Here is a 55,809-nt window from a genome sequence, read left to right on the forward strand (position 1 = left end):
CGCTTCGAGCACGCGCTGGTAGTCACCGGGCATGACCTTGGTGAACGACGCGGAACGCCGGGGCCAGTCGCCGAGCAGCGACGCGGCCACCGCCGAACCGGTGAGCTGGTGGTGGCGTTCCACCACTTCGCGCAGCCAGCGCAGGTCTTCCGCACCGGGCCGCTGCAACTCGACCATGGCGGTGTTGACCGCCGCCGGGTCGAGCTCCAGCACGTACGCGATGCCGCCGGACATGCCCGCGGCGAGGTTGCGGCCGGTCGGCCCGAGCACCACGGCCCGGCCGCCGGTCATGTACTCGAACGCGTGGTCGCCCACGCCCTCGGCCACGGCCAGCGCGCCCGAGTTGCGCACGCAGAACCGCTCGCCGACCCGTCCGCGCAGGAAGATCTCGCCGGACGTGGCGCCGTAGCCGATCACGTTGCCCGCGATGACCTGCTGCTCGGCCGCGAACGGCGCGTCCGGGTGCGGCCGCACGACGATCCGGCCGCCGGACAGGCCCTTGCCGACGTAGTCGTTGGCGTCGCCGATCATCTCCAGCGTGACGCCGCGCGGGATGAACGCGCCCAGCGACTGGCCGGCCGAGCCGGTGAACGTCACGTGGATCGTGTCGTCGGGCAGGCCGTCGCCGCCGAACCGGCGCGTGACCTCCGCGCCGAGCAGCGTGCCGACGGTCCGGTTGACGTTGCGCAGCGGCAGTTCCAGCCGCACCGGGCGGGCGTCGTTGAGCGCCGCGTCGGCGAGCTGGAGCAGCGTGCGGTCCAATGCCTGCGCCAGGCCGTGGTCCTGCTCGCGGACCTTGCGCTTGGCCGTGCGGTAGGGCGTCTCGGGCACCTCGAACACCGGCGTCAGGTCCAGCCCGGCCGCCTTCCAGTGCTCGACGGCCTCGTCGGTCTTGAGCAGCTCGGCGTGGCCGACGGCCTCGTCGATCGTGCGGAAACCGAGCGACGCCAGCAGTTCCCGGACTTCCTGGGCGATGAAGTGGAAGAAGTTCACCACGTGGTCGGCCTGGCCCGTGAAGCGCTTGCGCAGCTCCGGGTTCTGCGTGGCGATGCCGACCGGGCAGGTGTCGAGGTGGCAGACGCGCATCATCACGCAGCCCTCGACGATGAGCGGCGCGGTCGCGAAGCCGAACTCCTCCGCGCCGAGCAGCGCGGCCACCACCACGTCGCGGCCGGTGCGCATCGCGCCGTCGACCTGCACGGTGATCCGGTCCCGCAAACCGTTGAGCAGCAACGTCTGCTGGGTCTCGGCGAGGCCGATCTCCCACGGCGTGCCCGCGTGCTTGAGCGAGTTCAGCGGCGACGCGCCGGTGCCGCCGTCGTGGCCGGAGATCAGCACCACGTCCGCGTGCGCCTTCGCCACGCCCGCCGCGACCGTGCCGACGCCGACCTCGCTGACCAGCTTCACGTGCACGCGGGCCTGCTCGTTGGCGTTCTTCAGGTCGTGGATCAGCTGCGCCAGGTCCTCGATCGAGTAGATGTCGTGGTGCGGCGGCGGGGAGATCAGGCCAACGCCCGGCGTGGAGTGCCGGGTCCGCGCGATCCACGGGTACACCTTGTAACCGGGCAGCTGGCCGCCCTCGCCCGGCTTCGCGCCCTGCGCCATCTTGATCTGGATGTCGCTGGCGTTGACCAGGTACTCGGAGGTGACGCCGAACCGGCCGGACGCGACCTGCTTGACCGCGCTGCGCCGCTCCGGGTCGTACAGGCGCTCGGGGTCCTCGCCGCCCTCGCCGCTGTTGGACCGGCCGCCGAGCCGGTTCATCGCGATGGCCAGCGTCTCGTGCGCCTCGGCCGAGATCGACCCGTAGGACATGGCGCCGGTGTTGAACCGCTTGACGATCGAGGAGACCGGCTCGACCTCGTCGATCGGGACCGGCGTGCGGCCGGCGGCGTCGAACGAGAACAGGCCGCGCAGCGTGCCGCCCTGCCGGGACAGCCGCTCCACCTCGTCGGTGTAGCGCTTGTACACGTCCTGCTTGCCGGTCTTGGTGGCGTGCTGGAGCAGGAAGACCGTCTCGGGCGTGAACAGGTGCAGCTCGCCCTCGCGGCGGTAGGCGTACTCGCCGCCGACCTCGAGCCTGCGGTGCACGCGGTCGGTCGGGTTGTCGGGGTGCGCGCGGCGGTGGCGCAGCGCCACCTCCTCCGCCAGCACGTCCAGGCCCGCGCCGCCGAGCTTCGACACCGTGCCGGTGAAGTACTCGCCCAGCAGTTCCTCGGACAGGCCGACGGCCTCGAACACCTGCGCCGCCGTGTACGCGCCTACGGTCGAGATGCCCATCTTCGACATGATCTTCAACGTGCCCTTGACCAGCGCGGTCACGTAGTTCCGCACGGCCTTGCGCGGCTCGATGCCGGTCACCGCGCCGGTGCTGATCATGTCTTCGATCGTCTCGAACGCCAGGTACGGGTTCACCGCGGCGGCGCCGTAGCTCAGCAGCGCGGCGATGTGGTGCACCTCGCGGGCGTCACCGGTCTCCACGACCAGCGCCACGCGCAGCCGCTCCTTGGTGCGCACCAGGTGGTGGTGCACCGCGGAGACCAGCAGCAGCGACGGGATCGGCGCCATCCGGTGGTCGGAGTCGCGGTCGGACAGCACGAGCGTGCGGGCGCCGTTCGCGATCGCCTCGGACGCCTCGCGGCGCACCCGCTCGATCGCCGCCGCCAGCGCCGCGCCACCACCGTCCACTTCGTACAGTCCGGACAGGACGGTGCACGCGAAGCCCGGCAGGTCGCCGTCGTCGTTGATGTGGATGAGCTTGGCCAGCTCGTCGTTGTCGATCACCGGGTAGGTCAGCTTGATGTGCCGGCAGCTGACCGGGCCGGGCTCCAGCAGGTTCTGCTCCGGGCCCATCACCCGCGACACGCTGGTGACGATCTCCTCGCGGATCGCGTCCAGCGGCGGGTTCGTGACCTGGGCGAAGTTCTGCACGAAGTAGTCGTAGAGCAGCCGGGAGCGCTGCGACAGCGCCGCGACCGGCGTGTCGGTGCCCATCGAGCCGAGCGGCTCCGCGCCGTTGGTGGACATCGGGGCGAGCAGGATCCGCAGCTCTTCCTCGGTGTAGCCGAACGTCAGCTGCCGCCGCACCACGGACTCGTGGCTCTGCACCACGTGCTCGCGGTCGGCCAGGTCGGCCAGCTCCAGCACGCCCGCGTGCAGCCACTCGTCGTAGGGCAGCTCGTCGGCCAGCTTCGACTTGACCTCGTCGTCCTCGACCAGGCGACCCTCGACCGTGTCGACCAGGAACATCTTCCCGGGCTGCAACCGGCCCTTGGCCACGACCTGGTCCGCGGGCACGTCCAGCACACCGGTCTCCGAGGCCAGCACCACGCGGCCGTCGGCGGTCTGCCACCAGCGGGCCGGGCGCAGGCCGTTGCGGTCGAGCACCGCGCCGACCAGCGAGCCGTCGGTGAACGTCACGCACGCCGGGCCGTCCCACGGCTCCATCAGGCTCGCGTGGAACTCGTAGAACGCGCGGCGCTTGGGGTCCATCGAGGTGTGGTTCTCCCACGCCTCCGGGATCATCATCAGCACCGCGTGCGGCAGGCTCCGGCCGCCCAGGTGCAGCAGCTCCAGCACCTCGTCGAAGCTCGCCGAGTCCGAGCCCTCCGGGTGGCAGATCGGGAACAGCCTGGTCAGGTCGCCCGGGATCAGGTCGGAGGCCAGCAGCGCCTCGCGGGCCCGCATCCGGTTGCGGTTGCCGCGGACCGTGTTGATCTCACCGTTGTGGGCGACGTACCGGAACGGGTGCGCCAGCGGCCACGACGGGAACGTGTTGGTGGAGAAGCGGGAGTGGACCAGGGCGATCGCGCTGGCCAGCCGCTCGTCGCGCAGGTCGGGGAAGAACGCGGGCAGCTGGCCCGTGGTCAGCATGCCCTTGTAGACGATCGTCCGGGACGACAGCGACGGGAAGTACGTGCCGACGTCCGCCGCCGCGCTCTCGTGCTCCACCCGCTTGCGCAGGGCGAACGTGAGGCGGTCCAGGGCGACGTCGCGCCGGTCGGTCTCGCCCTTGACGAGCAGCATCGCGAAGTGCGGCATCACCGACCGGGCGGTCGGGCCCACGCCGGCGTGCTCGGGCGCGGTCGGCACGTCGCGCCAGCCCAGGACCACCAGGCCCTCTTCGGCGGCGATGCGCTCGGTCAGCTCGACGGCCTTGGCGCGCGGCTCCTCGTCGGCGGGCAGGAACGCGATGCCCGCCGCGTACGCGCCCGGCTCCGGCAGCTCGAAGTCCAGCACCTGCCGCAGGAAGGCGTCCGGCAGTTGCAGGAGGATCCCGGCGCCGTCGCCGCTGGTCGGCTCGGCGCCCGCGGCGCCGCGGTGCTCCAGGTTGGCCAGCGCGGTGAGCGCGTCGACGACGATGTCGTGCGAGCGCCGGCCCTTGATGTCGGCGACCATCGCCACACCGCAAGCGTCACGTTCCGCGGCGGGGTCGTAGAGCCCCTGCGGGGACGGGATGGCGGAGAAGATCACTGCGCAGACCTCCTTCGTCGTCCTTGGTGAAAGAACGAGTCCTCGTGTCCAGGTCCTGGAATCCGGGTGCTGGGCACGGGACGACGATGGCCCGCGTGTTGACGAGACTTTAACAGTCGCGAAACGGATCCACACCATCCTTCGGGTGATCTTCGTCGGCGACTGGTAACGATTCGGCCGGTCCGAGCGATACCTCGGCCGGCCTTGTTACGCGTTGTTAAGCATAACGGAGCGACCGCCCTCGCGCGCGCTGGTGAGAGCCGGCCGACACTTCCCCCGCCGCCGCGATCCCGGGTGAACTCGCAGGTGAGCCCCCGTGCCGCCGCCTCGTGGGCGACGACCGGGGGGCTCACGCGCGCGTCTCAGCGGGTGCCGGCGCCCACCGGTTCACGCTCCGTGACGTCGCCGTCACCGTGCTGCTGTTCCATCAGGGCGTCCACGTCCACCTGCCCGGGGTTGTCCATCACCTCGCGCAACCGGTCGCGGTCCAACTGGCCCTGCCACCGCGCCACCACGAGGGTGCCGACGCCGTTGCCGATGACGTTCGTGATCGCCCGCGCCTCGGACATGAACCGGTCGATGCCCACGATCAGCGCGATGCCGACCGCCGGGATCGCGCTGTTGCCCTCGAACGCGCTCAGCGACGCCGCCAGCGTGACCAGGCCGGCGCCCGTGACGCCCGCCGCACCCTTGCTGGCCAGCAGCATGAACAGCAGCAGCCCGACCTGCGTGCCCAGGCCCACGTCCGTGCCCGTCGCCTGGGCGATGAAGATCGCGCCCATGGTCAGGTAGATGCACGTGCCGTCCAGGTTGAACGAGTAGCCGGTCGGGATCGTGAGGCCCACCACCGACTTGTCCGCGCCCGCCGCCTCCAGCTTCACCAGCATGCGCGGCAGCACCGTCTCCGACGAGGACGTGCCGAGCACGATCAGCAGCTCGTCCTTGATGTACCGGAGGAACTTGAAGATCGAGAACCCGGCGTACAGCGCCACGCCGCCCAGCACCACCAGGATGAACAGAAGGCACGTCGCGTAGAACGAGCCCATCAGCCACGCCAGCTTGCCCAGGATCGAGCCGCCGAACTTGCCGATCGTGTAGGCGATGCCGCCGAACGCGCCGATCGGCGCCGCGTACATGACGATCTTGATGACGCCGAACATCACCTTGGCCGTGGTGTCCAACGCGGACACGACCTTCTCGCCGCGCTTGCCCATGCCCGCCACGGCCACCGCGACCAGGATCGCGACCACCAGCACCTGGATCAGCTGGCCGTCGGTGAACGCGCCGAGGAACGACTTCGGCACCAGGCCCAGGATGAAGCCCGTCACACCGGTCTCGGCGGTCTTGGCGTCGGCGAGCGTCTTCTCCGCCGCGCCGTCGTTGATCGGGATGGACGCGCCGTGGTGGCCCGGCTGCACCAGGTTGACCACGATCAGGCCGATCGCCAGCGCCACCGTCGTCATCGCGGTGAAGTACAGGATGGTCCGCAGCGCCAGGCCGCCCGCCTTGGCGAGGTTGCCCAGGCCCGCGATGCCGACCACGACCGTGCAGAAGATCGTCGGTGCGATGACCACCTTGACCAGCGCGATGAAGAAGTCGGCCATCCACTTCATGCCCGACGCCTGCGCCGGGAAGGCGTACCCGACGATCACGCCGAGCACGATCGACACCAGCACCCAGAAGTAGAGGTGCTTGTAGATCGGTTTGCGCTCACGTGCCTGCGCGCTGACCACGTCTCCTCCAAGGGGACCATCGCCTGCCGGCGGGAAGGGGGTTGGTTGGTGATCCTGAGCACAGGGCGCGACCACGACAAGGAGCCCGCCGGAAACTTCAGATCCCTCTGACGTAACACTCCGTTCACCCGGTCGTGCGGGGTTACGCTGCTGGTCGTGCGGGTGTCCCGGCGTTCGGTGCTGCGAGCCGCCCTGGTGGCGGGCGTGCCGGCGTGGCTGTCGGCGTGCACGTCGAGCAGCCCTCCCGCCCTCGACGAGCTGGTGCTCGCGACCGGGCCGGACGGCGCGGTGTTCCGCGAGATCGGCGGCGCGCTGGCGGCGGCGCTGGCCGACGAGCTGCCCGCGACCCGGGTGGTCGAGCGCCACACCGGTGCGTCGGTGGAGAACGTCCGCCTGCTCGGAGAGGGCGAGGTCCACCTTGGACTGTCCTCTTTGGATCCACTGGTGGCGGGTGCGTTGCTCAGCGCCGAGGACCCGGGCGGGATCAGCGCGGTGGGGCGGCTCTACGACAGCTTCATGCAGATCGCCGTGCCCGCCGACTCGCCGTTGCGGACGTTGTCGGACCTGGCCGGGCGGACGGTGTCGTTCGGGCCCTCGGAGTCGGGGACGGAGTTCACCGCGACCCGGCTGCTGTCGTTGCTGGGGATCGAGGTGGACGCGCGCCGGATGGCGCACGCCGACGCGGCCGAGGAGCTGACGAAGGGCTCACTGGACGCGTTCCTCGCGCTGACCGGCATCCCGACCCCGGCGATCGCCGACACGCTCGACGCGTTCCCGCTGCGCCTGCTCGACCTGCCCGCCGAGGCGGAACGCCTGGCCGAGGCCTACCCGGGCCCGTACGTGCCGGCCACCATCCCGGCCACGACCTACGGCAACCTCGGGCCGTGCCGCACGTTCGCCGTGCCGAACCTGCTGCTGGCGCGGACGTCGTTGGACGAGGACGTGGTCGAGGTCGTGACGCGGACCGTGTTCACGCAATCGGCCCGGATCGCCGCCGGCCACCCGGAAGCCAGCCGGATCAACGTGAGAACAGGAATCTCCACTGGTCAGGTCCCACTGCACAAGGGCGCCGAACGCTGGTTCCGAGCGACGAAGCGCTGACCAGCCCATACTGCATGCTGTTGCCGATGGCCGAGGATGCCCCCAGCTCCCTCTGATCACCCAATGGAGCGAACCGGGCGTCAATGGAGAAACTTTCGGCACACCATTGACGTTGCCGGGATAGAAGGAGGCGGCACCCACGGCGAGCGTCAGCGGACCAGGCCGACGGTGAGGCGAACGCCAGGGAGACGGTCGGGCAGCAGACAGGCCACCACCTGCGCACAGGGGCGCGCTGAGGGGCACACGCGGCGGACAGGTCACGCACCCGCCACCGCGCGGGCGAACAGGCACCGGGCGGGCGCGCCGGGCGGGCGGGCGGCACCGGGCGGGCGGCGCGCGGGCACGGGCAGACGCTGTCACGCACCGAGCAGGCACCGGGCAGTGGCGAATAAGCACCACGCGGCCGGGCGGGTACGCGGGCGGGCAGTCGGTCCGGCGGCAACAGGCATCACCAGGCGACGGGCTCGGCCCGTCAGGCGGATGGATGCGGCTGGCGGGTTCGCGCCAGGCACCCGACGCCGCGGGCAGCAACCGGCGCGGACGGAGTTCGCATGAAGGGCCGGCTCGTGCCAGGCGGGATTTGGGGCAGGCGGGATTTGGGACAGGCGGGATTTGGGGCAGGTGGAGTCTGCGGCAGGCGCGATTTGCGGCAAGCGGGACTTGTGGCAGCAGGCGGTCGCGGCAGGTGGCGGAGCGGGTCAGGTCGCGGGGTGGGTTAGGTCGCGGGGCGGGTCAGGTGGTGGGGCGGGCGCGGAGGCGGATCAGGGCGTCCAGGCCGTGTGGTTCGACGGGGTGGAGGGTTAGTTCGCCGCCGGCCGATTCGATCAGCTCGGCGCAGATGGCGAGTCCCAGGCCGGTGCCCGCGATGTTCTGGTGGCGTGGCGCGCGCCAGAACCGGCTCAGTGCGTCGGCTCGCTCGTCGTCCGTCAGGCCCGTGCCGTCGTCGGTCACGTGCAGTTCCACGCCGCCGTCCGCGGTCCGGCCCCAGACCTTCACGCGGGTGCCGCCGGAGAGGCGGATCGCGTTGCCGACGAGTTCGTCCAGCACGCTGCCGAGGCCACCGGGCGGTTCCAGGGCACGCAGGCCCGGTGGTACTGCCACCTCCAGGCGCATGTCGCCCGCCAGCGCGCGCCAGCCGGGGACGTGCGTGGCCAGCAGGGTGTCCACGTCGACCGGTTCGGCGGCGGAGGTGCTGTCGAGACGCGTGGCGGCCAGCAGGGTGTCCAGGACGCGGCCCATCTCCTCGGCCTCGTCCACGGCGATGCGTTGCGCCTCACGGCCCGCGGCGTCGGTGACGTGGGGTTCCAGGTTGTCCACGGCCAGGCGGAGGCTGGCCAGCGGGTTGCGGAGTTGGTGGGAGGCGTCCGCCACGAACGCCCGCTGCCGGCGCAGGGCGCGGCCGACCACGTCGACCATCGCGTTGAAGCTCGCGGCGAGTCTGCGCAGCTCAGGGGGCCCGCCGAGGTCGTCCGCACGGGCATCCAGCCGGCCGCCCGCGACGGCGGCGGTCGCCTCGTCCAGGGTGCGGACCGGGCGCAGGACCCAGCGCGACATCGGCCACGCGACCGCCACCACGCCCAGCATCGGCACCAGACCGAGCAGCGCCAGCACGCCCCACTGGCGGAGGATCGCCGACCTGAGGCCGTCGGTCGGGGAGATCGTCACCACGGCGGCCACCACCTCGCTGTCCCGCCCGACCGGCTCGACCACGACGAGGTTCACGCGTTCCCACGGCCACACCGACTGGTCGGTCTCGCCGCGGTACCCGCCGAAGGCCGCGTTCAGGCCCACCTCGACGTGCGGGTCGTCCAGGGCGAACGGGCGGCGTGACGATTCCAGCACCGTGCCGTCGGTGCCGACGAGGGCGGCCGAGATGCCGTAGAGCTGGTCGTAGCGGACCAGTTCCTCCCGCAGCGCGGTCAGGCGGTCCGACGCCAGGGCGCTCTCGGCCAGCGACGCGAACCGGCTCGCGTCACCCAGCCGGTCGAGGTAGGTCTCCTGGCTCTCGCGCTGCACGACGGCGAACGCGAGCGGCACGCCGAGGGCCGCGACCAGGGCGACCAGCAGCGGCACGATGAGGACCAGCAGTCGGCGCAGCACGCGGAGGCAACCTCCCGTGGGTGACGTGCGTCATGTTGGCTGCGGGCTGTTCCGGCCCGACGAAGGGGGAATCAGCATGCTACGCAAGGTTGCGTTGTTAATCGCGGCGATGACGGCGCTCGCGGTGGTCGCGCCGGTGACCGCGTCCGCGGCGCCCACGGCCTGCACGCCCGTCGACTGGGGTTCGGGGCCGAAGGTCGCGTCCCAGACCACGACCGGGCTGCTGGCGAACATCCGGGCCGGTCAGCAGGAGTGCTACGACCGGCTGGTGTTCGACTTCGCCGGCGGCGAGAACGACGGCTACACCGTGCAGTACGTGCCCGAGGTGACCCACGAGGGGTCGGGCAAGCCGGTGCCGTTGCGCGGCGCGGGCAAGCTGCAGATCACGGTGAACTCGCCGTCCTACGACCAGGACGGCAACCCGACCTACACCTACCCGAACGGGTCCGAGCTGGTGGACGTCACGGGCTACCAGACGTTCCGCCAGGTCGCGTGGGCCGGGTCGTTCGAGGGGCAGACGACGGTCGGTCTGGGTGTGCGCGCCCTGCTGCCGTTCCGGGTGTTCACGCTCCCCGGCCGGGTCGTGGTGGACGTCGCCCACGTGTGGTGACCACCGGTCAGGTGTGGGCTGCCACCCGGTAGCCCACACCGCGGATCGTCTCGATGCGCAACGCGTCGCCGAGCTTGCCGCGCAGGGCGGCGATGTGTGTGTCCAGCGTGCGTGACGGCGCCTCCCAGTGCGCCTGCCACACCTGGTCCACGATCAGGTCGCGGCTGACGACGGTGCCCGCGCGGCCGACGAGCAGGGCGAGCAGGTCGAACTCCTTGCGGGTCAGCGGCACCGGTTCGCCGTTGATCCTGGCCTCGCGGCCGGCCGGGTCCAGGGTGAGCGGGCCCAGCGTGATCTCGTGCTCGCGGGCGGCGGCACGGGCCGCGCGGGTGCGGCGGAGGACGGCTTCGATGCGGGCCAGCAGCTCGGCGGTGCCGAACGGCTTCACCACGTAGTCGTCCGCGCCCAGCCGCAGGCCGAGCACCCGTTCCCGCTCCTCGCCGCGCGCGGTGACGGTGATGATCGCGGTGCCGGTGCGGTGGCGGAGTTCGCGCAGCACGTCGAGGCCGTCGCCGTCGGGCAGGCCGAGGTCGAGCAGCACGACGTCCGCCGGTGGCGCGGTGAGCGCCGCGGCGGCCGTGCCCACCCGGTGCACCTCGTAGCCCGCGTGCCGCAGCGCCGTGAGCAGTCCTCGCGCCACCCGGTCGTCATCTTCGACGACGAGGATGCGCACGGCGGCCTACTGCTCCGGCTTGTCGCCGGTGTCCGCGGGCTTGTCGGACGCGGCCTTCGTGTCGGGGACCGTCGTCTCCTCGGCGTCCGCCGCCGGCTTGTCCTCGTCCGTGCTCGCGTAGCCGGACTCGGGCGGTTCGGCGGCGGCGGGCTCCTCGCGCACGATGACCTCGCGGTCGCCCTTCTTCCCGGCGAGCACGAAGTAGACGACCGCGCCGAGGAACACCACGACCGAGGTGATGACGTTGATCCGCAGCCCGAACACCTGGGTGGCGGGGTCGGTACGCATCTGCTCGATCCAGAACCGGCCGGCCGTGTAGCCCGCGACGTACAGCGCGAACACCCGGCCGTGGCCGAGCCGGAACTTCCGGTCCGCCCACACGATGATCAGCACGACGCCGAGGCTCCACAGCATCTCGTAGAGGAACGTCGGGTGCACGATCTCGATCGGCGTGTTGTCCACCGCCACGCCGCCGAGGTCGTCCTCGAAGCCGGTCGCCGGGTCTTCCCGCCGGTAGATCTCCAGACCCCACGGCAGCGTGGTGGGACCGCCGTAGAGCTCCTGGTTGAAGTAGTTGCCGAGGCGGCCGACGGCCTGCGCGGCGAGGATGCCGGGCGCGAGCGCGTCCGCCATCGCGGGCAGCGGGATGCCCTTGCGGCGGCACGCGATCCACGCGCCGACGCCGCCGAGCGCGATGGCGCCCCAGATGCCGAGGCCGCCGTTCCAGATGGCCAGGGCTTCGAGCGGGTTGCGGCCCTCCCCGAAGTACTTGTCGTTGTCCGTCGCCACGTGGTAGAGCCGACCGCCGATCAGGCCGAACGGCACCGCGAAGACCGCGATGTCGGTGACCTCGCCCTTCAGGCCGCCGCGTGCCACCCAGCGGCGCTCACCCCACCAGATGGCCAGGATGATGCCGAGGATGATGCACAGCGCGTAGGCGCGGATCGGGATCGGTCCCAGTTGCCACACGCCCTGGTCGGGGCTGGGGATCGTCGCGAGGTAAGTCGTCACCACGGCCACCACCGTAGTGGGTGCGGCCATCCGTCCTACGGCGACAGCTCGATTGTTACCGGGAAGGGTCGTTCGAGCTTCAGCACGCCGCCCTCGCTGCGCGCCGCCTCCACGTACTCCCCTGCCCGCAACTCGAACATCGTCGCGGTGACGTCGCCGCCTTCCGGATCCACGACCAGGTAGAACGGAATACCGGCATCGGCGTAGAGCTTCCGCTTCAGCACCAGGTCGTTGACCCGGTTACTGGGTGACAGCACCTCCCCTGCCACTACCAGGTGCGCCGCCGGGAGAAGCAAGCCCTCTTCACCTGCCACGTTGACGGTGAAGTCCGGAATGAGCATCCGAGTGCCGGAAATCTCGAGGTTGAGTCCTGGGAGTGCCTCCAAGCCCGGCGGGCAGGCAGCGTCGAAAGCCGTGGCGATGCGGAAGAGCAAGCGCTGGTGGCGGAGGTTGCCGATCGGGCTCATGATCAGCGACCCGTCGACGAGTTCGACCCGCTGCGACGAGTCCTCCGGGAGCGCCATGACTTCGTTCAGCGTCCAGGGTCCGTCGTGTGCCAGCAGTGGGTGGGAGTACTCGTAGTCGGCGAGTGTCGATCCGTAGTCCGCCGGCAGAGCCATGCGACATCACCTCCGGTGCCAACCCGACGCACGCCAGTGTCGCACGTCGGGTTGTGGATGAGCTTGATCACGAGCCCAGGATGCCGACGCGCACCGACAATTCCGACGCCCAAAAGACGCCGAATGGACTAGTTCACTCGAACGTGCGTGCTAGACGGCCGCTGCCGCTTGGCGCACCCCGCCGGCCAACTCCTCGGTCAACGCCGCCACGGTGTCGTCCTGCACGGCCGACACGAACGCCGAGCCCACGATGACCCCGTCCGCGAACGCCGCCAGCTCCGCCGCCTGAGCGCCGTTGCGCACGCCCAACCCGACCCCGATCGGCATGTCCGTGTGCTCACGCACCCGCTTGACCAGCGCCGGAGCCGCCGACGACACCACGTCGCGCGCACCCGTCACGCCCATCACGGACGTCGCGTACAAGAACCCGCGCGACGACCGCGCCGTCAGCGAGATCCGCTCCTCCGTGGACGACGGCGCCACCAGGAAGATCCGGTCCAGGTCGTGGGCGTCCGTCGCCTCGATCCACGAAGCGCCCTCGTCCGGCACGAGGTCGGGCGTGATGACGCCGAGCCCGCCGGCCGACGCCAGGTCGCGGGCGAACCGGTCCACCCCGTAGGCCAGCACCGGGTTCCAGTACGTCATCACGACCGCACGCCCACCGGCCGCCGCCACCGACTCGACCACGCCGAACAGGTCACGCACCCGGAACCCGCCGCGCAACGCCTGCTCGGCCGCGCGCTGGATGGTGACGCCGTCCATCACGGGGTCGGAGAACGGCAGACCGACCTCCACCAGGTCGCACCCGGACGACACCATCGTCCGCAGCACGTCCTTCGAGCCCTCGAGCGTGGGGTACCCGGCGGGCAGGTACCCGATCAGGGCCGCCCGCGACTCCGCCCGACAAGCCGAGAAAACCGGATCAAGCCTGCTCACGACTCCACCCCCAGCCCGAACCACTTGATCGCGGTGTCCATGTCCTTGTCGCCGCGCCCGGACAGGTTGACCAGGATCAGCCCGTCCGGCCCCAGCTCGCGGCCGAGCACCAGCGCGCCGGCCAGGGCGTGCGCCGACTCGACCGCCGGGATGATGCCCTCCTCCCGCGACAGCAGCGCGAACGCCTCCATCGCCTGGGCGTCGGTCACCGGCCGGTACTCGGCCCGCCCGCTGTCCTTCAGGAACGCGTGCTCGGGGCCGACGCCGGGGTAGTCCAGACCGGCCGAGATGGAGTGCGCCTCGGCGATCTGCCCGTCTTCGTCCTGCAGCACGTACGACATGGCCCCGTGCAGCGACCCGGGCGTGCCCGCGGTCAACGTCGCGCCGTGCCGGGCGGTCTCGATGCCGTCGCCGCCGGGCTCCAGGCCGACCAGCCGCACGGACGGGTCGTCGATGAAGCCGTGGAAGATGCCGATGGCGTTGGACCCGCCGCCGACGCACGCGGCCACCACGTCGGGCAGCCGGCCCGCCTTGTCCAGGATCTGCTCGCGCGCCTCGATGCCGATGATCCGGTGGAAGTCGCGCACGAGCACCGGGAACGGGTGCGGCCCGGCGGCCGTGCCGAGCAGGTAGTGCGTGTCGTCGACGTTGGCGACCCAGTCGCGCAGCGCCTCGTTGATGGCGTCCTTCAACGTGCGCGAGCCGGTCTTCACCGGGACGACCTTCGCGCCGAGCAGCCGCATCCGGGCCACGTTGAGCGCCTGCCGCTCGGTGTCGACCTCGCCCATGTAGACGACGCAGTCCAGGCCCATCAGGGCGCAGGCGGTGGCCGTGGCCACGCCGTGCTGGCCGGCGCCGGTCTCGGCGATGACCCGCTTCTTGCCCATCCGCTTGGTCAGCAGCGCCTGGCCCAGCACGTTGTTGATCTTGTGCGAGCCGGTGTGGTTGAGGTCCTCGCGCTTGAGGAAGATCCGCGCGCCGCCCGCGTGGGCGGCGAACTTCGGCGCCTCCGTGAGCAGCGACGGCCGTCCGGCGAAGTCGCGCAGCAGGCGCGCGAACTCGTCGAGGAACTCGGGGTCGACCCGCGCCTTCTCGTAGAAGGCGGCGAGCTCGTCCACCGCGGCGATGAGCGCTTCCGGCATGAACCGGCCGCCCCACGGCCCGAAGTGGCCCCGCTCATCCGGGTCGTGGGGTGTCGGAGCCAACTGGCCGCGCGCCATGCGCTCTCCTCCTACGGGTCTTACCGGCTCGGCCGGGGACAGGCGGGGTGCGACCCCGCCGTCACCAGCTTGTTCACCGCGACCTTGGGGTCGCCGCTCGTCACCAGGCTCTCGCCGACCAGCACCGCGTCGGCGCCCGCGCCCGCGTACGCCATCAGGTCGCCCGGTCCGGTGACGCCGGACTCGGCGATCTTGATGGTGTCGAAGGGCAGGCCGGGCGCGATCCGCCCGAACACGTCCTTGTCCACTTCCAGGGTGTGCAGGTTGCGCGCGTTCACGCCGATGACGCTCGCACCCGCCTCCAGCGCGCGGTCGGCCTCCTCGGCCGTGTGCACCTCGACCAGGGCCGTCATGCCGAGCGACTCCACCCGGTCGAGCAGCGACACCAGCGCGTTCTGCTCCAACGCCGCCACGATCAGCAGCACCAGGTCCGCGCCGTGCAGGCGCGCCTCGTGCACCTGGTACGGGCTGACGATGAAGTCCTTGCGCAACAGGGGGACGCCCACCGCCGCGCGCACCGCGTCGAAGTCCGCCAGCGACCCGCCGAACCGGCGGCCCTCGGTCAGCACGCTGATCGCCCGCGCGCCGCCGAGCTCGTACTGCGCGGCGAGTTCCGCGGGCTCCGGGATGTCGGCCAGCTGCCCCTTGGACGGGCTGCGCCGCTTGACCTCGGCGATCACGCCGACGCCCGGTCCGCGCAGGATCGACATCACGTCCTGCGGCGGCGGCACCTTCGCCGCCTTCTCCCTGAGCACGTCGAAGGGCAGTGCCGCCTCGCGCTCGGCGAGGTCCTCGCGGACGCCTTCGATGATCGACTCGAGCACGGTCATCCGCGCACCTCGCTCGACTCCGTCAGACCTTCCGGTTCAGTCGCAAGCTCCCGCACGTCATGCTCCCCTTCCCGCCACGAGGATGCTAACCCCGCAGCGAACCCCGTCCGGCCACCGGGGTAGGCCCGTTCGCGCAGTTGACCAGGGCCCTTGCGAGCCGACGTGCGCAAACGTGCGGAGCCGGCGCGTCAGCCGGTCGTCAGCACGAGGTCAGTCCCGGTCCGTGGGATCGTCGCCGCGCTCCAGCGCGTTCCACAGCTCCCGCTCGGGGTCGGTGGTCCGCTTGGCCGCGCCGGGCGTCTGGTAGCCGCCGCCCAAGCGGGGCATGGCCGAACCGCGCACGACGAGCAGCACGCCCGCCGCGACCGCGAGCGCCGCGCCGAGCAGCACGAGACCGCGACCGGTCACCGGCCCCTCGGCGTCCACTCCTTGGAACGCCGCCGCCGCGCCCGCCAGCAGCACCACGACGCCGAGCACCCGCCGCACCCAGCCGCTCAACGCCACCACGGCGGCGATCGCGGCCAGGCACAGCAGCGCCAACGGGGTCAGCGCGGGCACGACGTCGCCGCCCCTTCGGTCCGCCGAAGCGTCCCAGGACAGGGCGGAGGCGCCCCACAACGCCACCGCGGCGAGCAGCAGGAGCGCCACCACGATCCACAGTGGACGCCGGGCCGCGGACCGCTCAGACACGGGCCGGGTCCACCGCCGGGGCCATGGTCTGCGCGGTCGCGATCGCCGAGAGCACGGCGCCTGCCTTGTTCAGGCACTCGTTGTCCTCGGCGACCGGGTCCGAGTCGGCCACGATGCCGCCGCCCGCTTGCACGTACGCCACGCCGTCGCGCACCAGGGCGGTGCGGATGGCGATGGCGGTGTCCGCGTCGCCGGCGAAGTCCAGGTAGCCGACGACACCGCCGTACAGGCCGCGGCGGGTGGGTTCCAGCTCCTCGATCAGCTCCATCGCGCGCGGCTTGGGCGCGCCGGACAGGGTGCCCGCCGGGAAGCACGCCGCGACCGCGTCGAACGCCGTCCGGCCCTCCGCGAGCTCGCCGGTCACCGTGGACACGATGTGCATGACGTGGCTGTACCGCTCGACCTTGAAGAAGTCGACCACGGTCACCGAGCCGGGCTTGCACACCCGGCCCAGGTCGTTGCGGCCCAGGTCGACCAGCATCAGGTGCTCGGCGCGTTCCTTGTGGTCGGCCAGCAGGTCCTTCTCCAGCAGGGCGTCTTCCTCGTCGTCGACGCCCCTCCACCGGGTGCCCGCGATCGGGTGAGTGGTGGCCTTGCCGTCGCGCACCGTCACCAACGACTCCGGGCTGCACCCGACGATGTCGAAGTCGTCCAGCCGCAGCAGGTACATGTATGGGCTCGGGTTGGACGTGCGCAGCACGCGGTAGATGTCGAGAGGGTCGGCGGTGGTGCGCATCTCGAACCGCTGCGACAGCACGACCTGGAACGCCTCACCGGCCCGGATGGCCTCCTTGGCCTTCTCCACGACCGCGTAGTGCTCCTGCTGGGAGCGGCGGCGCACGAACTCCGGCTTGGGCCGGGCGAACACCGCGGCGGTGGGCGGCGCGGGGCTCTGCAGGTCCTGGGTCATCGCGTCGAGCCTGGCCACCGCGTCGTCGTAGGCCGCGTCGACGCGTTCCGGCGAGTCGTCCCAGTTGATGGCGTTGGCGATGAGCGTGACGGTGCCCTCGTGGTGGTCCAGCGCGGCCAGGTCGGTGGCCAGCAGCATCACCAGCTCCGGCACCTTCAGGTCGTCCTCGGCCAGCGACGGCAGCCGCTCCAGCCGCCGCACGGCGTCGTAGCCGATGTAGCCGACCATCCCGCCGGTCAGCGGCGGCAGGCCGGGCAGCGGGTCGGTGCGCAGCACCTCGATGGTCTCGCGCAGCGCCACCAGCGGGTCGCCGCCCTCAGGCAGGCCGACGGGGTGCGGCCCGAGCCAGAACGCCTCGCCGCCGGTCGCGGTCAACGCCCCCGCGCTGCGCGCGCCGACGAACGACCAGCGCGACCAGGAGCGGCCGTTCTCGGCCGACTCGAACAGGAACGTGCCCGGTCGGTCCGCCGCGAGCTTGCGGTACAGCCCGACGGGCGTCTCCGCGTCCGCCAGCAGCCGCCGCACCACCGGGATGACCCGCCGCTGGGCGGCGAGCTCGCGGAACTCCTCGCGCGTCGGGCTGACCTCGCCCAGACCCGCACCTGCACCGATGACGCTCACCATGGGCGACATTGTGCCGGTTGCGCCTATACGGATGTTCGGCCGGGCCCTATTTCAACGCACGTTGAAAAACGGTGGGGCTTACCGCATGATGATGGCGTGAACACCGGCTCGAACCAAACCGAACCCAAGCGCCGCGGTCGACGGGCGGGCGGCGAGGACACCAAGGCCGCGCTGCTGGCCGCCGCGCGCGAGATCTTCGTCGAACGCGGCTACGAGGGCGCCACCGTCCGGTCCATCGCGGCGCGGGCCGGTGTGGACGCGGCCATGGTCAACCACTGGTTCGGCGGCAAGGAAGCCCTGTTCGCCAAGGCCGTGCTCCAGGTGCCGGTCGACATCCACGCGCTGGTCGACCGCATCCTCGACGGCCCGGACGAGGAGATCGGCGAGCGGATCGTGCGCAACTTCCTCGGCATCTGGGACCCCATCGGCGGCGGCCAGTTCGCCGCGATGGTGCGCAGCGTGACGTCGCACGACCAGGTGGCCGACGTGCTGCGCGCCTTCTTCGTGGGCACCCTGCTCAAGCGGGTCGTCGCGCACCTCGACGTGCCGGACGGCGAGCTGCGCGCGACGCTGGTGGCCAGCCAGATCTTCGGCATGGGCATGGTGCGGTACGTGCTCAGGTTCGAGCCGATCGCCTCGGCGGACGTGGAGACGATGGTCAAGGCCATCGCGCCCAACCTCCAGCGCTACCTGACCGGGGACATCGGCTGAGCGGTCAGCCCTCGGGGCCGAGCAGCACGGTGGCGTCGAAGCACGTCGCGTCACCGGTGTGGCAGGCGGCGCCGACCTGGTCCACGACCAGCAGCACCGTGTCGCCGTCGCAGTCCAGCCGCACCTCGTGCACGTGCTGCGCGTGCCCGGACGTCTCGCCCTTCACCCACAGCTGCTGCCGGCTGCGCGAGTAGTACGTGGCGCGGCGGGTGGTGAGCGTGCGGTGCAGGGCCTCGTCGTCCATCCACGCCACCATCAGCACCTCCCCGGTGCCGCGCCGCTGCGCCACGGCGCACACCAGGCCGTCGGCGGTGCGCTTGAGCCGTGAGGCGATGGACGGGTCGAGCGCGCTGGTCAACGCTGTCCTCCGAAGAAGTGGATCCGGGCGGGCTTGGTGTTGAGCATGACCACGCCGAAGACGTGGGCCGCGGACAGCAGGCCGGAGAGCACGCGGAGCCACACCGGCCCCTGGTTGAGCACCGCGAGCAGGTGGATCAGCGCGACCAGGCCGAAGACGAGCGCCGCCGTCAGCCGGGCCGGGCGCAGGCCCGCCACCAGGCCGCCGACCGCGAGCAGCTCCAGCACGGCGACGATCACCGGGAACCTGACCCAGCTCGAGTCGTTCTCGACCTGCCACTGGACCAGGCCCATGAGCACGAACGCCAGGCCGCCGGCCGCGCCGATCAGGGTCGCGAGGAACACCTCGACGGGCGCGTTGCGCGGGTTCGGCATCAGCGCACCACCACGCCCGCGTCGCGCAGGCTCTGCTTCACGTCGCCGATGCGCAGCGTGCCGAAGTGGAACACGCTGGCCGCGAGCACCGCGTCCGCGCCCTCGGCCACGGCCGGCGGGAAGTGCTCCACCGCGCCCGCGCCGCCGCTGGCGATCAACGGCACGTCGACCACCGCGCGGGTGAGCCGGATCAGCTCCAGGTCGAACCCGGCCTTGGTGCCGTCGGCGTCCATCGAGTTCAGCAGGATCTCGCCGACGCCCAGCTCCTGGCCCCGCGCGGCCCACTCGACCGCGTCGATGCCGGTGCCCTTGCGGCCGCCGTGCGTGGTGACCTCGAACCCGGACGGGGTCGGCGGCTCGCCCTCGGGCACGCGCCGCGCGTCCACCGACAGCACGATGCACTGGGCGCCGAACCGGCGGGAGAGCTCGCCGAGCAGCTCGGGCCGGGCGATCGCGGCCGTGTTCACGCTCACCTTGTCCGCGCCCGCCCGCAGCAGCTTGTCCACGTCGTCCGCGGCGCGCACGCCGCCGCCCACCGTGAGCGGGATGAACACCTGCTCCGCCGTGCGGCGGACCACGTCGAAGGTGGTCTCGCGGTCGCTGGAGGACGCCGTCACGTCGAGGAACGTCAGCTCGTCCGCGCCCTCCGCGTCGTAGGCCCGCGCCAGCTCGACCGGGTCGCCCGCGTCGACGAGGTTGGTGAAGTTCACACCCTTCACGACCCTGCCCCGGTCGACGTCCAGGCAGGGGATCACGCGCACCGCGACTGACATGGCCAAAAGCCTACGTGGACGCCCTGAGCGGCCGACTTCCGGTGCCGGAGCGCTCGACTCGGGTGTTCCGGACGCAGGACACGCGCGACCCGGACGCGGGACACGCGGGTCCCAAACGTGGGACGCACGACACCTGAACGTGGGATTCACGGCCGCTGGTGGGCGACGCGGCGGGAAAAGTGTGGTTCACTTGTGGAGGTCGCAAGTTTTGTGTTCGTGTCATCCACGCTCGCGAAACATTGTTTGAGCGTGTGATTCCTCAGGGTCAGCGTTTGGACCGGCCCCAGCGGGTGCGTTCGCCCCGTTGGTAGCTGTATGAGGAGTACAAAGATGGCGCAGGGCACCGTGAAGTGGTTCAACTCGGAGAAGGGCTTCGGCTTCATCTCCCCCGAGGATGGCGGCGCGGACGTGTTCGTGCACTACTCGGAGATCCAGAGCGGCGGCTACCGCAGCCTGGAAGAGAACCAGCGGGTGAGCTTCGATGTCGGCCAGGGCGCCAAGGGCCCCCAGGCGACGAACGTGACGGTCATCTGACCTGGCGTTGCTCGTGAAGAGCCCCGTTCCCCTCGTGGGAGCGGGGCTCTTCCGCATTTCGCGGCTAACGTTGCCGGTCATGGACCTCGCTGCCGGCAAGTACCTCTTGTTGACCACCTTCCGCAAGGACGGCACCGCCGTGCCGACACCCGTCTGGGCGGCCGGCGCCGACGGCGCGCTGTACGTGTGGTCCGCCGCCGACGCGGGCAAGGTCAAGCGCATCCGCCGCAGCGGCGACGTGCGCGTCGGACCGTGCGACTTCCGGGGTCAGCCGACCGGCGAGCAGGTCCCGGCCACCGCGCGGCTGCTCGACGGCCCCGGCAGCGACCGCGTGCGGTCCCTCATCGCGAAGAAGTACGGCGTGATGGGCAGGCTCACCCTGCTCGGCAGCCGGATCCGCCGCGGCCGCGACGGCACGATCGGCATCGAGATCACGCCCGCGTAGCGTCAACCCGGAGTTGACCCGTCGCGCTGCGTCAACCTACAGTTGACGGGTGGTAGCTCCCCCGGTCCAGCTCACGGACCTGATCGTCACCGTCGCGTCGGAGCACACCGACGTGCTGGGCAGACTGGCCGCCGCCGTGGAGCTGAGCGGCCAGCTCGACGAGCTGGGCGATCACCTCATCGGGCACTTCGTGGACGAGGCGCGGCGCGCGGGCGCGAGCTGGGCCGAGATCGGCGAGAGCCTCGGCGTCACCAAGCAGGCCGCGCAGAAGCGGTTCGTGCCCAAGGAGTCGCCGGACCTGAAGCCGAGCTTCGACCGCTACACCGACCGGGCCCGGCGGGTCGTGGTGCTGGCCCGCCACCACGCCCGGTTCAGCGAGCGCATCGGCACCGAGCACATCCTGCTCGGCCTGCTCGACGAGTCCGGCGGCCTGGCCGCCAAGACCATCGCCAAGCTGGAGGCCTCGGAGGGCACCACGCGGATGGCGGTGCTCCACGAGCTGGACGGCGCGGTCCGGCAGCGGCCCGAGCCGCAGCCGTTCACCACGCACTGCAAGAAGGCGCTGGAGCTGGCCGTGCGGGCGTCGCTGCGCCGGGGCCACGCGTTCGTCGGCACCGAGCACCTGCTGCTCGGCCTGCTCGCCGAGAAGGAAGGCGCCGCGGCCAAGGCCCTCGAACGCACGGGCGTCACCGAGGAAGCCGCGGAGGCCTACATCGTCCGCGAGATCGACGAGGCGATCAACCGCGCACGGCGGCCAGCGCCTCCGGGAGCGTGAACGCGCCCGCGTAGAGCGCCTTGCCCACGATCGCGCCCTCGACGCCGTCGCGCGACAGCGCCGCCAGCGCGACCAGGTCGTCCACACTGGACACACCGCCCGAGGCGATGACCGGCGCGTCGGTGCGCGCGCACACCTCGCGCAGCAGGTCCACGTTCGGGCCCTGGAGCGTGCCGTCCTTGCCGACGTCGGTGACCACGTAGCGGGCGCAGCCGTCGCGGTCCAGCCGCTCCAGCACCTCCCACAGGTCGCCGCCGTCCTTCGTCCAGCCGCGCGCGGCCACCCGGTGGCCCTGCTCGGTGATCCGCACGTCGAGGCCGACCGCGATCTTCTCGCCGTGCTCGGCGACGACCTTCGCGCACCACACCGGGTCCTCCAGCGCGGCCGTGCCCAGGTTCACCCGCGCGCAGCCGGTCGCGAGCGCGGCGGCCAGCGACGCGTCGTCGCGGATGCCGCCGGACAGCTCGACCTGGACGTCCAGCTCGCCGACCACGCGGGCCAGCAGCTCGCGGTTGCTGCCGCGGCCGAACGCGGCGTCGAGGTCGACCAGGTGCACCCACTCGGCGCCGTCGCGCTGCCAGGCGAGCGCGGCGTCCAGCGGGTCGCCGTAGTTGGTCTCGGTGCCGGCCTCGCCCTGCACGAGCCGAACGGCCAGGCCATCGGCCACGTCAACAGCCGGGAGCAGCGTGAAAGTCACGCGTTCAGCCTAGTTGAAGCTCTTGAGCCAGTTCTCCAGCAGGTGCGCGCCCGCGTCGCCGGACTTCTCCGGGTGGAACTGGGTCGCCCACAGCGGACCGTTCTCCACCGCCGCGACGAACTCGTCGCCGCCGTGCTCGGCCCACGTCACCAGCGGCGCGCGGAGCGGCCCGGACTCGGGCAGCTCCCACTTGCGCACGCCGTAGGAGTGCACGAAGTAGTACCGGGTGTCCTGGTCGAGGCCGGCGAACAGCTCGGTGTCCTCGGGGGTGCGGACGGTGTTCCAGCCCATGTGGGGCACGACCGGGGCCTCCAGCCGCTCCACCGTGCCCGGCCACTCGCCGCAGCCCTCGGTGAGCACGCCGTGCTCGATGCCCCGTTCGAACAGGATCTGCATGCCGACGCAGATGCCGAGCACGGGACGCCCACCGGCGAGCCGCTGCCCGATGAGCCGGCCGCCCTTGATCGCGTCCAGCCCGGCCATGCACGCGGCGAACGCGCCGACGCCGGGCACCACCAGGCCGTCCGCGTCGAGCGCGGCCCGGTGGTCGGACGACACCTCCACGTCGGCGCCGACGCGCTGGAGGGCGCGCTCGGCGGAGCGGATGTTGCCGAATCCGTAGTCCAGCACAACGACCTTGGGCACCCATCCAGCGTAGTCGCCACGCAGCGCACCGGGAGCGTGCGGTCCGCCACGACCCGTCAGGCCAACCCGCCCTGCGTCACCGGGACCACCGGCAGGACCGTGTTGATCGGCAGGCCGGCGCGGTCCGGCAGCGCGGTCACCCACGTGTCGGCGCGGCCCTCGTCCACCAGCGCGCGCACCTCGGCGACGTCGGCGGGCAGGTCGGCGGGCCGCGGTCGGGCGTCGAGCCGCCACCAGCGCAGCAGGCCGACCAGGCGGCGGGCCGAGCCCGTGGAGCCTGCCTGCTCGCCGTCGGTCCACACCTCGGCGGTGGGAGACCAGCGCAGCAGCAGCGCCGCCGCGCCGGTCTCCCTGACCTGCTCGGCCAGCCGGAACGCCGCCGGGAACCCGATCTGCCTGCGCGGCAGCAGCACCGTCCCGGACGCCACCGGGACCAGTGCCGCGGGCCCCGCGGCGGCGCGGTGCAGGTTCAGCTGCAGCTCCGCGGTCGGCGCGGGTGTCCAGATCAGGGTTCTCGGCGCGCTCACAGGCAGAGATCATGCCGCAGCGGCCGGGTGCCCGAACATCCGACGCACGGCCGCGGCGACGCCGAGCACGTCGAGGTCGTGCGCCGAATCGTGGTCCTCGGCCGTGCCGTAGGCGCGCAGCTCGGAGTCGCGCCGCACGCCGAGCGACCGCAGCCGGTGCGGCACGTCCGCCAGCGCCTCGGCCGCCAGGTGCGCCGACGTGCCCTCCAGGTACGGCTCGACCAGCAGCACGTCCGCGCGGTCGGCCCGGCGCACCGCCGCCTGCAGCCCGGCCGCGTCGAACGGCCGCACGGTGGTCGCGTAGAGCACCGTCACGTCCGCGTCCCGGGTGGCCGCCAGCACGGTGTCGAGCATCGGCCCGACCGCCACCACCACGCCCTGCCCGCCGCGCCGGACCTCGGTGAACCCCTCGACCACCGGGTGCGGCGCGCTGTTCTCGCGCAGGGAGAGCCGGATGTAGACCCGGTCGTCGCGCGCCAGCGCGTCCCGCACGATCGGACCCACCTCGTCCGGGTGGCCGGGCACGCGCACCGTCCAGCCGGGCAGGGTGCCGAACAGCGCCACGTCACCGGGCGCCTGGTGCGTGCGGCCCCACACCGGGTCGTCGTAGGAGCCGCCGATGCTGACCAGCACGCCGCCCAGGTCCTGGTGGCCGAAGTCCAGCTTGATCTGCTCGAACGGCCGCTCGACCAGGAACGGGGCGTAGGTGTGCACGACCGGCCGCAGCCCGCTCAGCGCCAGCCCCGCGCCCACGCCGACCATGGCCTGCTCGCGGATGCCGACGTTGATCACCCGCTCGTGCGGCGCGAACGCGTCCCGCGAGATCTCCGCCAGCACGACCGCGACCCGCGGGTCGTGCCGCATCACGTCCTCGACGGTGTCCACGAACACCTGGCGCATCGACGTCGTCACCGCTCCCCCTTGCCGATCTCCGCCACCACGACCAGCGGACGGCCGGGGTGCTCCTGCGTGAACGCCCCGTGCAGCGCCTCGTGGTCCCGTCCATCCACAGTGGACGTCTGCCACCCCTCGACCTCGAACCGCTTCGCCACCCCGCCGGGCCAGCCGTGCGTGCCGGAGGCGTTGTCCACCACGACGGTGACGAGCCGGTCCAGGCCGAGCCGGCCGGCCAGCGCGATCGCCTCGTGGTTGCTGCCCTCGTCCAGCTCCGCGTCCCCGACCAGCACGAACGTCCGCGCGGCCCGGCCCTGGGCGCGCAGCCCGAGCGCGGTGCCGACGGCGATCGGCAGGCCGTGCCCGAGCGAGCCGCTGCTGATCTCGACACCGTTGACCAGCACGCGGTCCGGGTGCTGACCCAACGGCGAGTCCCACGCGGTCCAATCGTCCAGAGTGGACGGATCGAGGTAGCCCTTCGCGGCCAGCACGGCGTAGTACGCCATCGGACCGTGCCCCTTGGAGAGCAGGAACCGGTCGCGGTCCGGGTCGTCCACCCGGTCCGGCGCGACGTCCAGCACCCGGTCGTAGAGCACCCACAGCACGTCCAGCGTGGACGCCGCCGCCCACTCGTGCTTCTCGTCCCCTGTCATCCGCCGGAACAACGCGGGGATCTCCGCGAAGCCCGGCTTGTCCTTGACTGCCATGAACCCACGAAACAACTTCGACTTAGGTCGAGGTCAAGACCTAGGATGGGCACGTGAGCAAGTTGCCGGAGATGTTGACCATCGGCCAAGTGGCCGAACGCAGCGGGGTGCCGCACACCGCGCTGAGGTTCTACGAGGAAAGAGGGTTGATCACCTCCGAGCGCACGGCGGGCAACCAGCGCCGGTACCCGCGCCACGTGCTGAGGCGGCTGGCGTTCATCCGCACCGCGCAGCGGGTCGGACTGTCGCTGGAGGACGTGCACGACGCGTTGGCGACCCTGCCGGAGAACCGCACGCCGACCAAGACCGACTGGAGCAGGCTGTCGGCGAGCTGGCAGGTGGAGCTGGACGCCCGGATCGACGCGTTGCGGCGGCTGCGCGACCGGCTGACGTCGTGCATCGGGTGCGGGTGCCTGTCGCTGCGCAGCTGCTCCCTGCACAACCTCGACGACGAGCAGGCCGCCGACGGGCCCGGCGCGCCCAAGCTCAAGCCCGCCCTCGAAGGTGGCACCTGAAATCCGGTTGTGCCGCGTGCTGCACTGGAGGTCGTGCAAGAGAAGAAGCAGATGGTCCGCTTGTCGAAGCGGATGGCGAAGGTGCTGCGCCACGACCCGGGAAGGGTCGGGTTGACGCTCGACGCCGCCGGGTGGGTCGACCTCGACGACCTCGTGCGCGCCCTGGGCGTGAGCCGGGCGCAGGTGCTGGAGGTGGTGGCGGACAACGACAAGCAGCGGTTCGCGATCGAGGACGGGCGTATCCGGGCCAGCCAGGGCCACACCGTGGAGGTGTCATTGGACCTGCCGGTGACCGAGCCGCCCGCCGAGCTGTACCACGGGACCGTCGGTCGGTTCCTGCCCGACATCTTCCGCGAGGGGCTGCGGCCGATGGCGCGGCACGACGTGCACCTGTCCGCGAGCGTGGAGACGGCCGTCCGGGTCGGGTCGCGCCGGGGCAAGCCGGTGGTGCTGGTGGTCGACGCCGCGGCCATGGCCGCCGACGGCCACGAGTTCCGGGTCAGCGCCAACGGCGTGTGGCTGGCGGCCGCCGTGCCGCCTAACTACCTGCGAGAACACGTCTCGTGAGCCAGTCGAGGCCCGCGACCACCTCGTCCGGGCCGAGGCCGCGCACCTGTCTTTGGTACTGGTAGACCTCGGGGGCCAACGGCGCCATCAAGGCGTCCACCACGGCCGCCGGCGCGCCGTCCACCAGCGAGGCGACGTGCCGCCGCCAGAAGCCGTAGGCGCCCGCCCGGAACCGCGCACCGCCCGTCTCCGCGCCGAGCACCAGGTGCAGGTGCCGTTCGAGCAGGCCGACCATGGCCCGGTAGAACGCGGCCAGCCGTTCGTCGGGGGACGCGCCCGGTCCCAGCGGCGGCGGACCGGTGAGGATGCGGTCCTGGATGTCGGACTCGTGCTCGTCCAGCAGCGCCTGCGCGATCGAGGTCGTGTCCGGGTAGCGCCGGTAGAGCGTCGCCCGGCCCACGCCCGCGGCCCGCGCGATGTCCTCCATCGTCACGCCGACCGCCCCGCCCGCGGCGGCGAACACGCCTTCCGCGGCGGCGAGCACCCTGGCCCTGTTGCGGGCCGCGTCGGCCCGCTCCCGAGGGCGACCGGCGGTGGTGGCGGCCTCGGCCGGTGACGACATGTGACCAACCATACGCAGACAGCCAAACCGCCGGCGTCCGCCGCCCCGAACGTTCGACCCGGCTGTTCCGAACGCAGGACACGCCTGACCTGAACGCAGGACACGCCGGCCCTGAGCATTCGACACGCGGGACCTGAGCGTTCGACACGCGCGGGTGTCGAACGCTCAGGTCGGCCGGGTTCCGCGTTCGGGGCTACAGGAGCCAGGCGACGGCGGCGCCCACGGCGACGACGGTCAGGACCAGCAGGACGATCGCCAGGCCGCGGGCCGTCTTCCAGGTGCTGTAGACACCGCCGCCCAGGAAACCGGCCAGCGCGATCAGGCCGATGACCACGTATTCCTTCGGCATCTACAGAACGCCCTTGGTCGACGGCACGCCGCCCACCCGCGGATCCGGCTCGACGGCCGCGCGCAGCGCCCGCGCGATCGCCTTGAACTGCGCCTCGGCGATGTGGTGCGGGTCGCGCCCGTACTCCACCCGCACGTGCAGCGCGATCCCCGCGTGGAACGCCAGCGAGTCGAACACGTGCCGGTTCAGCACGAACGGGTAGTTGCCGCCGATCGTGAAGGTGTTGAACTGCTCCGGCTCGCCCACGTGCACGCAGTACGGCCGCCCGGACACGTCCACCGCCGCGTGCGCCAGCGTCTCGTCCATCGGGATCCACGCGTCGCCGAACCGGCGGATGCCCGCCTTGTCGCCCAACGCCTCCCGCAACGCCTGCCCGAGCACGATCGCCACGTCCTCCACGGTGTGGTGCGCGTCGATCTCCACGTCACCGGTCGCCCGGACGACCAGGTCCAACGACCCGTGCACGCCCAGCGCGGTGAGCATGTGGTCGTAGAACGGCACCCCGGTGCCGATCTCGACCTGCCCGGTGCCGTCGAGGTCCACCTCGACGTACACCGACGATTCCCTGGTGGTCCGCTCCACCTTGCCGACCCGGCTCACCGGTCAACCTCCTTGCTCGCCGCGAGGAACGCGTCGTTCTCCTCCGGAGTGCCGACCGTCACCCGCAGATGTCCGGCGATGCCGACGTCCCTGATCAGCACACCGCGTTCCAAGTACGACCGCCACGTGGCGTGCGCGTCGTCGAACCACCCGAACAGCACGAAGTTCGCGTCGCTCGGCACCACCGAGAACCCGAGACCGGCCAGCGAGTCCACCACCCGGTCGCGCTCGGCCGCCAGCTTCGCCACCGAGCCGAGCGTCTCCGACGCGTGCCGCAACGACGCCCGCGCCGCCGCCTGCGTCAGCGCCGACAGGTGGTACGGCAGCCGCACGAGCTGCAACGCGTCCACCACGGCGGGCGCGGCGGCGAGGTAGCCCAGCCGGCCGCCGGCGAACGCGAACGCCTTGCTCATGGTCCGGCTGACGATCAGCTTCGCCGGGTAGTCGTCCAGCAGCACGACCGCGCTCTGCCGCGACGAGAACTCCGCGTACGCCTCGTCCACCACGACCATGCCGGGCGACGCCTCGATCAGCACGCGCAGGTCGTCCACCGGCAGGCTCTGCCCCGTCGGGTTGTTCGGGCTGGTCACGAACACCACGTCCGGAGCGCGCTCGGCGACGATCTCGGCCGCGCGCTCCACGTCCAGCGAGAAGTCGGCGCGGCGGGGCGTCGGCGCCCACTCCGTGCGGGTGCCCGCGGCGATGATCGGGTGCATCGAGTACGACGGCTCGAAGCCCAGCGCCGAGCGGCCCGGCCCGCCGAACGCCTGCAGGATCTGCTGGAGCACCTCGTTCGACCCGTTCGCCGCCCACAGGTTCGCCGAGGTCAGCGGCACGCCCGTGGACGAGGCGAGGTAGGCGGCCAGGTCCTCGCGCAACGCCACCGCGTCCCGGTCCGGGTAGCGGTGCAGCTCGCCCGCGATGGCCGCCACCTCGCGCACCACGTCCTGCACCAGGGCGGGCGTGGGCGGGTACGGGTTCTCGTTCGTGTTCAGCCGGACGGGCACGTCCAGCTGAGGCGCGCCGTACGGCGTACGCCCGCGCAGGTCCTCCCGCAGGGGCAGGTCGACCAGCTCGACCCGGGATCCGATGGGCCTCATCCGCGGAACCTCGCCGTCACGGCTTGGCCGTGCGCGGGCAGGTCCTCGGCGTTCGCCAGCGCCACGACGTGCGACGACACCTCGCGCAACGCGTCCTCGCTGTAGTCGACGACGTGGATGCCGCGCAGGAACGTCTGCACCGACAGCCCCGACGAGTGCCGCGCGCACCCGGCGGTGGGCAGCACGTGGTTGGAGCCCGCGCAGTAGTCGCCCAGCGACACCGGCGAGTGCGCGCCCACGAAGATCGCGCCGGCCGCGCGCACGCGGGCGGCGACCTCCCGCGCGTCGGCCGTCTGGATCTCCAGGTGCTCGGCGGCGTAGGTGTCCGCCACCCGCAGCCCCTCGTCCAGGCTCGACACCAGCACGGTGCCGGACTGCCTGCCGGCCAGCGCCGTCCGCACGCGCTCGCGGTGCTTGGTCGCGTCGACCTGCCGCGCCAGCTCGGCGTCCACCGCGTCCGCCAGCTCCGTCGAGGTCGTCACCAGCACGCTCGCGGCCAGCGTGTCGTGCTCGGCCTGGCTGATCAGGTCGGCGGCCACGTGCACCGGGTCGGCCGTGTCGTCGGCCAGGATCAGGATCTCGGTCGGCCCGGCCTCGGCGTCGATGCCGATCAGGCCGCGCAGCAGCCGCTTGGCGGCGGTCAGGTAGATGTTGCCGGGCCCGGTCACCAGGTCCGCCGGCTCCAGGAGCCGGCCGTCGGTGTCCGTGCCGCCGTACGCCAGCAGCGCGACGGCGAGCGCGCCGCCCACGGCCCACACCTCCGTGACGCCGAGCAGCGCGGCGGCGGCCATGATCGTCGGGTGCGGCAGGCCGCCGAACTCCGCCTGCGGCGGCGAGCACACCACCAGCGACTCGACGCCCGCGATCTGCGCCGGCACCACGTTCATGACCACGGTGGACGGGTAGACGGCCAGGCCGCCGGGCGCGTACAGGCCGACCCGGGACACCGGCACCCAGCGCTCGGTGACCGTGCCGCCGGGCACGACCTGGGTGGTCGTGTCGACCCGGCGCTGGTCGGCGTGCACCTTGCGGGTGCGCGCGATGGACTCCTCCAGCGCCGCGCGCACGGCCGGGTCCAGCTCGGACAGCGCGCGCTCCAGCTCGGCGGCGGGCACGCGGATCGACGCCGGGCGCACCTTGTCGAACTTCTCGCCGTGCTCCAGCACGGCCTCCACGCCCCGTTCGCGCACGTCGTCCACGAGCGGCCGGACGTGATGCAGCACCGCGTCCACGTCGACCTCGGCGCGCGGCAGCGCGGCGCGCAGTTCGGCGGGTGACGGGACACGACCTCGCAGGTCGATGCGGTTGAGCATGCCCACAAGGGTAAGGCGTCGCCAATTCCGTCAACTGTCAGCCTGGCCACGAGTGGTGAACCCGACAAACGGCGGCTACCTCGATCCGTGAGCAGGGGGCCACGCTGCGTATCGCACGCATCTCCGTCGCAAACCCTGCTGATGATGGAGGCTTGATGTTCACCAAGCGGCGCGGCCTTGTGGCCGCCGCATTGCTCGCGAGCGTGGCCCTGGTGCTCCCCGCGCACCCCGGGTCCGCTCAGACGGCGACCGCGCAACCGACCGAGCGGACCGTGTTCGAGGTCACCGCCACCACCCCCGAGGCGCGCACGAAGGTCGCCCGGACCGGCGTCGACGTGCTCGGCCAGAACGGCGACACGCTCACCGTGATCGCCGAACCCCGCCAGCAGTGGTTGCTGCGGGCCACCGGGCTGCCGATGCGCGACACCGGTGACGCCGACGCCCAGCTCGCGGGCCTGGGCAAGGCGGACTTCGCGGACCCCCAGCTCGGCGCGCAGGACTTCCCGTCCGGCTACACCGGCTACCACAACTACGCGGAGATGGTCGCCGAGCTGAACCAGACCGTCCGCGACCACCCGAACCTCGTCACGCTGCGCAGCATCGGCAAGTCGTACCAGAACCGCGACCTGTGGATGATCAAGATCAGCGACAACCCGTCGGTCGACGAGTCCGAGCCCGAGGTGCTGTTCACCTGCAACCAGCACGCGCGGGAGCACCTGACCGTGGAGATGTGCCTGCACATCATCAAGCGGTACACGGACAACTACGCGTCCAACGCGGCCGTCAAGGGCGCGGTCGACAGCCGCGAGATCTGGGTCATCCCCAGCGTCAACCCGGACGGCGCCGAGTACGACATCGCGACCGGCTCGTTCCGGGCGTGGCGCAAGAACCGGCAGCCGAACTCCACCGCGACCGGCACCGACCCGAACCGCAACTGGGGCCACCAGTGGGGCTGCTGCGGCGGCTCCAGCGGCAGCGGTTCGAGCGACACCTACCGCGGCCCGTCGGCGTTCTCCGCGCCGGAGACCGCCCGGGTCCGCGACTTCGTCGGCACGCGCGTGGTCGGCGGTGTGCAGCAGATCAAGTCGCACATCGACTGGCACACGTTCTCGGAGCTGATCCTGTGGCCGTACGGCTACACCTACAACGACACCGCCGCGGGCCTGGACGCCACCCAGGCCAACGTGTTCCAGACCATGGGCAGGCGGATGGCCGCGCTGAACGGCTACACGCCGCAGCAGGCCAGCGACCTCTACATCACCGACGGCAGCGTCGACGACTGGATGTGGGCCGCCCACGGCATCTGGAGCTACACGTTCGAGATGTACCCCAGGTCCGCGAGCGGCACCAGCGGCTTCTACCCGCGCGACACGCTGATCGCGGCGCAGACCTCGCGCAACGACACCGCGGTGCAGCTGTTCCTGGACTACTCCGACTGCGTCCCGCGCATCACCGGGCGCACCTGCTGACGGCCTCCACGGCCTGATCGACCGGCGTGGGCTCGACGAAGCGGCGGGGCGAGGCCCCGACCACTTCGGCGAGCCCGCGCCTGGTTGGATCACCCCGGCACTGCGGCCGGGCTCCGCGATCCCGGGCCGCGGGCTGCCGGGAGGAGAACCGGATCGCGACTTCGGGCAACAGGAAGCATGACCACGCGCAATCCCCCCGCCGGGCCCGTGCCGCCGACGGAGTCGCCTCCCGGTGTCACCGACGAACACCTGATCGTCGAGTCGCTGACGACCCCCGAGCGGTTCGCGGTGATCTTCGACCGGTACGCGCCGGTCGTGCACGGCTACCTGTCCCGCCGGGTGGGCGCGATGGCGGACGACCTGATGAGCGAGACGTTCCTGCTCGCGTTCCGCGGCCGCACCGGCTACACCCCCGGGCGCGCCCCGGTGCGGGCCTGGCTGTTCGGCATCGCCACCAACCTGGTGCGCCGGCACGCCCGGGACGAGGAACGGCGGTACCGGGCGTTCGGCCGGGCGGCCGGGCACGCGGAGACGACCGCGGAGCTCGGCGAGGTGGCCGCGCGGGTCGACGCCCTGGCGTTGCGGGGCGTGCTGGCCGACGCGCTGGCCGCGCTGCCGCGCGAGGACCTGGACGTGCTGCTGCTGTGGACCTACCCGCAGCTGTCCTACGCCGAGATCGCCGCGGCGCTGGGCGTTCCGCTCGGCACCGTCCGTTCCCGCCTGCACCGCGCCAGGGGCAAGGTCCGCGCCCGGCTCGACGATCGCCGGCTGTCCGCCGAGGAGACCGCATGAACGAGTTCACCGCGCTCCGGGACCACGGCCCGGAGCCGACCCCGCTGGCCGAGGACGTGCTGGCCAGGGCCCGCGCCGACCTGCTGGCCGAGATCCGGGCCGGCGCCCGCCCCGCGGCCGACCGGCCGGTCGGCCTCCGTCGCCGTGCGGTGGTCGTCGCCGCCGCCTCGGCGGCCGTCGTCGTCGTTGTCGGGATCGTCGCCCCCGGCGGCGGCACGCCACCACCACCGCCTGCCGGCGTCGAGCCGCCGGTGCTGGTCGGGTTCGACATGCCGACGCTGCCGCCGGAGCTGAACCCGATCCCGGTCGGGGTGACCGGACCGGGCTTCACCGCGGAACCCGGCTGGCTCGCGGCCGTGTACCGCGGCGCCGACCAGCGACCCGGAGCGCCGCGGAGCTCCATCTACGTCAAGACCCACCGGACCAGGCCGGAGGGCGGCGACGGCGGCCGGGACACGACCTACGCCGGCAAGCCGGCCGTGGTCGAGCGGGTCGACCAGGACGTGCCGGAGTTCCACTCGGTGTCCCTCACCTGGGAGCGGTCGCCCGACCAGTGGATCAAGCTCACCGGCACGGGTGACTTCGCCGACGAGCGGGCCGTGCGCGCGCTCGCCGACACCCTCGTCGACACGGACAAGCGGTTGAGCCTGTCCATCAGCGTCGCGCCCGCCGGTTGGGAGCTGTACGCCTTCAAGGGCCCCGGCCCGGACGGCGACGGGGCGGTCACGTCCGTGCGGGACCCGCGCGCCCCGGACCGCGTCATCCACGTGAGCACCACGGCCGGTCTCGTGCCGAACTACGGCGAGGTCGTCGAAGGCGGCCCCCTGCCGGTCGTCCCGGTGTCCGTCGACGGCCGGCCGGGCGACCTCGTCCACCTGGCCGACGACCGGTGGATGCTGCAGGCCCCGCTGCCCGACGGCCGGGCGTTCCAGCTCCAGGTGCCCGCCGGGTTCACCGAGCGGCAGGTGGTCGAGCTGGCCGAGGGCGTCGGCTGAGCCGACCCGGCGTGGCGACCGCCGTCACGGGCGCACCCGGCTGACGGCCTCCACGGCCCGGTCGACCTGCGCGGGCTCGACGAAGTAGTGGGGCGAGGCCCTCACCACCTCGGCGAGCCCGCGCCTGGTCATGTCCAGCAGCGTGGACGACGCCCAGCTGACGGTGACCGTGATGCCCTCGCGGGCCAGCCGGTCGCGCACGTCGGTGGCCGGCACGCCGTCCACGGTGAACGTGACGATGCCCGCCTTGCGCACGCCCGGGTCGCGCACCGTCACGCCCGGCAGCGCGCTCAGCCCGTCACGCAGCCGTCGCGCGCGCTCGCCCACCTCGCGCTCGATCACGTCCAGGCCCTTGGCCAGCGCGTGCCGTGCCGCCGCGATGAGCCCGAGCCGGTCGGCGACGCTCGTCTCCCAGATCTCGTAGACCCGCGCGTCGTCCCGCAGCCGGATGTCGTCCGGCGCGACCCACTCCGCGCTGTGCAGGTCGACCAGCCGGGGGTTCATGCGCGCGGCGGCCTCGCGGCGCACCACCAGCACACCGGTGCCGCGGGGCCCGCGCAGCCACTTGCGGCCGGTGCCCGAGATGAGGTCCACGCCCAGTTCGTCGGCGCGCACCGGCAGCTGCCCGATCGACTGGCACGCGTCCAGCAGCACCAGCGCGCCCACCTCGTGCGCCGCGTCGGCGACCTCGCGCGCCGGGTTCACCAGCCCGCTGTTGGTCGGCACGTGCACCAGCGAGACCAGCTTCACCCGCTCGTCCAGCACCTCCTTCAACGCGTCCACGTCGATCTGCCCGAACGCGTCCGACGGCACCGCCTCGGCGGAGGCGCCGACCTCGCGCGCCCGGCGCAGGATCGGGATCGCGGTGCCCGCGTACTCGGCCTCGCTGAACAGCACCCGGTCGCCCGCGGCCAGCGGCACGGCGTCGAACGCGGTCAGCCACGACCGGGTCGCGCTGTCGGTGAACGCGATCTCGTCCGGCGACGCGCCCAGCAGCTGGGCGAACACCCCGTACCCGGCCTCCAGGTCGGCCGCGCGCTCCTGCGCCGCGACGTACCCGCCGATCTCCGCCTCGCGCCGCAGGTGCCCGATCACCTCGTCGAGCACCTCACGCGGTGGCAGCGACGAACCGGCCGAGTCGAGGAAGATCGTCATGGTGCCCCCAGGGTCCGCGGGTTTCCCGTGCACTGTCGCCAACAGCATGCAACAGGACGGGGGCTAGCGGGGCGTCCACTTCTCCAGGTTCCACCACGGGCCCCACGACAGCGCGCCGTGCGCGTGCGGGTCCACGACCTCCTGGTAGCCGTTCCAGTTCTCCCGCACCACGTACGTGTGCCGCACCGACGCCAGCACCACCATGCCCGGCGCGGCCACGTACGCGCGCTGGAACTGCTTGTACGCCGCCGCCCGCTGCGCCGGGTCGAGCGACGTGCGCCCGGCGTCCAGCGCGGCGTCCACCTGCGGGTTCGAGTAGCCCCACGGGTTGGGCGAGCGCAGCTGCTGGTAGGTCATCAGGTCCGGGTCGAACGGGGTGCCGCCGCCGTGCAGCAGCGCGTCCGCGCCCAGCCTCGGCGCGAGGGCCTCCCAGCTCAGCCCGGCCAGCTGCACGTCGATGCCGACCGCCTTGGCGTCCGCGGCGAACGCGGTGGCCAGGTCGGCGCGCACCACGTCGCCGATCGGGTACATCAGGGTGAACCGGGCGACCACGCCGTCGCGCACGCGCACGCCGTCCGCGCCGCGCACCCAGCCCGCCTGGTCCAGCAGCAGCTCGGCCAGCGCCTTGTCGTAGGCGAACCGGGCGCCGGTCTCCACGAACTCCGGCAGCGCGTCCGGCACCGGCGTGCTCACCACCGCGCCCTGGCCGCCGAGCAGGTTGTCCACCACGCCCTTGCGGTTGACCCCGTGGTTCAACGCCATCCTGATCGCGCTGTCACCCGTCACGGCGCCACCCGGCAGCGTGACGGCACGCAGGTCGGCGCTGCGGTGGGTGATCACCCTCATGCCGTTGGCGGCGCTGAACGACGCGGCCAGCCGGGGCGGCAGCGCGGTGCCGTCGAACTCGCCCGCCTGCATCCGCTGGGCGCGCGTGTTGTCGTCCGGCACGAACACCACGGTCAGCTTGCGGATCTTCGGCTCGCCGCCGAAGTAGGAGGCGTTGGCCTCCAGCACCATCCGGTCGCCCTTGCGCCAGTCCACCAGCTTGTACGGGCCCGTGCCGACCGCGCGCACGTCGCGCAGCGGCCCGCCGAGCGCCTCGCTGGGCAGGATGCCGAGCACGAGCGCGTGCGGGAACGCCGCCCACGGCCTGGCCAGCGTGAACCGGACCGCGTGCGCGTCCAGCTGCTCCACGCCGGTCAGCTCCGCGAACGCGGCCCGCTCGGTCGAGCCGGACGCGGGGTCGAGCAGCGCCCGGTAGGTCGCCACCACGTCCTCGGGCCCGAACGACGTGCCGTCGGTGAACTTCACGTCCTCGCGCAGCGTCACCGTCCAGCTCAGCCCGTCCGCGGCGGGCTCGGGCGCGTCCGCCGCGAGCTGGGGCCGCACCGAGCCGTCCGCGCGGTGCTCCACCAGCCCGTCGTACAGCTTCGACACGCCCTCGCGGCCGTAGCCGAGCAGCGGGTTCAGCGTGGTCGGCTCCATCGGGTCGGCCAGCACGAGCGCGCTGTTGTCCGACGTGCCCTCGGCGCTCGGTGTCGCCGCGCCCGTGCACCCCGCGGCGGCGAGAAGAGCTACGACGAGCAGCGGGGGGAGGAGGGAGCGCACGAGACCCGACACTACCTAGAGTGGGCCGCATGCGTGTCGCCCTCTGCCAGATCACCTCGTCCAGCGACCCGGCGGCCAACCTCGACCTGGTGCGGGCGGAAACCGCGCGCGCCGCGGCCGGCGGCGCCCGCGTGGTGGTGTTCCCCGAGGCCACGATGTGCCGGTTCGGCGTGCCCCTCGGACCGGTGGCCGAGCCGTTGGACGGCCCGTGGGCGGGCGCCGTGCGCGCCATCGCCGACGAGCACGGCGTGGTCGTCGTGGCGGGCATGTTCACGCCGGCGCCGGACGGTCGGGTGGCGAACACCCTGCTGGTCACGGGCGGCGGCCACCACGTCGGCTACGACAAGATCCACCTGTTCGACGCGTTCGGGTTCACCGAGTCGCGCACGGTCGCGCCCGGCGACGCGCCGGTGGTCGTCGAGGTCGACGGCGTCACGTTCGGCCTGGCCACCTGCTACGACGTGCGGTTCCCGGAGCTGTTCCGGGCGTTGGCGGACCGCGGCGCGACGGCCGTGCTGGTGTGCGCGTCGTGGGGCTCGGGGCCGGGCAAGCGCGAGCAGTGGGAGCTGCTGGTGCGCGCGCGGGCGCTGGACTGCACGTCGTGGGTGCTGGCGTGCGGCCAGGCCGACCCGAAGGCCGACCACGGCGGCGCACCCACCGGTGTGGGCTACAGCACGGTCGCCTCGCCGTTGGGCGAGGTGGCCGAGCAGCTGGCGGGCGAACCCGGGATGATCATGTCCGAAGTGGACACGGAGAGTGTCACGCGGGCGAGGAATACCTTGCCCGTCCTGGCGAATCGTCGTCTCTGATTTCTTTCGGGGGACGTTGCCTCACACGAACGGGTGGCAGCCGAATAGGTGGCCCTTGGCACCGGGAAGCCTTCCGCGGGACGTATCACGACACGCGAAGGGGACGCTGGCCATGATCAACCAGGCCGAAGTGGACCGCCTGTACGACTGCGAAGTGATCGATGAGCACGGTGAGCGCATCGGCTCGGTCAAACAGGTGTGGCTCGATGATCGGGACGGACGGCCGATGTGGGCCTCGGTGCACACCGGCTTGTTCGGCCTCAAGGAGTCGTTCGTGCCGATCCAGGACGCGACCCTGGGCAACGGTGTCGTCACCGTGCCCGTGGACAAGCAACAGGTCAAGGACGCGCCCCGGATCGACGTGTCGGACCAGCACATGTCCGACAAGCAGCAGGACGAGCTGTACGAGTACTACGGCATGATCCCGTCGCACCGCACCGGCGACCACGACCGGCTGCCGGGCGGGCGCTCGGAGACCAGGCCCATGCCCGCCGCCGGCCACACGTCCGGGCTGAGCCGCGGCGAGATGCGCGGTGGCGGGATGCCCGGCGAGACGCGTCCGGAGGGACGCGGCGTGGCGCGCGAGGAGAAGACCACGGCCGCGGGCAGGTCCGCCATGGGCCGGCCGGCCGCGGAGGACACCACCGCCGGCAAGCGCGGCCGCCACGAGGCCCGCACGGGCGACTCGGTCACCCGCTACGAGGAAGAGCTCGACGTCGGCACCCGCGACGTCGAGGCAGGCCGCGTGCGCCTGGTCAAGCACACCGTGACGGAGCAGAAGGACGTGACGGTGCCGGTGACGCACGAAGAGGTCCGCGTGGTGAGCGAGCCCGCCGAGGGCACGTCGACCGACCGCGCGTTCGTCGACGAGGAGGCCGAGGTCACCCTCCGCCGGCAGGAGCCGGTGGTGGAGAAGAAGGCCAAGGCGGTGGAGAAGGTCCGGCTGGAGAAGCAGGCCGTGACCGAGGAGCAGCACGTCCGCGGCGAGGTGCGCAAGGAACGGGTGGACGTGGAGCGCGACGACAAGACCAAGCGGCGCGACTCCTGAACAGGACGCGCCCGCGCCTGTGCCCCGGGCGCGGGCGCGTTCCCGTCCGCTCAGCGGCTCACCGCAGGTCCAGCCCCAGGTCCAGGGCCGGGGCGGAGTGCGTCAGGCCGCCGACGGCCAGGTAGTCCACGCCGGTCTCGGCGTAGGCCCTGGCCACGTCCAGCGTGAGCCCGCCGGACGCCTCCAGCGCGACACCGCCCGCCCGGCGCACCGCCTCCGCGCACTCGGCGGCGGTGAAGTTGTCCAGCAGCACGAGCTCCGCGCCCTCGGCGACGGCCTCGTCCAGCTGGTCGAGCGAGTCGACCTCGACCTCGCACGCCAGGTGCGGCGCGTGGGCGCGCACCGCGGCCAACGCCGCCCGCACCGAGCCCGCGGCGCGCACGTGGTTGTCCTTGATCAGCACCGCGTCGCCGAGGCCGAGCCGGTGGTTGACGCCGCCGCCGCACCGCACCGCGTACTTCTCCAGCAGCCGCAGGCCCGGCAGGGTCTTGCGGGAGTCGCGCACGCGCGCCTTGGTGCCCGCGACCTCGTCCACCCACGCGGCGGTGAGCGTGGCGACGCCGGACAGGTGGCACAGCAGGTTCAGCGCGGTGCGCTCGGCGGTGAGCAGGCCGCGCACCGGCCCGCGCAGCACCAGCGCGGGCTCGCCGGGCACGGCCTTGTCGCCGTCCCGCCGCTCTTCGAGCACTTCCACGTCCGTGACCTGGCGGAACACCTCCAGCGCCACCGGGATGCCCGCGAGCACACCGGCCGCGCGCGGCGTCAGCTCCGCCACGGCCACCGCGTCCGCGGGCACGGTCGCCTCGGTCGTCGCGTCCGGGCCGTACCGCAGGTCTTCCGCCAACGCCGTCGCGATCACGCGCCGCGCGTCGTCCAGGTCGAGCCCGGTGCTCGCCCCGACAAGCCGGTCTTCGGCACTCATGCCACTCCCCTCGCCACCACCGGATCGGCCAGCACCGGCTGACCGGACGGGTTGAGCCGGACCACCTGACCGCGCTGCCACCGCACGTCGTCCCGCTCGGTGAAGTCGGTGCGCACGTGGCAGCCGCGCGACTCCTCGCGTTCCGCCGCCGCCGCGATCAACGCCCGCGCCGCCACGGTCAGCGCCGCGTCCTCGACCCGTTGCCGGCTGTCGAGCGCGCGGTCCGCGGTGGACAGGTCCAGCACCGACCCGACCACGGCGAGGCCCTCGGCGTCACGGCCGATCGCCGCGTACCGGGACATGACCCGCTGCAACGAGTCCCGCTCGGCGACCGGCGCCGTCGGCAGCTCCGCCACGACCGACGCCGACGGGCGGGCCAGCACGCCGAGCGCCAGGTCCGCCGCGACCGCCTCGGCCGCCCGCGTGCCGACGACCAGGCCTTCGAGCAGGCTGTTGGACGCCAGCCGGTTCGCGCCGTGCAGCCCGGTGCGGGCCACCTCGCCCGCCGCGTACAGGCCGGTCACGCCCGTCCGCCCGGACACGTCGGACACCACGCCGCCGCACGCGAAGTGCGCCGCGGGCGTCACCGGGATCGGCTCGGCCGCCGGGTCGACCCCCGCCGCGAGGCAGGCCGCGTGCACGGTCGGGAACCGGCGCGCGAAGTCGGAGATGCCCGTGGCGTCGAGGAACACGTGGTCGTCGACGCCGCCGGGGGCGCCCGCCAGGTGCCGGGTGATCGCCGCGGCCACCACGTCGCGCGGCGCGAGGTCCGCCAACGGGTGCACGCCCCGCATGACCCGTGCGCCGGTCGCGTCGACCAGCACCGCGCCCTCGCCGCGCACCGCCTCGGTGACCAGCGGGCAGCGGCCACGCGCGCCGCGCCCGGTGTAGAGCACGGTCGGGTGGAACTGGACGAACTCGACGTCCGCCGCCACCGCGCCCGCGCGCAGCGCCAGCGCGAGGCCGTCGCCGGTGGCCACCTCCGGGTTGGACGTGGCCTGGTAGAGCTGGCCGAGGCCGCCGCTGGCCAGCAGCACGGCGGGCGCCCCGAGCACGCCGGGCACGCCGTTGCCGTCCAGCACCAGCAGGCCGCACACCTGGCCGAGCGGTGTGCGCACCGCGTCCACCGCGACGTGGTTCTCCAGCACCGGCACCCGTCCGTCGGACGCCGCCGCCAACAGCGCGCGCTCCACCTCCGCGCCGGTCGCGTCACCGCCCGCGTGCACCACCCGGAACGCGCTGTGTCCGCCCTCCCGCGTGCGGGCCAGGCCACCGGTCGGCGCGGCGTCGAACACCGCGCCCCGCTCCCGCAACCGCGCCACCGCGGCCGGTCCGCCGGCGATGATCGCCTCGACCGCGGCCTCGTCGCACAGCCCGGCGCCGGCGACCAGCGTGTCGCGGACGTGCGCGTCGACCGTGTCGCCCTCGTCGTGCTCGCCGGGCAGCACGACGGCCACGCCGCCCTGCGCCCACCGGGTGTTGCCGTCCTCGCCGGCGGCCTTCGTCACCACGAGGACCCGGAGTCCCAGCTCACGCGCGCGCAGCGCCGCCGTCAGACCGGCCACGCCCGTGCCGACCACCAGGAGGTCGGCGCGGGCCTCCCACAACGGGGTGTTCATTCGCCGCCGCCGGGCTGCCCGATCTCGATCATGCGCTGCACCGCGCCCTGGGCCCGCTTCGCGGTCTCCAGGTCCACGTGCACCTCGTCCTTGTTCTCCCGCAGGCCCCGCAGCAGGGCGGCCGGGGTGATCATCTTCATGTACCGGCACGACGCCCGGTCGTTCACCGCGCGGAAGTCGATCTCCGGCGCGGCCCGGCGCAGCTGGTGCAGCATGCCGATCTCGGTGGCCACCAGCACCGACTTCGCGCTGGTCTCACGGGCGGCGGTGATCATGTCGCCGGTCGAGAGGATCTTCACCTTCTCGGCCGGCACGGTGCCCTCGCCCGCGAGGTAGAGCGCCGACGTGGCGCACCCGCACTCGGGGTGGATGAACAGGTCGGCGTCCGGGTTCGCCGCCGCGCGCTCGGCCAGCTCCGGGCCGTTGATGCCCGCGTGCACGTGGCACTCGCCTGCCCAGATGTGCAGGTTCTCCCGGCCGGTCTCGCGCTTGACGTGCGCGCCGAGGAACTGGTCCGGCAGGAACAGCACCTCCCGGTCGGCCGGGATCGACCTCACCACGTCCACCGCGTTCGACGAGGTGCAGCAGATGTCGGTCTCCGCCTTCACCTCGGCCGTGGTGTTGACGTAGGAGACGACGATCGCGCCGGGGTGCTCGGCCTTCCACGCGCGCAGCTGCTCGCCGGTGATCGAGTCGGCCAGCGAGCAGCCCGCCCGCTCGTCCGGGATCAGCACGGTCTTGTGCGGCGCGAGGATCTTGGCGGTCTCGGCCATGAAGTGCACACCGCAGAACACGATGGTGGACGCGTCGCTCGCGGCCGCGATGCGGCTGAGCGCCAGCGAGTCACCGGTGTGGTGGGCGATGTCCTGGATCTCGGGCAGCTGGTAGTTGTGCGCGAGGATGACCGCGTCCCGCTCGCGGGCCAGCTCCAGCACCTCGTCACGCCAGGCGGCGTCCGGCGCGATGCCGTCGTAGGCGCCGTCCGAGGTTCGCTCCACGTAGGCGGTAGCGACCATGGGTTCCTCCCTTGAGCCAGGTTTTCGCCTAACGGTCGAAAACGTGGCCGATAGTATCAGCCGAGTGGGACTGGCGGGACATGAGGTGCTGGCCGCGGTGCTCCAGGTGAGAGCCGGATCACTCCAGGTCATGCTGTGGGAGCGCGCTCGGGAACCGCACGCTCACCGCTGGTCACTGCCCGGTGGCGGGCTCGGCGACGACGAGGACGTCGAGGCTTCGATCCGCCGTCAGCTGGCGGAAAAAGTCGATGTGCGACAGTTGTCACACGTCGAGCAGCTGGCCGTGTTCAGCAACCCGTCGCGGGTGCCGGGGCCCCGGGTGGTGGCGACCGCGTTCCTCGGCCTGGTCCCGTCGCACATCGACCCCGTGGTGCCGTCGGACACGACGTGGCACCCGGTGGACGCGCTGCCCGCAACCGCGTTCGACCACGAGGCGATCTGCCGCCGCGCCCGCAACCGGCTCGCGTCGAAGCTGTCGTACACGAACCTGGGGTTCGCGCTGGCCCCGCCGGAGTTCACCATCTCCGCGCTGCGGTCGCTGTACTCGGCGGCCCTGGGCTACAAGGTGTCGGCGACCAACCTGCAACGCGTGCTGGCGCGGCGGGGGCTGCTGGAGCCGACCGGCGGGACCGTGCAGCCGGGGCCGTCCGGCGGCAGGCCGGCGGCGCTGTTCCGGTTCGTGTCGGGGGAAATGCGGATCACGGACCCGTTCGCCGTGCTGCGGCCACCGTCCGCCCGTAGCTTGGGTTCGTGACGACGACCCTCCCGCTCTTCCCGCTGGGCACCGTGCTGCTGCCCGGGGCGTCGCTGCCGCTGCACGTGTTCGAGCCGAGGTACCGCCAGCTGACCGTCGACCTGGTGACGGGCGCGGTGCCGGAGCGGACGTTCGGCGTGGTGTCGATCAAGCAGGGGTGGGAGGTCGGCGCGGAGAACGTCGAGGCGCTGTCCGACATCGGCTGCACGGCGGTGCTGGAGGAGGCGCGACGGCTGCCGGACGGGCGGTACGACCTGACCACGAAGGGCGGTCGGCGGTTCCGGCTGCTCGACGTGGACGAGGACAGCGCGCCGTACCTGGTCGCGTCGGTGCAGTGGCTGCCGGACACCGCGGCGCCGCCGGAGGTCGAGGCCGTGCTGCCGCTGTTGGCGGAGAGCGCGCGGGCGGCGCACGGCCGGTACCGGCAGGCGGCGTACCAGGCGGTGGGGCGTCGGCCGCCCGGTCCGGACACGGCGTTGGCCGACCTGGCGTACGCGTTGGCCGGCGACTGCCTGCTGACGTTCGAGGACCGGCAGCGGCTGCTGGAGGAGACCTCGCCCGCCCGGCGGCTGCGGATGGTGCGGAAAGTGCTGCACCGCGAGGCGGGCATTCTGGACGCGTTGAGCGCCGTGCCCGCGCCGTTGTCGGAATTGGGCCAACTACCTCATCGCAACTGACCCGTCAAGCGGGCGGTGTAGGATGCCGCGGGTGAATACCATGCGTGCGCTGCTCGGGCTCGACCTCCCGTTGATCGCGGTCAGCTTCGCCGACGACGACAGCGCGCGGGCGGCGGCGGAAGCGCGTTCCCTCGGGGTCGACGTGGCCGAATTGCGCATCGACCGGTTCTCGCGGACCGAGGTCGGGCACGTGCTCGACCAGGTGCGCGCGTTCGACGGGCTGCCCGTGCTGGCGACCGTGCGCTCGGCGGCGGAGGGCGGCGGGTGGAGCGGTTCCGAGGAGGCCCGGCTCGAGCTGTTCCGCGAGGTCGCGCCGCTGGTGGACGCGGTGGACGTGGAGCTGTCGTCGCGGGAGGTCGTGGCTGACGTGATCGCCGCCGCGCACGCGCACGACGCGGTGGCGATCGTGTCGTTCCACGATTTCGACCGCACGCCCGACATCGGTGAACTCGAAAACACCGTGCGTGCCGCGAAGGACGCCGGTGCGGATATCGTGAAGATTTCCACGATGGCGAACACCGGTGCCGACGTGAAGAAGTTGGCTTCTTTGTTGGTGAATTCCGGGGACGACACGGGAATGATCGTGATCGCCATGGGCGAGATCGGCACCGCGTCCCGCATCTTCTTCCCCGCGCTCGGTTCGCGGTTGACCTACACGTTCATCGGGCACCAGCCGACGTCGGGCCAACTCGATTACGCCGAGACGTCCCGGCTCGTCCGGCAGTTCTACCCGGGGTACGACCGGAGGGGCGCCGTCGACGCCTGAGCGTTCGACTCGGAGGTCCGGACGTAGGGCACGGCCGTCCTGAACGTGGGACACGCACGACGCGGGGGGACGACTCGCGCGGGCGTGCGGGAGCGTGCACTCACGGTGGGGTGTTGATTCGTCCTATTGCCCTCTAGTGGGATTGTTCAACAATCCCCTACGGTGTGGGCCACGGCACACCCTCACGGCTGCGAGGTGACCCACATGAGCACCACAGACGTAGACACGACCAAGGACGGCCCGTTCGCCTGGTTCCACACCCTGGGCCGCAACGGCAAGCGGGCGTTCGTCGGCGCGTTCGGCGGCTTCGGCCTGGACGCCTACGACTTCCAGGTCCTGCCCCTGAGCCTGTTCGCCATCACCGCCTACTTCGGCCTCACCACGGGCCAAGCGGGCCTGCTCAACACCGTCACCCTGGTCGTCTCCGCCCTCGGCGGCGCGATCGCGGGCATCCTCGCGGACCGGATCGGCCGCGTCCGCACCCTGATGATCACGGTCGTCACCTACGCCGTCTTCACGGTGCTGTGCGGCTTCGCCACCAGCTACGAGATGCTGATGGTGTTCCGCGCCCTGCAAGGCCTCGGCTTCGGCGGCGAGTGGGCCGCGGGCGCCATCCTCGTCGCCGAGTACTGCAAGCCGCAGTACCGGGGCCGGACGGTGGCGTTCATCCAGAGCTCGTGGGCCGTCGGCTGGGGCCTGAGCGTCATCGTCTACACCGCCGTGTTCAGCTTCCTGCCCCAGGACCTGGCCTGGCGGGTGCTGTTCTGGACCGGCGCGATCCCCGCGATCCTGGTCTTCTACGTCCGCCGCAACGTCAAGGACGCGCCGCGGGCCGAGCAGGCGTTGCGGACCAGCCCGGCCAAGGGCAGCTTCAAGGCCGTGTTCCGGGGCAGCCTCGGCCGCACCACGGTGTTCGCCGCGATCCTCGCCACCGGCGTCCAGGGCGGCTACTACACCCTGGCCGGCTGGGTGCCGACGTTCCTCAAGACCGAACGCGGCCTCAGCGTGGTCGGCACCGGCGGGTACCTGGCGCTGCTCATCAGCGGCGCGTTCGCGGGCTACGTCACCGGCGGCTACCTGACCGACCTGCTGGGCCGCAAGCGCACGTTCGCCCTGTTCGCCGTGCTCAGCGCCATCCTCATCGTGCTGTTCACCAACATCCCGCCGGGCGCCAACGGCCTGATCCTGCTGGTCACGTTCCCGCTCGGGTTCACCACGTCGGCGATCTTCAGCGGGTTCGGCTCGTTCCTCGCCGAGCTGTACCCGACCGAGCTGCGCGGCACCGGCCAGGGCTTCACCTACAACTTCGGCCGCGCGGTCGGCGCGTTCTTCCCCGCCCTGGTGGGCTTCCTGGCGCAGGGCATGGGCGTCGGCGGCGCGATGATCTTCGGCGCGATCGCCTACGGCATCGCCGTCCTCGCCCTGCTCGGCCTCCCCGAGACGAAAGGAGTCGAACTGCGATGACGATGACACCGGAACAGGTGCGCCGGGGGCACCAGGGGCCGACGGCCGGGCTCGCGGACGGCTACGCGCAGGCCAACCTCATCGCGGTCCCCGAGGACTGGGCCTACGACGTGCTGCTGTTCACCCAGCGCAACCCCAGGCCGTGCCCGGTCCTCGACGTCACCGACCGGGGCAGCACCACGACGTTCCTCGCGGGCAACGCCGACCTGATGCGCGACGTGCCCCGCTACCGGATCTGGGAGCACGGCGACCTGGTCGACGAGCCGACCGACGCCTCCCGCTACTGGCGCGACGACCTCGTCGCGTTCCTCATCGGGTGCAGCTTCACGTTCGAGTCCGCGCTCAAGCAGGCCGACGTCCCGCTGCGGCACGTCGAGCAGCGGCGCAACGTGCCGATGTACGTGACCGACCGCGAGTGCCGCCCCGCGGGCTGGCTGCACGGGCCGATGGTGGTCTCGATGCGCTACATCCCGGCCGACCTGGTCGACACCGCGAAGCGGGTCACCGCCCGGATGCCCGCCGTCCACGGCGCGCCGGTGCACGTGGGCGACCCGGGCGCGCTCGGCATCGACGACCTGGACCAGCCGGACTTCGGCGACCGCACCGAGCCGCACGAGGGCGACGTGCCGGTGTTCTGGGCCTGCGGCGTGACGCCGCAGGCGGCCGTGATGGCGTCCAAACCGCCGTTCGCGATCACCCACGCGCCGGGGCACATGTTCGTCACCGACGTGCCCGACCTGGCCTACCAGCTCTAGGCCCGGCCGGCGCTAGCCGAGCCGGCGGCCGAGGTCGTCCAGACCGTTCCACGCGGCCAGGCAGCCGTACGCCAGCGCCGTGCCCAAGGGCCACGCCAGCAAGCCCCACCACGTCTCCAGCACCGGGGCCAGGGCGATCACGTCACCCACCGCGGGCGCGGCGTCGACGGCGTACCGGCTGCCCGCCGCGCCGATCCCGGTCAGCTGGGCGAGGTAGGCCGCCACGAGCGCGCCGAGCGTGGCGGCGAGCATCACCACCGGGCCGCGGCGCTCCCGCAGCAGCCACACCGCGATGCCCGTGACCAGCCCGGCGGCCAGCCCGATCAGCACGAACAGCATCAGCCCGTCGAGCCGGTGGTAGCTCTCGCCGGTCACCGGGATCAGCGAGCCGTCCTGCTGCGCCACCACGTTCTGCGGCGGCGCGAGCCTCGCCCACAGCCACCCCGCGGGCAGCCCGAACAGCGAGATCACGGACAGCACGGAGAACGAGGGCAGCAGGTCGCGCTTCACCACGACCCGCGGCCGTCGGACCACGTAGTAGTACTCGAACGCCGGCGCGGGTGGCACCCGAACGGGCGTCGCCCGCTCGTCCACCGGTTGCTCCGCCACCCGACGACCTCCCTGCACCCGTGACCAGATGCAGGGCAGGTTACCGCGCGGAGGTGATCTCGCCGTGGCGGCTGCACGTGGCCGTCCACCCGGCGGGTGTCACCTGCACGACCATCCGGCGCGCGCACTCCGCGCAGAACCGCGGCGGATCGATCACACCCAGCCGCGACGCGCACGCGGAGTGGTCGGCCTCCGCGCTCGCCTTGCCGCAAAATCCGCAGTACGCCACAGCACCCAGCCCGCTCGTCACAGGGTCTTGCTCAGTTCCTTGATCGGCATGGACAGCTCGGTCAGCATGTCGAGGTCCTGCTGGGCAGGCCGGCCGAGGTTGGTCAGGTAGTTGCCGACGATGATCGCGTTGACGCCGCCGAGCATGCCCTGCTTGGCGCCGAGGTCGCCGAAGGTCAGCTCACGGCCGCCGGCGAAGCGCAGGATCGTGCGCGGCAGGGCGAGCCGGAACGCGCCCACGGTCCGCAGCGCCTCGGGGCCCTCGACCACCGGGTAGTTCTCGTACGGGGTGCCCGGGTTGGGGATCAGGAAGTTGAGCGGCACCTCGTCGGGCTCCAGCTCCGCCAGCTGCACGGCGAACTCGGCGCGCTGCTCCAGCGTCTCCCCCATGCCGATGATGCCGCCGCAGCAGACCTCCATGCCGGCCGTGCGGATCATCTTCAGCGTGTCCCAGCGCTCCTCCCACGAGTGCGTGGTGACCACGTTCAGGAAGTGGGAGCGGGCGGTCTCCAGGTTGTGGTTGTAGCGGTGGACGCCCATGTCCACCAGCTCGTCCACCTGCTCCTGCGTGAGCATGCCGAGCGAGCACGCGATCTGGATGTCGTTGCCGTCCTCGCGGATGGCCTTGATGCCGTCGCGCACCTGCGAGAGCAGCCGCTTGTCCGGCCCGCGCACGGCGGCGACGATGCAGAACTCGGACGCGCCGGTCTCCGCGGTCTGCCGGGCCGCGCGCACCAGGCCGGGGATGTCCAGCCACGCCGAGCGCACCGGCGAGGGGAACTGACCGGACTGCGAGCAGAAGTGGCAGTCCTCGGGGCAGCCGCCGGTCTTGAGCGACACGATGCCCTCGACCTCGACCTCCGGGCCGCACCAGCGCATCCGCACCTCGTGCGCCAGCTCCAGCAGCTCCGGGATGCGCTCGTCGGGCAGTCGGAGGACTTCGAGCACCTGTTCCTCGGTCAGCCCGACCCCCCGCTCCAGCACCTGCTCGCGGGCAACGCCGAGGACATCGACCTGTTCAGGGGCTGCGGTCACAACGTCTCCTCGTCATCCGGCGGTGGTCCGCCGTGCAGTCTGCCGCACGGAACCCCGCCCGCCCGAGCGACGTGCGTCACTGGTTCGTTCCACCACGGGCGGGCCGTCAGCAGGTGTGCGGCGCGGCGAACTTCTCCGGGTCGAACGTACCGCCGAACCACGGCGACAGGCCTTCCCTCGCCCGGTCCGCGAACTCGGACCGGCCCAGCGCCGCCATGCCGTCGGGCAGCACGCCCAGCAGCGGCGCGCCCGCCGCCTCGGGCAGGTCGACCAGGTTCGTGCGGGCGGCCAGGTCGGGCACGGCGGGCCAGCGGCCCACCACCACGCCGACCGACTCCAGGCCTCGGCGCAGCAGGGCCTCGGCGGTCAGCGCGGTCATGTTCAACGTGCCCAGGCCCGGGTGCGCGACGATGAGCACCGGCGCGTTGAGCGCCCACGCCGCGTCGGAGATGGTCGAGCCCGCGTCGTCGAAGCGGACCAGCAGCCCGCCCGCGCCCTCCACCAGCACGAGGTCGTGCGTCTCGTCCAGCGCCACGGCCGCCGAGGCGACCTCGCTGGGGTGCAACGCGGGCCGCCCGGAGCGGCGCGCGGCCGTGGCCGGTGCCAGCGGTTCCGGGTAGCGGCGCAGTTCACGGGTGGTGACGGAGCCGGCGAGGCGGGCCACCTCGGCGAGGTCGCCGGGCTCGCCGTCGGCGACACCGGTCTGCGCGGGCTTGAGCACGGCGACCCGTCGACCGTCGGCCGCGGCCAGGGCCGCCAGGGCGGCGACGACCACGGTCTTGCCGACCTCGGTGCCGGTGCCGGTGATCACGAGGACGCTCACGGCGACTCACCCTAGGCCTATACGGAGCGTTGTGGTCCTCCGCGTTCTACAGTCACCGCTATGAGTGAGATCGTTCTCTACGGGGCTAACTGGTGCGGCGACTGCCGGCGGGCCAAGGCGTGGCTGCGGGAGCACGAAGTGCCGTTCACCGACATCGACGTCGAGCAGGACGACGCGGCCCGCGACCGCGCGATCGAGCTCGCCGGCGGGCGCAAGAACATCCCGGTCATCGCGCTGCCGGACGGTCGCGTCCTGGTGGAGCCGACGAACACCGAGCTGGCCGCAGCGGTCGACGGCTGACGTGGCGAAGAACGGCAGGCGCAAGGAGCGCCAGCGGGGTTCCCAACGCGCGCGGGACAACTCGTCGGTCCGCACCGCGGGCCCGCCGGCGCCGCCGAAGCCGAAGAGCTGGTTCCAGCAGCAGGGCGGCGGCGTCCAGACCCTCATCGTTCTGGGTGTCACCGCACTGGTGGTCGGCGGGCACTTCTTCCTGTGGGGCGTGGTGTTCCCGGCGGTGGGCGCGGCGGTCGGCCGGGTGCCGGTCGTGTCGACCGCGACGGGCTGGCTGTTCGGCGGCGGCGCGTTCGTCGCGTGGGGCGTGGTGGCGATCAACCACGACACCGCCAAACCGGGGACGCTCAAACGGCTCCGGGTCGTGGCGTGGGTGTGGTCGGCGATCGCCGTGCAGCTGTTCCCGACCGGCTACGCCAACGGCATCAGCCTGCCGGTGGACTTCTGGGCGGGCGTCTACGCGGGCGCGTACGGCGTGATCCTGACGCCGGTCGCCCTGGGCGTGGTCGCGCTGGGCTGGTGGCTGCTGGTCAACAAGCTGGCCGGGCACAAGGCGGAGCCGACCAACCAGGCGGTCGGCTGGATCTGCGTCGGCTACGCGACGTTGCTGCTCGTGTGGGGCTCAACGCTGCTGCGCGTGTGACGCCTCGGCCGCGGCGACGACAGCGGCGGCGATCGTCGCCACGTCGTCGTCCGTGCTGATGAACGGCGGCATGGTGTAGATCAGGTCGCGGAACGGCCGCAGCCACACGCCGTGGTCGACGGCCGCGGCGGTGGCGGCGGCCAGGTCCACCGGGTGGTCCAGCTGCACGACGCCGATCGCCCCGAGCACCCGGACGTCACCGGGCGCGTCCGCGAGGCCCGACCGCAGGCCGGCCTCGATCCGCCGCACCGACGACCGCCAGTCCTGCGCCAGCAGCAGGTCGGTCGACGCCAGCGCGACCGCCGAGGCCAGCGGGTTGCCCATGAACGTCGGTCCGTGCGCGAGCACCGGCACCTCGCCCTGGGAGATGCCGTCCGCCACGCGTGACGTGCACAGCGTCGCGGCCATCGACAGGTAACCGCCGGTGAGCGCCTTGCCCAGGCACATGATGTCCGGGCTGATCCCGGCGTGGTCGGCGGCGAACAGCTCGCCGGTGCGGCCGAAGCCGGTGGCGATCTCGTCGAAGATCAGCAGGACGTCGTGCGCCAGGGTCAGCTCGCGCAGCACGTGCAGGTAGCGCGGGTCGTGGAAGCGCATCCCGCCCGCGCCCTGCACCACCGGCTCCACGATGACCGCGGCCAGCTCGTCGGCGTGCGCCTCGATCAGGTCCGCCAGCTCCTGCACGTACGCGGTGTCGAGGTCGCGCGGCGGCGCGGACGCGAACACCTGCTCCGGCAGCACGCCTCGCCACAGCGAGTGCATCCCGCCCTCCGGGTCGCACACCGCCATCGGCTGGAACGTGTCGCCGTGGTACCCGCCGCGCCAGGTCAGCAGCCGCCGCTTCTCCGGCCGGCGCCGCGACCGCCAGTGCTGCAGCGCCATCTTGATCGCGACCTCGACCGACACCGACCCCGAGTCGCACAGGAACACGTGCTGCAACGGCTCGGGCGTGATCTCCACCAGCCGTGCCGCCAGCGCCACCGCGGGCTCGTGGGTCAGGCCGCCGAACATCACGTGGCTCATCCGGCCGAGCTGGTCGCGCAGCGCCCCGTCCAGCACGGGGTGCCGGTAGCCGTGGATGGCGGCCCACCACGACGACATGCCGTCGACCAGCTCGCGCCCGTCGTCCAGCCGGAGCCGGACACCCTCGGCCGAGGAGACCACCAGCGGCTCCAGGGTGCCCGGCATCGGGCCGTACGGGTGCCAGACGTGCGCCTGGTCCAGCTTCAACAGCTCATCGCGCTCCACGAGGGGTCAGGCTAACCGGCAGCGACTGGAGCCCGCGGATGAGCACTCCCGGCCGCCACTTCAGCGCGTCCGGGTCCGCGGCGAAGGCGACGTCGAACCGGTCCAGCAGCGTCCCGATCGCGATCTCGCCCTCCATCCGGGCCAGCGGGGCGCCCAGGCAGTAGTGGACGCCGTGGCCGAACGCCAGGTGCCCGGCGGCCTGCCGGGTGATGTCGAGCCGGTCCGGGTCCGGGAACCGGGAGGCGTCGCGGTTGCCGCCGGACAGCGACACCACCACCACGCTGTCCTTCGGGATGACCACGTCACCCAGTTCCACGTCCTCGTTGGTGTAGCGGAACGTGGCCTGGTTGACCGGGCTCTCGAAGCGCAGGAACTCCTCCACCGCGCCGGGCAGCAACGAGCGGTCGGCGCGCAGCTTGTCCAGCTGCTCCGGGTTGCGCAGCAGGTGGTACACGCCGTTGGCGATCAGGTTGACCGTCGTCTCGTGCCCGGCGACCAGGAGCAGGAACGCCATGGCGATCAGCTCCATCGGTTCCAGCCGGTCGCCGTCCTCGTCGGCCTGGACCAGCGCCGAGAAGAAGTCGTCACCGGGCGCGGTCCGCTTGTGCTCGACCAGCTTCGCCAGGTAACCCGCCATCTGGGCGCCCGCCTGCTGGAGCTCCTCCGGCTCCCCGTTGCCGCCGACCAGCACGTTGGACCACACGCGGAACTCGTCGCGCTCGTCCATCGGCACGTCGAGCATCTCGCAGATCACCGTGATGGGCAGCGGGAACGCCAGCGCGTCGACCAGGTCGACGTCGCCCTTCTCCCCCGCCTCGTCCAGCAGTTGGTCGGTGATCTCCTGGATGCGCGGCCTCAACTGCTCGACCCGCCGGGCGGTGAACGCCTTCATGACCAGCTTGCGCAGCCGGGTGTGGTGCGGCGGGTCCATGTTGAGCATGTGCTGCACCAAGGACTCGTCGAACGCGGGCGCGTCACCGCCGTCGACCCGGTTGCGCTCCATGACCTCCGGGAAGCGCTCGAAGTGCTTGCTGAACCGCGGGTCGGCCAGCGCCGACCGCGCCTCCTCGTACCGGGTGACCAGCCACGCCTTCGTGCCTCGCGGCAGCACGATCTGCGACGCCGCCGCCTGCTCGCGCAGCCGGGCGTGGTACGCGTGCGGATCGGCGAAGTAGTCCTCGCCGAGCACGTCGAGACCGGCGATCTTCTCCCCCACAGGGATCCCCTCCTCGTTTGAGTTAACCCTGTTCACTCAAACGATCCGAGGCTCCCTCTTGTCCCCGATTGCGGACTTTGTCACCCGATCAGCCCAAGCACCCAGGGCCGAGCAGAGCCTTCAAATCACCCATAAGGGACGGTGTGGGCGTAACCCGGAGGGCGTCGTCCAGCTTCAGCAACGTGTTGCGGCTGCTGTTGATGACCAGGTTCAGGTGCACCTCGGTGGTGCCGGGGTGCGCGGAGAGGACTTCCTTGAGCGACGTCACGAGCTTCGGGTCGCAGCGCGACGCCGCCACCTTCAGCCTCAACGCCTGCGCGCCCAGCTCCGACAGGTCCGGCACGACCAGGTCGTTGGCGATCAGCGAGATCCGGTCCTCCCGCTTGGCCACCCGCGCCTTGACCAGCACGATCGCGTCCTCGGCCACCGACATGCCGTGCACCACGTAGCTCTTGGGGAAGAACAGCACCTCGATGCCGCCGGCGAGGTCTTCGAGCATCGCCGACGCCCACGGCTCGCCGTTCTTGTTCACCCGGCGGGTGACCGTCGCGAGGATGCCGCCCAGCGTGACCTGCGTGCCGTCCGGCACGTCGCCTTCCAGGATGCGCGGGATCGTGGTGTCGGAGTAGGAGCTGAGCACCTGCTCCACGCCGTTGAGCGGGTGGCCGGACACGTACAGGCCCAGCATCTCCCGCTCCAGCGTGAGCTGGTGCTTGGACTCCCAGTGCTCGTCGGGGATCTTGACGTCGAACACGCTCGTGCCGTCGTCGCCGCCACCGTCGCCGAACAGGTCGAACTGGCCGCGCGCCTCTTCCTTCTTGGTCAGCATGATCGCGTCGACCGCCTCGACGTGCACCATGTGCAGGCCCTTGCGCGGGTGGCCGAGCGAGTCGAACGCGCCCGCCTTGATCAGCGATTCGACGACCTTCTTGTTGCACGCCTGCACGTCGACCTTGCGCAGGAAGTCGGAGAAGTCGGCGAACTTCCCCTTCTCCTTGCGGGTCTTGATGATGGCGTCGACCACGTTCGCGCCGACGTTGCGGATCGCGCCCAGGCCGAACCGGATGTCGTTGCCGACCGCGACGAACTCGCGCTCGGACTCGTTGACGTCCGGCGGCAGCACGGTGATGCCCATCCGCCGGCACTCGGCCAGGTAGATGGCCGACTTGTCCTTGTTGTCCGAGTTCGTGGTGAGCAGCGCGGCCATGTACTCGCCGGGGTAGTTGGCCTTGAGGTACGCCGTCCAGTACGCGATCAGGCCGTACGCGGCGGAGTGCGCCTTGTTGAACGCGTAGTCCGCGAAGGGGACCAGGATGTCCCACAGCGTCTTGATCGCCTCGGGCGAGTAGCCGTTGGCGATCATGCCCGCCTCGAAGCCCTCGTACTCCTTGTCGAGGATCTCCTTCTTCTTCTTGCCCATCGCGCGGCGGAGCAGGTCCGCTTGGGCCAGCGAGTAGCCCGCCACCTTCCGCGCGATCGCCATGACCTGCTCCTGGTACACGATCAGGCCGTACGTCGTGTCCAGGATCTCGGCCAGCGGCTCGCGCAGCTCCTCGTGGATCGGCACGATCTCCTGCTGCTTGTTCTTGCGCAGCGCGTAGTTCGTGTGCGAGTTCGCGCCCATCGGGCCCGGCCGGTACAGCGCGATGACGGCCGAGACGTCCTCGAAGTTGTCCGGCCGCATCAGCCGCAGCAGGTCGCGCAGGGCGCCGCCGTCGAGCTGGAACACGCCCAGGGTGTCGCCGCGGCCCAGCAGCTCGTAGGTCTTGCGGTCGTCCAGGGGCACCGTCGAGATGTCGACGTCGCCCTTGCCGTTGAGCGCGATGTTCTTCAGCGCGTCGTCGATCGTGGTCAGGTTGCTCAGGCCGAGGAAGTCCATCTTCAGCAGGCCGAGCGTCTCGCACGTCGGGTAGTCGAACTGGGTGATGATCGACCCGTCCTGCGGGCGCATCCAGACCGGGATGTGGTCGGTCAGCGGCTCCGCGGACATGATCACCGCGCAGGCGTGCACGCCCGCGTTGCGGATCAGGCCCTCCAGCCCGCGGCCGGTGTCGATGATCTCCTTGACCTGCGGGTCGGTCTCGTACAGCGCGCGCACCTCGGCGGCCTCGGAGTACCGCTTGTGCGACGGGTCGAAGACGCCGGCCAGCGGGATGTCCTTGCCCATCACGGCGGGCGGCATGGCCTTGGAGATGCGGTCGGCCACCGCGTAGCCCGGCTGCCCGTACAGCACGCGGGCGGAGTCCTTGATCGCCGCCTTCGCCTTGATCGTGCCGAACGTGATCACCTGGGCGACCTTGTCGACGCCCCACTTCTCGGTGACGTACCGGATCACGTCGCCGCGCCTGCGCTCGTCGAAGTCGATGTCGATGTCGGGCGGGCTGACGCGGTCGGGGTTGAGGAACCGCTCGAAGATCAGGCCGTGTGCCAGCGGGTCGAGGTCGGTGATGCCCATCGCGTACGCGATCAGCGCGCCCGCGGCGGAACCGCGGCCCGGACCGACGCGGATGCCGTTGGCCTTGGCCCAGTTGATGAAGTCGGCGACCACCAGGAAGTACGACGGGAAGCCCATCTGCAGGATCACGTCGATCTCGAACTCGACCTGCTTGCGGTGGACCTCGTCGACGCCGTCCGGGAACCGGCGGCGCATGCCCTCCCAGACCTCGTCGCGGAAGTAGTCCGCCTCGGTCTTGCCCTCGGGGGTCGGGTAGCGCGGCATCAGGTTCTGGAAGGCGAACATGCCGGTGGTGTCGACCTTCTCGGCCACCAGCAGGGTGTTGCGGCACCCCTCCTGCCAGGCGTCGGAGGAGTCGATCGCGCGCATCTCGTCGGGCGACTTCAGGTGGTAGCCCGTGCCGTCGAACTTGAACCGGTTCGGGTCCGCGAGCGTCTTGCCGGTCTGCACGCACAGCAGCGCCGCGTGCGCGTCGCGGTCCTCGGAGTAGGTGTAGTGCGAGTCGTTGGTCACCACGAACGGGATGCTGAGCTTCTTGGCGATGTCCAGCAGCCCGCCCCGGACGCGGCTCTCGATCTCGATGCCGTGGTCCATGAGCTCGACGAAGAAGTTGTCGGCGCCGTAGATGTCGCGCCACTTCGCGGCGGCCTCCAAGGCCTCCTTCTCGTGGCCGAGGCGGAGCCTGGTCTGCACCTCGCCGGACGGGCAGCCGGTCGTCGCCATCAGCCCCGCCGAGTGCTCGGCGATCAGCTCGACGTCCATCCGGGGCCACTTGCCCAGCTGGCCCTCGGTGGAGGCGCGGCTGGACATCTTCATCAGGTTGTGCAGGCCCTCGTTGTTGCGAGCCCAGATCGTCTGGTGCGTGTACGCGCCGCTGGCGGAGACGTCGTCGGCCTTCTGCCCGGGGTCGCCCCACAGGACGCGCTTCTTGTTGAAGCGGGACTCCGGCGCCAGGTACGCCTCGATGCCGACCACCGGCTTGATGCCGGCCGCGGTCGCCTGCTTGTAGAAGTCGTACGCGCCGTACATGTTGCCGTGGTCGGTGATCGCGGCGGCGGGCATGCCCATCCGCTCGCACTCGGCGAACATGTCCTTCAGCTTGGCCGCGCCGTCGAGCATCGAGTACTCGGTGTGCACGTGGAGGTGCACAAACGAGTCGGACACCCAAACCCCCCTGAAGATCGCAGCGGGCCCGGGACGAAGCGCGGGCAAGACATCGGCGAGCCTATCCCGAGAACACTCCGTAATCGGGACAAGGGGTGTGCGTGTCGTGCGGGCCGATGCCGCGAAGATCTCCCCGGGCGGGTAGCGTTCGAGGTGTGGTAGCGCCGGACCCCGTCGACGCCCGTCTCCTGGCCATGATCGCCGAGATGGGTCGTGCCGCCGTGCACGAGGTGGCCGCACGGCTGGGCATGGACCCCCGGGAGGCCGCCAC

The 55,809-nt window shown here is 72.0% G+C and carries 57 protein-coding genes (2 of these 57 cut by a window edge); 21 read left to right on the plus strand and 36 right to left on the minus strand.

Annotated features, from left to right (window positions below; all coding sequences use genetic code 11):
- Both gltB and dctA read right to left on the minus strand, forming a co-directional pair.
- Window positions 1–4,473 carry the 5' portion of a glutamate synthase large subunit gene (gltB, locus tag AB0I91_RS06025; protein ID WP_498784372.1) on the minus strand. The gene continues 66 nt to the left of window position 1, outside the view, so 4,473 of the gene's 4,539 nt are visible here — the first part of the coding sequence; the start codon lies at window positions 4,471–4,473; the stop codon falls past the left edge of the window.
- 362 nt (window positions 4,474–4,835) lie between these two features.
- Window positions 4,836–6,206: a C4-dicarboxylate transporter DctA gene (dctA, locus tag AB0I91_RS06030; RefSeq protein WP_499635526.1), complete on the minus strand. Its 1,371-nt coding sequence runs from the start codon at window positions 6,204–6,206 to the stop codon at window positions 4,836–4,838.
- 156 nt (window positions 6,207–6,362) lie between these two features.
- Between dctA and AB0I91_RS06035 the strand changes: the two genes are divergently transcribed.
- On the plus strand, window positions 6,363–7,307 hold the full coding sequence (locus AB0I91_RS06035) for a TAXI family TRAP transporter solute-binding subunit (RefSeq protein WP_499635527.1): 945 nt from the start codon (window positions 6,363–6,365) through the stop codon (window positions 7,305–7,307).
- A gap of 732 nt (window positions 7,308–8,039) precedes the next feature.
- Here AB0I91_RS06035 and AB0I91_RS06040 read toward each other — a convergent pair.
- Entirely contained in the window at window positions 8,040–9,407 is a 1,368-nt protein-coding gene (locus AB0I91_RS06040) for a sensor histidine kinase (RefSeq protein ID WP_499635529.1), read from the minus strand.
- Window positions 9,408–9,483: 76 nt separating this feature from the next.
- Here AB0I91_RS06040 and AB0I91_RS06045 point away from each other — a divergent pair, with 76 nt between their 5' ends.
- A complete protein-coding gene (locus tag AB0I91_RS06045; protein ID WP_499635537.1) occupies window positions 9,484–10,017 on the plus strand; it encodes an AMIN-like domain-containing (lipo)protein in 534 nt (177 codons plus the stop codon).
- A gap of 7 nt (window positions 10,018–10,024) precedes the next feature.
- Here the strand turns inward: AB0I91_RS06045 and AB0I91_RS06050 are convergent, their stop codons facing one another.
- The 8 genes from AB0I91_RS06050 to AB0I91_RS06085 form a co-directional block, all read right to left on the minus strand.
- A complete protein-coding gene (locus AB0I91_RS06050; RefSeq protein WP_498784382.1) occupies window positions 10,025–10,690 on the minus strand; it encodes a response regulator transcription factor in 666 nt (221 codons plus the stop codon).
- Between the two features lie 6 nt (window positions 10,691–10,696).
- Window positions 10,697–11,731 (minus strand): prolipoprotein diacylglyceryl transferase, encoded by a 1,035-nt coding sequence (lgt, locus tag AB0I91_RS06055; RefSeq protein WP_498784384.1) that lies wholly within the window; start codon window positions 11,729–11,731, stop codon window positions 10,697–10,699.
- A 5-nt stretch (window positions 11,732–11,736) separates the two neighbouring features.
- The gene (locus AB0I91_RS06060) at window positions 11,737–12,321 is read right to left on the minus strand and encodes a Uma2 family endonuclease (RefSeq protein WP_499635539.1); all 585 of its coding nucleotides are present in this window, start codon (window positions 12,319–12,321) and stop codon (window positions 11,737–11,739) included.
- 150 nt (window positions 12,322–12,471) lie between these two features.
- Window positions 12,472–13,257, minus strand: a complete 786-nt coding sequence (gene trpA, locus AB0I91_RS06065) for a tryptophan synthase subunit alpha (protein ID WP_499607415.1) — start codon at window positions 13,255–13,257, stop codon at window positions 12,472–12,474.
- A complete protein-coding gene (trpB, locus tag AB0I91_RS06070) occupies window positions 13,254–14,477 on the minus strand; it encodes a tryptophan synthase subunit beta (protein WP_498784388.1) in 1,224 nt (407 codons plus the stop codon). Before trpB ends, trpA begins: the two co-directional genes overlap by 4 nt.
- Before the next feature lie 20 nt (window positions 14,478–14,497).
- Complete coding sequence (gene trpC / locus AB0I91_RS06075; RefSeq protein WP_499635542.1) at window positions 14,498–15,307, minus strand: indole-3-glycerol phosphate synthase TrpC; 810 nt, start codon at window positions 15,305–15,307, stop codon at window positions 14,498–14,500.
- 210 nt (window positions 15,308–15,517) lie between these two features.
- Complete coding sequence (locus AB0I91_RS06080; protein ID WP_499607411.1) at window positions 15,518–15,997, minus strand: Trp biosynthesis-associated membrane protein; 480 nt, start codon at window positions 15,995–15,997, stop codon at window positions 15,518–15,520.
- Window positions 15,990–17,531, minus strand: coding sequence for an anthranilate synthase component I (locus AB0I91_RS06085; protein WP_498784391.1), 1,542 nt, complete (start codon window positions 17,529–17,531; stop codon window positions 15,990–15,992). The genes AB0I91_RS06080 and AB0I91_RS06085 overlap by 8 nt, the downstream gene beginning before the upstream one ends.
- 96 nt (window positions 17,532–17,627) lie before the next feature.
- On the opposite strand from AB0I91_RS06085, the gene AB0I91_RS06090 reads away from it, so the two are divergent.
- Window positions 17,628–18,242, plus strand: a complete 615-nt coding sequence (locus AB0I91_RS06090) for a TetR/AcrR family transcriptional regulator (protein ID WP_498784392.1) — start codon at window positions 17,628–17,630, stop codon at window positions 18,240–18,242.
- A gap of 4 nt (window positions 18,243–18,246) precedes the next feature.
- Here the strand turns inward: AB0I91_RS06090 and hisI are convergent, their stop codons facing one another.
- The 3 genes from hisI to hisF are packed head-to-tail and all read right to left on the minus strand — an operon-like array spanning window position 18,247 to window position 19,747.
- The gene (hisI, locus tag AB0I91_RS06095) at window positions 18,247–18,600 is read right to left on the minus strand and encodes a phosphoribosyl-AMP cyclohydrolase (protein ID WP_498784393.1); all 354 of its coding nucleotides are present in this window, start codon (window positions 18,598–18,600) and stop codon (window positions 18,247–18,249) included.
- The gene (locus AB0I91_RS06100) at window positions 18,597–18,974 is read right to left on the minus strand and encodes a hypothetical protein (RefSeq protein WP_498784394.1); all 378 of its coding nucleotides are present in this window, start codon (window positions 18,972–18,974) and stop codon (window positions 18,597–18,599) included. The genes hisI and AB0I91_RS06100 overlap by 4 nt, the downstream gene beginning before the upstream one ends.
- Window positions 18,974–19,747 carry an imidazole glycerol phosphate synthase subunit HisF gene (gene hisF, locus AB0I91_RS06105; RefSeq protein WP_498784395.1) on the minus strand — a complete coding sequence of 258 codons (774 nt, stop codon included), beginning with the start codon at window positions 19,745–19,747 and terminating at the stop codon, window positions 18,974–18,976. Before hisF ends, AB0I91_RS06100 begins: the two co-directional genes overlap by 1 nt.
- A gap of 330 nt (window positions 19,748–20,077) precedes the next feature.
- Here hisF and AB0I91_RS06110 point away from each other — a divergent pair, with 330 nt between their 5' ends.
- The 3 genes from AB0I91_RS06110 to AB0I91_RS06120 all read left to right on the plus strand — a co-directional run bounded on the left by AB0I91_RS06110 (window position 20,078) and on the right by AB0I91_RS06120 (window position 21,501).
- Window positions 20,078–20,281, plus strand: coding sequence for a cold-shock protein (locus tag AB0I91_RS06110; protein ID WP_033437808.1), 204 nt, complete (start codon window positions 20,078–20,080; stop codon window positions 20,279–20,281).
- Between the two features lie 79 nt (window positions 20,282–20,360).
- Window positions 20,361–20,726 carry a PPOX class F420-dependent oxidoreductase gene (locus AB0I91_RS06115; RefSeq protein WP_498784396.1) on the plus strand — a complete coding sequence of 122 codons (366 nt, stop codon included), beginning with the start codon at window positions 20,361–20,363 and terminating at the stop codon, window positions 20,724–20,726.
- A 49-nt stretch (window positions 20,727–20,775) separates the two neighbouring features.
- On the plus strand, window positions 20,776–21,501 hold the full coding sequence (locus tag AB0I91_RS06120) for a Clp protease N-terminal domain-containing protein (protein WP_499635545.1): 726 nt from the start codon (window positions 20,776–20,778) through the stop codon (window positions 21,499–21,501).
- Here AB0I91_RS06120 and priA read toward each other — a convergent pair.
- Genes priA through AB0I91_RS06145 form a run of 5 tightly spaced genes read right to left on the minus strand, consistent with a single transcriptional unit; the run spans window position 21,464 to window position 24,971 of the window.
- A complete protein-coding gene (gene priA / locus AB0I91_RS06125; protein ID WP_498784398.1) occupies window positions 21,464–22,198 on the minus strand; it encodes a bifunctional 1-(5-phosphoribosyl)-5-((5-phosphoribosylamino)methylideneamino)imidazole-4-carboxamide isomerase/phosphoribosylanthranilate isomerase PriA in 735 nt (244 codons plus the stop codon). The genes AB0I91_RS06120 and priA overlap by 38 nt on opposite strands.
- A 9-nt stretch (window positions 22,199–22,207) precedes the next feature.
- Window positions 22,208–22,843, minus strand: a complete 636-nt coding sequence (hisH, locus tag AB0I91_RS06130; protein WP_498784399.1) for an imidazole glycerol phosphate synthase subunit HisH — start codon at window positions 22,841–22,843, stop codon at window positions 22,208–22,210.
- 56 nt (window positions 22,844–22,899) lie between these two features.
- Window positions 22,900–23,370: a hypothetical protein gene (locus AB0I91_RS06135; protein WP_499607401.1), complete on the minus strand. Its 471-nt coding sequence runs from the start codon at window positions 23,368–23,370 to the stop codon at window positions 22,900–22,902.
- 9 nt (window positions 23,371–23,379) lie between these two features.
- The gene (locus tag AB0I91_RS06140; protein WP_499607639.1) at window positions 23,380–24,270 is read right to left on the minus strand and encodes a transketolase family protein; all 891 of its coding nucleotides are present in this window, start codon (window positions 24,268–24,270) and stop codon (window positions 23,380–23,382) included.
- Between the two features lie 8 nt (window positions 24,271–24,278).
- Window positions 24,279–24,971: a thiamine pyrophosphate-binding protein gene (locus tag AB0I91_RS06145; protein WP_498784403.1), complete on the minus strand. Its 693-nt coding sequence runs from the start codon at window positions 24,969–24,971 to the stop codon at window positions 24,279–24,281.
- 71 nt (window positions 24,972–25,042) lie between these two features.
- On the opposite strand from AB0I91_RS06145, the gene soxR reads away from it, so the two are divergent.
- Window positions 25,043–25,486, plus strand: a complete 444-nt coding sequence (gene soxR / locus AB0I91_RS06150; protein WP_498784419.1) for a redox-sensitive transcriptional activator SoxR — start codon at window positions 25,043–25,045, stop codon at window positions 25,484–25,486.
- Window positions 25,487–25,537: 51 nt separating this feature from the next.
- Window positions 25,538–26,053, plus strand: coding sequence for an RNA 2'-phosphotransferase (locus AB0I91_RS06155; protein ID WP_498784421.1), 516 nt, complete (start codon window positions 25,538–25,540; stop codon window positions 26,051–26,053).
- On the opposite strand, the gene AB0I91_RS06160 is transcribed toward AB0I91_RS06155, so the two are convergent.
- The 5 genes from AB0I91_RS06160 to hisD form a co-directional block, all read right to left on the minus strand.
- Window positions 26,025–26,615: a TetR/AcrR family transcriptional regulator gene (locus AB0I91_RS06160; RefSeq protein WP_498784405.1), complete on the minus strand. Its 591-nt coding sequence runs from the start codon at window positions 26,613–26,615 to the stop codon at window positions 26,025–26,027. The genes AB0I91_RS06155 and AB0I91_RS06160 overlap by 29 nt on opposite strands.
- A gap of 193 nt (window positions 26,616–26,808) precedes the next feature.
- Entirely contained in the window at window positions 26,809–26,964 is a 156-nt protein-coding gene (locus tag AB0I91_RS06165) for a CG2302 family histidine operon protein (protein WP_498784407.1), read from the minus strand.
- Window positions 26,965–27,564 carry an imidazoleglycerol-phosphate dehydratase HisB gene (gene hisB / locus AB0I91_RS06170; RefSeq protein WP_230567160.1) on the minus strand — a complete coding sequence of 200 codons (600 nt, stop codon included), beginning with the start codon at window positions 27,562–27,564 and terminating at the stop codon, window positions 26,965–26,967.
- Entirely contained in the window at window positions 27,561–28,664 is a 1,104-nt protein-coding gene (locus tag AB0I91_RS06175; RefSeq protein ID WP_498784409.1) for a histidinol-phosphate transaminase, read from the minus strand. Before AB0I91_RS06175 ends, hisB begins: the two co-directional genes overlap by 4 nt.
- A complete protein-coding gene (gene hisD, locus AB0I91_RS06180; RefSeq protein ID WP_498784411.1) occupies window positions 28,661–29,977 on the minus strand; it encodes a histidinol dehydrogenase in 1,317 nt (438 codons plus the stop codon). The genes AB0I91_RS06175 and hisD overlap by 4 nt, the downstream gene beginning before the upstream one ends.
- A gap of 155 nt (window positions 29,978–30,132) precedes the next feature.
- On the opposite strand from hisD, the gene AB0I91_RS06185 reads away from it, so the two are divergent.
- From AB0I91_RS06185 to AB0I91_RS06195, 3 genes are all read left to right on the plus strand, one after another.
- A complete protein-coding gene (locus tag AB0I91_RS06185; protein WP_499607394.1) occupies window positions 30,133–31,446 on the plus strand; it encodes a M14 family metallopeptidase in 1,314 nt (437 codons plus the stop codon).
- A gap of 177 nt (window positions 31,447–31,623) precedes the next feature.
- Window positions 31,624–32,238: an RNA polymerase sigma factor gene (locus AB0I91_RS06190; protein ID WP_499607392.1), complete on the plus strand. Its 615-nt coding sequence runs from the start codon at window positions 31,624–31,626 to the stop codon at window positions 32,236–32,238.
- A complete protein-coding gene (locus AB0I91_RS06195) occupies window positions 32,235–33,233 on the plus strand; it encodes a hypothetical protein (RefSeq protein WP_499635549.1) in 999 nt (332 codons plus the stop codon). The genes AB0I91_RS06190 and AB0I91_RS06195 overlap by 4 nt, the downstream gene beginning before the upstream one ends.
- 24 nt (window positions 33,234–33,257) lie before the next feature.
- On the opposite strand, the gene AB0I91_RS06200 is transcribed toward AB0I91_RS06195, so the two are convergent.
- Entirely contained in the window at window positions 33,258–34,388 is a 1,131-nt protein-coding gene (locus AB0I91_RS06200; RefSeq protein WP_499635550.1) for an aminotransferase class V-fold PLP-dependent enzyme, read from the minus strand.
- 63 nt (window positions 34,389–34,451) lie between these two features.
- Window positions 34,452–35,996 (minus strand): ABC transporter substrate-binding protein, encoded by a 1,545-nt coding sequence (locus AB0I91_RS06205; protein WP_499635552.1) that lies wholly within the window; start codon window positions 35,994–35,996, stop codon window positions 34,452–34,454.
- Between the two features lie 29 nt (window positions 35,997–36,025).
- Between AB0I91_RS06205 and AB0I91_RS06210 the strand changes: the two genes are divergently transcribed.
- Both AB0I91_RS06210 and AB0I91_RS06215 read left to right on the plus strand, forming a co-directional pair.
- Window positions 36,026–36,805 (plus strand): carbon-nitrogen hydrolase family protein, encoded by a 780-nt coding sequence (locus AB0I91_RS06210; protein WP_498781695.1) that lies wholly within the window; start codon window positions 36,026–36,028, stop codon window positions 36,803–36,805.
- A gap of 112 nt (window positions 36,806–36,917) precedes the next feature.
- Window positions 36,918–37,853 carry a DUF2382 domain-containing protein gene (locus AB0I91_RS06215; RefSeq protein WP_498781697.1) on the plus strand — a complete coding sequence of 312 codons (936 nt, stop codon included), beginning with the start codon at window positions 36,918–36,920 and terminating at the stop codon, window positions 37,851–37,853.
- A 58-nt stretch (window positions 37,854–37,911) separates the two neighbouring features.
- Here the strand turns inward: AB0I91_RS06215 and nadC are convergent, their stop codons facing one another.
- Genes nadC through nadA form a run of 3 tightly spaced genes read right to left on the minus strand, consistent with a single transcriptional unit; the run spans window position 37,912 to window position 41,410 of the window.
- Window positions 37,912–38,775 carry a carboxylating nicotinate-nucleotide diphosphorylase gene (gene nadC, locus AB0I91_RS06220; protein WP_498781698.1) on the minus strand — a complete coding sequence of 288 codons (864 nt, stop codon included), beginning with the start codon at window positions 38,773–38,775 and terminating at the stop codon, window positions 37,912–37,914.
- On the minus strand, window positions 38,772–40,394 hold the full coding sequence (locus tag AB0I91_RS06225; protein WP_499635555.1) for an L-aspartate oxidase: 1,623 nt from the start codon (window positions 40,392–40,394) through the stop codon (window positions 38,772–38,774). The genes nadC and AB0I91_RS06225 overlap by 4 nt, the downstream gene beginning before the upstream one ends.
- A complete protein-coding gene (nadA, locus tag AB0I91_RS06230; RefSeq protein WP_498781700.1) occupies window positions 40,391–41,410 on the minus strand; it encodes a quinolinate synthase NadA in 1,020 nt (339 codons plus the stop codon). The genes AB0I91_RS06225 and nadA overlap by 4 nt, the downstream gene beginning before the upstream one ends.
- A 64-nt stretch (window positions 41,411–41,474) precedes the next feature.
- Between nadA and AB0I91_RS06235 the strand changes: the two genes are divergently transcribed.
- From AB0I91_RS06235 to AB0I91_RS06255, 5 genes are all read left to right on the plus strand, one after another.
- On the plus strand, window positions 41,475–42,164 hold the full coding sequence (locus tag AB0I91_RS06235; RefSeq protein ID WP_498781702.1) for an NUDIX hydrolase: 690 nt from the start codon (window positions 41,475–41,477) through the stop codon (window positions 42,162–42,164).
- Window positions 42,161–42,841, plus strand: coding sequence for an LON peptidase substrate-binding domain-containing protein (locus AB0I91_RS06240; protein ID WP_498781704.1), 681 nt, complete (start codon window positions 42,161–42,163; stop codon window positions 42,839–42,841). Before AB0I91_RS06235 ends, AB0I91_RS06240 begins: the two co-directional genes overlap by 4 nt.
- 40 nt (window positions 42,842–42,881) lie before the next feature.
- Window positions 42,882–43,607, plus strand: coding sequence for a type I 3-dehydroquinate dehydratase (aroD, locus tag AB0I91_RS06245; RefSeq protein WP_498781781.1), 726 nt, complete (start codon window positions 42,882–42,884; stop codon window positions 43,605–43,607).
- Between the two features lie 204 nt (window positions 43,608–43,811).
- Complete coding sequence (locus AB0I91_RS06250; RefSeq protein ID WP_498781706.1) at window positions 43,812–45,071, plus strand: MFS transporter; 1,260 nt, start codon at window positions 43,812–43,814, stop codon at window positions 45,069–45,071.
- 2 nt (window positions 45,072–45,073) lie between these two features.
- A complete protein-coding gene (locus tag AB0I91_RS06255) occupies window positions 45,074–45,826 on the plus strand; it encodes a putative hydro-lyase (protein WP_499635720.1) in 753 nt (250 codons plus the stop codon).
- A 12-nt stretch (window positions 45,827–45,838) separates the two neighbouring features.
- On the opposite strand, the gene AB0I91_RS06260 is transcribed toward AB0I91_RS06255, so the two are convergent.
- From AB0I91_RS06260 to bioD, 4 genes are all read right to left on the minus strand, one after another.
- Window positions 45,839–46,435 (minus strand): DUF2567 domain-containing protein, encoded by a 597-nt coding sequence (locus AB0I91_RS06260; protein WP_498781708.1) that lies wholly within the window; start codon window positions 46,433–46,435, stop codon window positions 45,839–45,841.
- A gap of 40 nt (window positions 46,436–46,475) precedes the next feature.
- On the minus strand, window positions 46,476–46,673 hold the full coding sequence (gene bsaP / locus AB0I91_RS06265) for a biotin synthase auxiliary protein BsaP (RefSeq protein ID WP_053715567.1): 198 nt from the start codon (window positions 46,671–46,673) through the stop codon (window positions 46,476–46,478).
- A gap of 8 nt (window positions 46,674–46,681) precedes the next feature.
- Window positions 46,682–47,698 (minus strand): biotin synthase BioB, encoded by a 1,017-nt coding sequence (gene bioB / locus AB0I91_RS06270; protein WP_499635558.1) that lies wholly within the window; start codon window positions 47,696–47,698, stop codon window positions 46,682–46,684.
- Window positions 47,699–47,804: 106 nt separating this feature from the next.
- Complete coding sequence (gene bioD / locus AB0I91_RS06275) at window positions 47,805–48,521, minus strand: dethiobiotin synthase (RefSeq protein WP_499635561.1); 717 nt, start codon at window positions 48,519–48,521, stop codon at window positions 47,805–47,807.
- Between the two features lie 60 nt (window positions 48,522–48,581).
- Between bioD and AB0I91_RS06280 the strand changes: the two genes are divergently transcribed.
- Together AB0I91_RS06280 and AB0I91_RS06285 are read left to right on the plus strand one after the other, a co-directional pair.
- Window positions 48,582–48,821 (plus strand): glutaredoxin family protein, encoded by a 240-nt coding sequence (locus tag AB0I91_RS06280; RefSeq protein ID WP_498781715.1) that lies wholly within the window; start codon window positions 48,582–48,584, stop codon window positions 48,819–48,821.
- A gap of 1 nt (window position 48,822) precedes the next feature.
- Window positions 48,823–49,455 (plus strand): hypothetical protein, encoded by a 633-nt coding sequence (locus tag AB0I91_RS06285; RefSeq protein WP_499635564.1) that lies wholly within the window; start codon window positions 48,823–48,825, stop codon window positions 49,453–49,455.
- Here AB0I91_RS06285 and AB0I91_RS06290 read toward each other — a convergent pair.
- From AB0I91_RS06290 to dnaE, 3 genes are all read right to left on the minus strand, one after another.
- Entirely contained in the window at window positions 49,435–50,703 is a 1,269-nt protein-coding gene (locus AB0I91_RS06290) for an adenosylmethionine--8-amino-7-oxononanoate transaminase (protein WP_499607371.1), read from the minus strand. The genes AB0I91_RS06285 and AB0I91_RS06290 overlap by 21 nt on opposite strands.
- Window positions 50,690–51,919 carry a cytochrome P450 family protein gene (locus AB0I91_RS06295; protein WP_498781719.1) on the minus strand — a complete coding sequence of 410 codons (1,230 nt, stop codon included), beginning with the start codon at window positions 51,917–51,919 and terminating at the stop codon, window positions 50,690–50,692. The genes AB0I91_RS06290 and AB0I91_RS06295 overlap by 14 nt, the downstream gene beginning before the upstream one ends.
- 88 nt (window positions 51,920–52,007) lie before the next feature.
- Window positions 52,008–55,538 carry a DNA polymerase III subunit alpha gene (gene dnaE / locus AB0I91_RS06300; RefSeq protein ID WP_498781721.1) on the minus strand — a complete coding sequence of 1,177 codons (3,531 nt, stop codon included), beginning with the start codon at window positions 55,536–55,538 and terminating at the stop codon, window positions 52,008–52,010.
- Between the two features lie 155 nt (window positions 55,539–55,693).
- On the opposite strand from dnaE, the gene AB0I91_RS06305 reads away from it, so the two are divergent.
- Window positions 55,694–55,809, plus strand: partial view of an AsnC family protein gene (locus AB0I91_RS06305; RefSeq protein ID WP_498781722.1) — the 5' end (the start) only. The gene runs 796 nt beyond the window's last position; only the first 116 of its 912 coding nucleotides appear in the window; it begins with the start codon at window positions 55,694–55,696; its stop codon lies off the right edge, out of view.

Source organism: Actinosynnema sp. NPDC049800 (assembly GCF_040656635.1).
Lineage (GTDB): Bacteria > Actinomycetota > Actinomycetes > Mycobacteriales > Pseudonocardiaceae > Actinosynnema.

What these genes read in the sequence shown, in the direction of transcription:
- AB0I91_RS06045 (WP_499635537.1), top strand. Translation starts at nt 9,484, where the DNA reads ATGCTACGCAAGGTTGCGTTGTTAATCGCGGCGATGACGGCGCTCGCG.
- lgt (WP_498784384.1), bottom strand. Translation starts at nt 11,731, where the DNA reads ATGGCCGCACCCACTACGGTGGTGGCCGTGGTGACGACTTACCTCGCG.
- AB0I91_RS06060 (WP_499635539.1), bottom strand. Translation starts at nt 12,321, where the DNA reads ATGGCTCTGCCGGCGGACTACGGATCGACACTCGCCGACTACGAGTAC.
- trpB (WP_498784388.1), bottom strand. Translation starts at nt 14,477, where the DNA reads ATGGCGCGCGGCCAGTTGGCTCCGACACCCCACGACCCGGATGAGCGG.
- trpC (WP_499635542.1), bottom strand. Translation starts at nt 15,307, where the DNA reads ATGACCGTGCTCGAGTCGATCATCGAAGGCGTCCGCGAGGACCTCGCC.
- AB0I91_RS06085 (WP_498784391.1), bottom strand. Translation starts at nt 17,531, where the DNA reads ATGGTGAGCGTCATCGGTGCAGGTGCGGGTCTGGGCGAGGTCAGCCCG.
- AB0I91_RS06100 (WP_498784394.1), bottom strand. Translation starts at nt 18,974, where the DNA reads ATGCCGAACCCGCGCAACGCGCCCGTCGAGGTGTTCCTCGCGACCCTG.
- hisF (WP_498784395.1), bottom strand. Translation starts at nt 19,747, where the DNA reads ATGTCAGTCGCGGTGCGCGTGATCCCCTGCCTGGACGTCGACCGGGGC.
- AB0I91_RS06110 (WP_033437808.1), top strand. Translation starts at nt 20,078, where the DNA reads ATGGCGCAGGGCACCGTGAAGTGGTTCAACTCGGAGAAGGGCTTCGGC.
- AB0I91_RS06115 (WP_498784396.1), top strand. Translation starts at nt 20,361, where the DNA reads ATGGACCTCGCTGCCGGCAAGTACCTCTTGTTGACCACCTTCCGCAAG.
- AB0I91_RS06140 (WP_499607639.1), bottom strand. Translation starts at nt 24,270, where the DNA reads ATGCGCCAGGTGTTCGTGGACACCGTCGAGGACGTGATGCGGCACGAC.
- AB0I91_RS06145 (WP_498784403.1), bottom strand. Translation starts at nt 24,971, where the DNA reads ATGGCAGTCAAGGACAAGCCGGGCTTCGCGGAGATCCCCGCGTTGTTC.
- soxR (WP_498784419.1), top strand. Translation starts at nt 25,043, where the DNA reads ATGTTGACCATCGGCCAAGTGGCCGAACGCAGCGGGGTGCCGCACACC.
- AB0I91_RS06155 (WP_498784421.1), top strand. Translation starts at nt 25,538, where the DNA reads ATGGTCCGCTTGTCGAAGCGGATGGCGAAGGTGCTGCGCCACGACCCG.
- AB0I91_RS06160 (WP_498784405.1), bottom strand. Translation starts at nt 26,615, where the DNA reads ATGTCGTCACCGGCCGAGGCCGCCACCACCGCCGGTCGCCCTCGGGAG.
- AB0I91_RS06165 (WP_498784407.1), bottom strand. Translation starts at nt 26,964, where the DNA reads ATGCCGAAGGAATACGTGGTCATCGGCCTGATCGCGCTGGCCGGTTTC.
- AB0I91_RS06175 (WP_498784409.1), bottom strand. Translation starts at nt 28,664, where the DNA reads ATGAGGCCCATCGGATCCCGGGTCGAGCTGGTCGACCTGCCCCTGCGG.
- hisD (WP_498784411.1), bottom strand. Translation starts at nt 29,977, where the DNA reads ATGCTCAACCGCATCGACCTGCGAGGTCGTGTCCCGTCACCCGCCGAA.
- AB0I91_RS06185 (WP_499607394.1), top strand. Translation starts at nt 30,133, where the DNA reads ATGTTCACCAAGCGGCGCGGCCTTGTGGCCGCCGCATTGCTCGCGAGC.
- AB0I91_RS06190 (WP_499607392.1), top strand. Translation starts at nt 31,624, where the DNA reads ATGACCACGCGCAATCCCCCCGCCGGGCCCGTGCCGCCGACGGAGTCG.
- AB0I91_RS06195 (WP_499635549.1), top strand. Translation starts at nt 32,235, where the DNA reads ATGAACGAGTTCACCGCGCTCCGGGACCACGGCCCGGAGCCGACCCCG.
- AB0I91_RS06200 (WP_499635550.1), bottom strand. Translation starts at nt 34,388, where the DNA reads ATGACGATCTTCCTCGACTCGGCCGGTTCGTCGCTGCCACCGCGTGAG.
- AB0I91_RS06210 (WP_498781695.1), top strand. Translation starts at nt 36,026, where the DNA reads ATGCGTGTCGCCCTCTGCCAGATCACCTCGTCCAGCGACCCGGCGGCC.
- AB0I91_RS06215 (WP_498781697.1), top strand. Translation starts at nt 36,918, where the DNA reads ATGATCAACCAGGCCGAAGTGGACCGCCTGTACGACTGCGAAGTGATC.
- nadC (WP_498781698.1), bottom strand. Translation starts at nt 38,775, where the DNA reads ATGAGTGCCGAAGACCGGCTTGTCGGGGCGAGCACCGGGCTCGACCTG.
- AB0I91_RS06225 (WP_499635555.1), bottom strand. Translation starts at nt 40,394, where the DNA reads ATGAACACCCCGTTGTGGGAGGCCCGCGCCGACCTCCTGGTGGTCGGC.
- nadA (WP_498781700.1), bottom strand. Translation starts at nt 41,410, where the DNA reads ATGGTCGCTACCGCCTACGTGGAGCGAACCTCGGACGGCGCCTACGAC.
- aroD (WP_498781781.1), top strand. Translation starts at nt 42,882, where the DNA reads ATGCGTGCGCTGCTCGGGCTCGACCTCCCGTTGATCGCGGTCAGCTTC.
- AB0I91_RS06250 (WP_498781706.1), top strand. Translation starts at nt 43,812, where the DNA reads ATGAGCACCACAGACGTAGACACGACCAAGGACGGCCCGTTCGCCTGG.
- AB0I91_RS06255 (WP_499635720.1), top strand. Translation starts at nt 45,074, where the DNA reads ATGACACCGGAACAGGTGCGCCGGGGGCACCAGGGGCCGACGGCCGGG.
- AB0I91_RS06280 (WP_498781715.1), top strand. Translation starts at nt 48,582, where the DNA reads ATGAGTGAGATCGTTCTCTACGGGGCTAACTGGTGCGGCGACTGCCGG.